General features: G+C 44.3%; 55 protein-coding genes and 2 pseudogenes (2 of these 57 cut by a window edge). 33 read left to right on the top strand and 24 right to left on the bottom strand.

The annotated features are described in order from the left end of the window. The 3 genes from hutG to hutC all read right to left on the bottom strand — a co-directional run. Positions 1-195, bottom strand: partial view of a formimidoylglutamase gene (hutG, locus tag H9L11_RS13200; RefSeq protein ID WP_054576440.1) — the 5' end (the start) only. Its footprint begins 816 nt before the window's first position; the window shows 195 of its 1,011 coding nt (coding positions 1-195); the start codon lies at positions 193-195; its stop codon lies beyond the left edge, outside the window. 1 nt (position 196) lies between these two features. Next, positions 197-1,447 carry an imidazolonepropionase gene (gene hutI, locus H9L11_RS13205; protein ID WP_054576441.1) on the bottom strand — a complete coding sequence of 417 codons (1,251 nt, stop codon included), beginning with the start codon at positions 1,445-1,447 and terminating at the stop codon, positions 197-199. 129 nt (positions 1,448-1,576) lie between these two features. Further along, complete coding sequence (gene hutC / locus H9L11_RS13210; RefSeq protein ID WP_005385493.1) at positions 1,577-2,284, bottom strand: histidine utilization repressor; 708 nt, start codon at positions 2,282-2,284, stop codon at positions 1,577-1,579. A gap of 248 nt (positions 2,285-2,532) precedes the next feature. On the opposite strand from hutC, the gene H9L11_RS13215 reads away from it, so the two are divergent. After that, positions 2,533-3,276 (top strand): sporulation protein, encoded by a 744-nt coding sequence (locus tag H9L11_RS13215; protein ID WP_017821818.1) that lies wholly within the window; start codon positions 2,533-2,535, stop codon positions 3,274-3,276. Positions 3,277-3,282: 6 nt separating this feature from the next. Here H9L11_RS13215 and H9L11_RS13220 read toward each other — a convergent pair whose 3' ends face one another. Next, positions 3,283-4,260: a DUF3187 family protein gene (locus H9L11_RS13220; RefSeq protein ID WP_170893860.1), complete on the bottom strand. Its 978-nt coding sequence runs from the start codon at positions 4,258-4,260 to the stop codon at positions 3,283-3,285. Between the two features lie 403 nt (positions 4,261-4,663). Here H9L11_RS13220 and thrS point away from each other — a divergent pair, with 403 nt between their 5' ends. The 8 genes and pseudogenes from thrS to H9L11_RS13260 all read left to right on the top strand — a co-directional run. Continuing rightward, positions 4,664-6,592 (top strand): threonine--tRNA ligase, encoded by a 1,929-nt coding sequence (thrS, locus tag H9L11_RS13225; RefSeq protein WP_005395892.1) that lies wholly within the window; start codon positions 4,664-4,666, stop codon positions 6,590-6,592. Positions 6,593-6,646: 54 nt separating this feature from the next. After that, positions 6,647-7,147: a translation initiation factor IF-3 gene (gene infC / locus H9L11_RS13230; RefSeq protein ID WP_025998635.1), complete on the top strand. Its 501-nt coding sequence runs from the start codon at positions 6,647-6,649 to the stop codon at positions 7,145-7,147. A gap of 120 nt (positions 7,148-7,267) precedes the next feature. After that, the gene (gene rpmI / locus H9L11_RS13235; RefSeq protein WP_005377932.1) at positions 7,268-7,462 is read left to right on the top strand and encodes a 50S ribosomal protein L35; all 195 of its coding nucleotides are present in this window, start codon (positions 7,268-7,270) and stop codon (positions 7,460-7,462) included. A 40-nt stretch (positions 7,463-7,502) separates the two neighbouring features. Beyond that, positions 7,503-7,856 (top strand): 50S ribosomal protein L20, encoded by a 354-nt coding sequence (gene rplT / locus H9L11_RS13240; protein WP_004727974.1) that lies wholly within the window; start codon positions 7,503-7,505, stop codon positions 7,854-7,856. Between the two features lie 189 nt (positions 7,857-8,045). After that, positions 8,046-8,363 (top strand): heavy metal-binding domain-containing protein, encoded by a 318-nt coding sequence (locus H9L11_RS13245; protein WP_005377919.1) that lies wholly within the window; start codon positions 8,046-8,048, stop codon positions 8,361-8,363. A gap of 366 nt (positions 8,364-8,729) precedes the next feature. Further along, positions 8,730-9,329: pseudogene (locus H9L11_RS13250) on the top strand (helix-turn-helix transcriptional regulator); the annotation flags it as partial. Beyond that, positions 9,330-10,316, top strand: a complete 987-nt coding sequence (locus H9L11_RS13255) for an IS630 family transposase (RefSeq protein WP_240199934.1) — start codon at positions 9,330-9,332, stop codon at positions 10,314-10,316. It abuts the pseudogene before it with no gap. After that, positions 10,297-10,638: pseudogene (locus H9L11_RS13260) on the top strand (XRE family transcriptional regulator); the annotation flags it as partial. The gene H9L11_RS13255 and the pseudogene H9L11_RS13260, both read left to right, overlap by 20 nt. Here H9L11_RS13260 and H9L11_RS13265 read toward each other — a convergent pair. After that, positions 10,631-10,816, bottom strand: coding sequence for a hypothetical protein (locus H9L11_RS13265; protein WP_031780965.1), 186 nt, complete (start codon positions 10,814-10,816; stop codon positions 10,631-10,633). The pseudogene H9L11_RS13260 and the gene H9L11_RS13265 overlap by 8 nt on opposite strands. Positions 10,817-11,086: 270 nt before the next feature. Here H9L11_RS13265 and H9L11_RS13270 point away from each other — a divergent pair, with 270 nt between their 5' ends. The 6 genes from H9L11_RS13270 (at position 11,087) to pheT (ending at position 20,098) form a co-directional block, all read left to right on the top strand. Continuing rightward, a complete protein-coding gene (locus H9L11_RS13270) occupies positions 11,087-11,875 on the top strand; it encodes a TetR/AcrR family transcriptional regulator (protein ID WP_005377913.1) in 789 nt (262 codons plus the stop codon). 249 nt (positions 11,876-12,124) lie between these two features. Then, entirely contained in the window at positions 12,125-14,503 is a 2,379-nt protein-coding gene (locus H9L11_RS13275; RefSeq protein ID WP_017634848.1) for an MMPL family transporter, read from the top strand. A gap of 18 nt (positions 14,504-14,521) precedes the next feature. Continuing rightward, the gene (locus H9L11_RS13280; RefSeq protein ID WP_025766823.1) at positions 14,522-15,313 is read left to right on the top strand and encodes an outer membrane lipoprotein-sorting protein; all 792 of its coding nucleotides are present in this window, start codon (positions 14,522-14,524) and stop codon (positions 15,311-15,313) included. A 64-nt stretch (positions 15,314-15,377) separates the two neighbouring features. Then, positions 15,378-16,499, top strand: coding sequence for a hypothetical protein (locus H9L11_RS13285; protein WP_240199935.1), 1,122 nt, complete (start codon positions 15,378-15,380; stop codon positions 16,497-16,499). A 191-nt stretch (positions 16,500-16,690) separates the two neighbouring features. Further along, complete coding sequence (pheS, locus tag H9L11_RS13290; protein WP_005377904.1) at positions 16,691-17,674, top strand: phenylalanine--tRNA ligase subunit alpha; 984 nt, start codon at positions 16,691-16,693, stop codon at positions 17,672-17,674. Between the two features lie 18 nt (positions 17,675-17,692). Beyond that, on the top strand, positions 17,693-20,098 hold the full coding sequence (gene pheT / locus H9L11_RS13295; RefSeq protein WP_005377903.1) for a phenylalanine--tRNA ligase subunit beta: 2,406 nt from the start codon (positions 17,693-17,695) through the stop codon (positions 20,096-20,098). Positions 20,099-20,311: 213 nt separating this feature from the next. Here the strand turns inward: pheT and H9L11_RS13300 are convergent, their stop codons facing one another. After that, on the bottom strand, positions 20,312-21,193 hold the full coding sequence (locus H9L11_RS13300) for an AEC family transporter (protein ID WP_005377901.1): 882 nt from the start codon (positions 21,191-21,193) through the stop codon (positions 20,312-20,314). A gap of 534 nt (positions 21,194-21,727) precedes the next feature. Here H9L11_RS13300 and ihfA point away from each other — a divergent pair. Further along, positions 21,728-22,024: an integration host factor subunit alpha gene (gene ihfA, locus H9L11_RS13305; protein ID WP_005377899.1), complete on the top strand. Its 297-nt coding sequence runs from the start codon at positions 21,728-21,730 to the stop codon at positions 22,022-22,024. 121 nt (positions 22,025-22,145) lie between these two features. Here ihfA and H9L11_RS13310 read toward each other — a convergent pair whose 3' ends face one another. Further along, positions 22,146-22,925 carry a phosphoribosylglycinamide formyltransferase gene (locus H9L11_RS13310; RefSeq protein ID WP_005377897.1) on the bottom strand — a complete coding sequence of 260 codons (780 nt, stop codon included), beginning with the start codon at positions 22,923-22,925 and terminating at the stop codon, positions 22,146-22,148. A gap of 315 nt (positions 22,926-23,240) precedes the next feature. Here H9L11_RS13310 and H9L11_RS13315 point away from each other — a divergent pair, with 315 nt between their 5' ends. Continuing rightward, positions 23,241-23,891: a thiopurine S-methyltransferase gene (locus tag H9L11_RS13315; RefSeq protein WP_205390825.1), complete on the top strand. Its 651-nt coding sequence runs from the start codon at positions 23,241-23,243 to the stop codon at positions 23,889-23,891. A gap of 72 nt (positions 23,892-23,963) precedes the next feature. Here the strand turns inward: H9L11_RS13315 and purT are convergent, their stop codons facing one another. From purT to H9L11_RS13350, 7 genes are all read right to left on the bottom strand, one after another. Next, complete coding sequence (gene purT / locus H9L11_RS13320; RefSeq protein WP_005377894.1) at positions 23,964-25,139, bottom strand: formate-dependent phosphoribosylglycinamide formyltransferase; 1,176 nt, start codon at positions 25,137-25,139, stop codon at positions 23,964-23,966. 143 nt (positions 25,140-25,282) lie between these two features. Then, positions 25,283-26,170, bottom strand: a complete 888-nt coding sequence (gene cdd / locus H9L11_RS13325) for a cytidine deaminase (protein WP_005377892.1) — start codon at positions 26,168-26,170, stop codon at positions 25,283-25,285. Positions 26,171-26,600: 430 nt separating this feature from the next. Continuing rightward, positions 26,601-27,278 (bottom strand): LrgB family protein, encoded by a 678-nt coding sequence (locus tag H9L11_RS13330; RefSeq protein WP_005377888.1) that lies wholly within the window; start codon positions 27,276-27,278, stop codon positions 26,601-26,603. Position 27,279: 1 nt separating this feature from the next. Next, the gene (locus H9L11_RS13335; RefSeq protein ID WP_005377887.1) at positions 27,280-27,654 is read right to left on the bottom strand and encodes a CidA/LrgA family protein; all 375 of its coding nucleotides are present in this window, start codon (positions 27,652-27,654) and stop codon (positions 27,280-27,282) included. A 55-nt stretch (positions 27,655-27,709) separates the two neighbouring features. Continuing rightward, positions 27,710-29,131 carry an exodeoxyribonuclease I gene (gene sbcB / locus H9L11_RS13340; RefSeq protein WP_005377886.1) on the bottom strand — a complete coding sequence of 474 codons (1,422 nt, stop codon included), beginning with the start codon at positions 29,129-29,131 and terminating at the stop codon, positions 27,710-27,712. Between the two features lie 157 nt (positions 29,132-29,288). Continuing rightward, positions 29,289-30,662, bottom strand: a complete 1,374-nt coding sequence (locus tag H9L11_RS13345; RefSeq protein ID WP_005377885.1) for an L-cystine transporter — start codon at positions 30,660-30,662, stop codon at positions 29,289-29,291. A 200-nt stretch (positions 30,663-30,862) separates the two neighbouring features. Then, on the bottom strand, positions 30,863-31,552 hold the full coding sequence (locus tag H9L11_RS13350; protein ID WP_017820877.1) for an NAD(P)H-binding protein: 690 nt from the start codon (positions 31,550-31,552) through the stop codon (positions 30,863-30,865). Between the two features lie 248 nt (positions 31,553-31,800). On the opposite strand from H9L11_RS13350, the gene cobT reads away from it, so the two are divergent. The 8 genes from cobT (at position 31,801) to btuD (ending at position 39,866) form a co-directional block, all read left to right on the top strand. Further along, the gene (gene cobT, locus H9L11_RS13355; RefSeq protein WP_205390826.1) at positions 31,801-32,844 is read left to right on the top strand and encodes a nicotinate-nucleotide--dimethylbenzimidazole phosphoribosyltransferase; all 1,044 of its coding nucleotides are present in this window, start codon (positions 31,801-31,803) and stop codon (positions 32,842-32,844) included. Between the two features lie 29 nt (positions 32,845-32,873). Further along, a complete protein-coding gene (locus H9L11_RS13360; protein ID WP_031777196.1) occupies positions 32,874-33,650 on the top strand; it encodes an adenosylcobinamide-GDP ribazoletransferase in 777 nt (258 codons plus the stop codon). Further along, a complete protein-coding gene (gene cobU / locus H9L11_RS13365) occupies positions 33,647-34,180 on the top strand; it encodes a bifunctional adenosylcobinamide kinase/adenosylcobinamide-phosphate guanylyltransferase (protein WP_017820879.1) in 534 nt (177 codons plus the stop codon). The genes H9L11_RS13360 and cobU overlap by 4 nt, the downstream gene beginning before the upstream one ends. 11 nt (positions 34,181-34,191) lie before the next feature. Further along, positions 34,192-34,806: an alpha-ribazole phosphatase gene (gene cobC / locus H9L11_RS13370; RefSeq protein WP_017820880.1), complete on the top strand. Its 615-nt coding sequence runs from the start codon at positions 34,192-34,194 to the stop codon at positions 34,804-34,806. 128 nt (positions 34,807-34,934) lie between these two features. Further along, entirely contained in the window at positions 34,935-36,731 is a 1,797-nt protein-coding gene (locus tag H9L11_RS13375) for a M3 family oligoendopeptidase (RefSeq protein WP_205390827.1), read from the top strand. A 274-nt stretch (positions 36,732-37,005) separates the two neighbouring features. Then, entirely contained in the window at positions 37,006-38,034 is a 1,029-nt protein-coding gene (locus H9L11_RS13380) for a succinylglutamate desuccinylase (protein ID WP_005377878.1), read from the top strand. An 82-nt stretch (positions 38,035-38,116) separates the two neighbouring features. Beyond that, positions 38,117-39,112, top strand: coding sequence for a vitamin B12 ABC transporter permease BtuC (btuC, locus tag H9L11_RS13385; protein WP_005377877.1), 996 nt, complete (start codon positions 38,117-38,119; stop codon positions 39,110-39,112). Continuing rightward, complete coding sequence (gene btuD, locus H9L11_RS13390; protein ID WP_082245220.1) at positions 39,099-39,866, top strand: vitamin B12 ABC transporter ATP-binding protein BtuD; 768 nt, start codon at positions 39,099-39,101, stop codon at positions 39,864-39,866. Before btuC ends, btuD begins: the two co-directional genes overlap by 14 nt. Before the next feature lie 69 nt (positions 39,867-39,935). Here btuD and H9L11_RS13395 read toward each other — a convergent pair whose 3' ends face one another. The 3 genes from H9L11_RS13395 to H9L11_RS13405 form a co-directional block, all read right to left on the bottom strand. Next, on the bottom strand, positions 39,936-40,511 hold the full coding sequence (locus tag H9L11_RS13395) for a nucleoside triphosphate pyrophosphohydrolase family protein (protein WP_005377875.1): 576 nt from the start codon (positions 40,509-40,511) through the stop codon (positions 39,936-39,938). Positions 40,512-40,620: 109 nt separating this feature from the next. Next, positions 40,621-41,193, bottom strand: coding sequence for a DUF1415 domain-containing protein (locus tag H9L11_RS13400; protein WP_025766766.1), 573 nt, complete (start codon positions 41,191-41,193; stop codon positions 40,621-40,623). Positions 41,194-41,282: 89 nt separating this feature from the next. Beyond that, positions 41,283-42,506 (bottom strand): MFS transporter, encoded by a 1,224-nt coding sequence (locus H9L11_RS13405; protein WP_085569556.1) that lies wholly within the window; start codon positions 42,504-42,506, stop codon positions 41,283-41,285. 106 nt (positions 42,507-42,612) lie between these two features. Between H9L11_RS13405 and H9L11_RS13410 the strand changes: the two genes are divergently transcribed. Further along, a complete protein-coding gene (locus H9L11_RS13410; protein ID WP_005389786.1) occupies positions 42,613-43,482 on the top strand; it encodes a LysR family transcriptional regulator in 870 nt (289 codons plus the stop codon). 27 nt (positions 43,483-43,509) lie between these two features. On the opposite strand, the gene H9L11_RS13415 is transcribed toward H9L11_RS13410, so the two are convergent. Continuing rightward, complete coding sequence (locus tag H9L11_RS13415; protein ID WP_005377871.1) at positions 43,510-43,740, bottom strand: glutaredoxin family protein; 231 nt, start codon at positions 43,738-43,740, stop codon at positions 43,510-43,512. Positions 43,741-43,878: 138 nt separating this feature from the next. Here H9L11_RS13415 and H9L11_RS13420 point away from each other — a divergent pair, with 138 nt between their 5' ends. Beyond that, positions 43,879-44,394, top strand: coding sequence for a M48 family metallopeptidase (locus H9L11_RS13420; protein WP_086046688.1), 516 nt, complete (start codon positions 43,879-43,881; stop codon positions 44,392-44,394). Beyond that, a complete protein-coding gene (rlmF, locus tag H9L11_RS13425; RefSeq protein WP_205390828.1) occupies positions 44,381-45,508 on the top strand; it encodes a 23S rRNA (adenine(1618)-N(6))-methyltransferase RlmF in 1,128 nt (375 codons plus the stop codon). Before H9L11_RS13420 ends, rlmF begins: the two co-directional genes overlap by 14 nt. Before the next feature lie 72 nt (positions 45,509-45,580). Here the strand turns inward: rlmF and H9L11_RS13430 are convergent, their stop codons facing one another. From H9L11_RS13430 to H9L11_RS13455, 6 genes are all read right to left on the bottom strand, one after another. Then, positions 45,581-45,901 carry a hypothetical protein gene (locus H9L11_RS13430; protein WP_005397755.1) on the bottom strand — a complete coding sequence of 107 codons (321 nt, stop codon included), beginning with the start codon at positions 45,899-45,901 and terminating at the stop codon, positions 45,581-45,583. Between the two features lie 70 nt (positions 45,902-45,971). Continuing rightward, the gene (locus H9L11_RS13435; RefSeq protein ID WP_205390829.1) at positions 45,972-47,567 is read right to left on the bottom strand and encodes a S41 family peptidase; all 1,596 of its coding nucleotides are present in this window, start codon (positions 47,565-47,567) and stop codon (positions 45,972-45,974) included. A 364-nt stretch (positions 47,568-47,931) separates the two neighbouring features. Next, the gene (locus H9L11_RS13440; protein ID WP_064353850.1) at positions 47,932-48,696 is read right to left on the bottom strand and encodes a hypothetical protein; all 765 of its coding nucleotides are present in this window, start codon (positions 48,694-48,696) and stop codon (positions 47,932-47,934) included. 30 nt (positions 48,697-48,726) lie between these two features. Next, positions 48,727-49,401 (bottom strand): GntR family transcriptional regulator, encoded by a 675-nt coding sequence (locus H9L11_RS13445; RefSeq protein WP_005377862.1) that lies wholly within the window; start codon positions 49,399-49,401, stop codon positions 48,727-48,729. A 152-nt stretch (positions 49,402-49,553) separates the two neighbouring features. Further along, the gene (locus tag H9L11_RS13450; protein ID WP_017820890.1) at positions 49,554-51,086 is read right to left on the bottom strand and encodes an aldehyde dehydrogenase (NADP(+)); all 1,533 of its coding nucleotides are present in this window, start codon (positions 51,084-51,086) and stop codon (positions 49,554-49,556) included. A 21-nt stretch (positions 51,087-51,107) separates the two neighbouring features. Then, positions 51,108-52,109 carry a 4-hydroxyproline epimerase gene (locus H9L11_RS13455; RefSeq protein ID WP_086046690.1) on the bottom strand — a complete coding sequence of 334 codons (1,002 nt, stop codon included), beginning with the start codon at positions 52,107-52,109 and terminating at the stop codon, positions 51,108-51,110. A gap of 109 nt (positions 52,110-52,218) precedes the next feature. Here H9L11_RS13455 and H9L11_RS13460 point away from each other — a divergent pair, with 109 nt between their 5' ends. The 5 genes from H9L11_RS13460 to H9L11_RS13480 form a co-directional block, all read left to right on the top strand. Next, a complete protein-coding gene (locus tag H9L11_RS13460) occupies positions 52,219-53,448 on the top strand; it encodes an FAD-dependent oxidoreductase (protein WP_205390830.1) in 1,230 nt (409 codons plus the stop codon). A gap of 151 nt (positions 53,449-53,599) precedes the next feature. Next, complete coding sequence (locus H9L11_RS13465) at positions 53,600-54,673, top strand: ABC transporter substrate-binding protein (RefSeq protein ID WP_054576452.1); 1,074 nt, start codon at positions 53,600-53,602, stop codon at positions 54,671-54,673. Between the two features lie 87 nt (positions 54,674-54,760). Further along, a complete protein-coding gene (locus H9L11_RS13470; protein ID WP_205390831.1) occupies positions 54,761-55,735 on the top strand; it encodes an ornithine cyclodeaminase family protein in 975 nt (324 codons plus the stop codon). A gap of 56 nt (positions 55,736-55,791) precedes the next feature. After that, positions 55,792-56,706: a dihydrodipicolinate synthase family protein gene (locus H9L11_RS13475; RefSeq protein WP_054730115.1), complete on the top strand. Its 915-nt coding sequence runs from the start codon at positions 55,792-55,794 to the stop codon at positions 56,704-56,706. Positions 56,707-56,779: 73 nt separating this feature from the next. Further along, positions 56,780-57,671: the 5' portion of an ABC transporter ATP-binding protein gene (locus tag H9L11_RS13480; RefSeq protein WP_054730116.1), read on the top strand. It continues 230 nt past the right edge of the window; 892 of the gene's 1,122 nt are visible here — the first part of the coding sequence; the start codon lies at positions 56,780-56,782; its stop codon lies off the right edge, out of view.

Here is a 57,671-nt window from a genome sequence, read left to right on the forward strand (position 1 = left end):
AATGCGTCCTTTGTTTCTCGCAACGCCAGCGTCGGTAGCAAAACCGAGTAATGAGACGCCATGCGCAACGGCACGCAACTCATCTGCTTTTTGGCGTTGAACAACGTGATGAATTCGCTGACCAAGCTTGCCGTCCTCGGCATCATGACGGCCTTGCCAATGAAATAGGGGAGAGTGTAGGTCGAATTGAGACATATTATTGGCCTCCGTGTGAAATGTATTCACCATTTACTATACGACCTACCAGACGTTTTGCTCCGACTTGATAGCTTAAATCCGCAGGGCTTTCGATATCCCAGATAGAGAAGTCCGCATCAAACCCTACTTTGATTTCGCCACGTGAGTTTTGATAACCCAGAGCTTTGGCTGCATGTTGCGTTACACCACGCAATGCTTCTTGCGGTGTAAGGCGAAATAGCGTGCACGCCATATTCAGCATGAGTGTGAGATCAGAAAATGGTGATGTACCTGGGTTGACGTCCGTAGCAATTGCCATCGGCACGTTATGCTCTCTCAACAACTCAATCGGTGGTAACTGAGTTTCTCTTAGAAAATAAAAAGCGCCAGGCAATAGAGTGGCGACGGTGTTTGATCGAGCAAGTGCTTTAACACCTTGCTCATCTAAAAACTCGATGTGATCCGCTGACAGACCGTTGTATTGCGCAGTGAGGGCTGTACCACCGAGATTAGAAAGTTGCTCAGTATGCCCTTTAACCTTTAAGCCGTGGCGTTTTGCAGCTACAAACACTTTTTCTGTTTGTTCAAGATTGAAACCAATCGATTCACAAAAAACATCGACACTCGTAGCTAATTCTTCCTTTGCGACAACAGGGATTATGTCCTGACAAATGTGCTCAATATAATCATCTGCACGACCTTGGAACTCTGGCGGAATGGCGTGAGCGGCGAGAAGTGTAGTGGTGATTTTAACTTTGCGCTCTTGTTCAAGCATTTTGGCTGCACGGAGCATTTTTATTTCATCATTCAGTGTCAATCCGTAGCCTGATTTCACTTCGACAGAAGTGACGCCGCTCGCGAGTAGCCCGTCTAAACGTGGCAACGCTAACTCAACTAATTGCGCTTCGGTTGCTGAACGCGTCGCATGCACCGTTGAAAGTATCCCACCGCCTTGTTTGGAAATTTCTTGATATGGCACGCCGTTTAAGCGCATTTCAAATTCGTTGGCACGATTGCCCGCGTAAATAAGATGAGTGTGGCAGTCGATCAAACCTGGCAGAACTAACTTGCCTTGAAGGTCGATACTCTGAGCGTAATGTTGGGCAGACAGCAGAGACTCGGTTTGCGGTGCGTCTTCACCAATGGCACAAGTACTGATCGCAACGATTTTTCCAGATTTAATACCAATGCGCGCTGGAGGCGTTGGAAGGTATCCGCATTCTCCCGATTGCATGGTAACTAGACGTGCGTTTTCAATCAGCAAATCCATGTTTGTGTCCCTGTGTTTATTTGTATCATTAAATGTATATACAAATAAATAGAGCAAAATAAGAACACTGACAAGATTGATGTTGCTAAAATGTGATCAAAACGTAGATCTAGAGGATAAATCTTGTCCTTAAATGAGCACTTTTGAGCTCAGCTTATATTTGTTACCAGGGTGATAAAGTAGGGCGGTACTGACTAACTTATCTTGGCTCCACGTTCTGCGATTCAAGAGAAGGCAAGGTTCATTGGCTTGCATTTTTAAGTCTTGCTTAATACGGCTTTCAGGCACAATTGCCTCTACAGTATGTTCTATCGCGCTGAGTGGGCAATTATCTGACAGGTATTGATTTGGAGTGATTTGTGTGAAGTCTTGATTTAAATAACTCGGGGCATATTGGCTATTCACCCAGCGGAGCTCCAATTGAATCGGCGTTTGGTCTTCATAGTGAATAATTTCACTGTAAAACACTGTCGTGCCTAGCATAACGCCGAGTTTTGTCGCAATGTTGTCATCTGCTTTTATGGCAATCTGTTTGAGCACTTTACTGCCATACTTTCGCCCTCTATCGCTGACTTCTTCGGCAATGTTTCGAATGTCTAGCAGGGGAGATTCTGACTTTTCACCAGGATCACACACGAACGTGCCTAAGCGTGGGCGACGTTGTAATCGGCCCTCATTTACTAAATCCCGAATTGCTTTGTTCACTGTCATTCTACTGACACCAAATTGCTCGGTAAGCTCAATCTCGGTGGCGATGCGATGACCAACTACCCACTCTCCAGCATCAATTTTATCCAGGATAAATTGTTTAATTTGAATGTAGAGTGGTGCAGACATAATGATTTCCCTTTATTTGACTATACAAATACTGCTTAATTTAGGTACAAATTGCAAACATTTCTCGACGAATGTACCGCTTAGTGACCGAACAATCCTATAGCAGGGCTGAATGACTCTTGCTGCTGAGCATTATTTGGCTTGATGATTGAATTCAAACATTTTCTTGTGGTCTATTGCTTGCACAGCAGAAAACAATTGTGTAAACAAACGATTATTAGAAGAAAAGTCGCTAAAAAAGGAAAAATATGTTTAAAAAATTGAAAGCATCACTGGGGATCGGCTCTGCAAAAGTAGATACCATTTTGGACGAAATGAGCGTGTTTCAAGGAGCGACGCTGAAAGGGCATGTTCATATCAAAGGCGGAGACGTCGAACAACAAATTGATGCTATTACGATTAAATTGAACACGGAAATGAAAGTCGAAGTGGATGATAGCGTAAGTTACCAAACCTTCACTATTGATCAATTGAAAGCAGTTGACCCTTTTGTGATTCAACCTAATGAAGAAAAGCAGGTTCCGTTTGAGCTAAAACTGCATGATGAAACGCCAATTACTGCGGTTAGCGCACTTAAGAATCAATGTCATGTTTGGGTCGAGACGACGTTAGATATTGATTTTGCGATTGACCCGCGTGACCGTGACTATATTGAAGTGAAACCACTACCAGTAGCATCTCGGGTTATTCAAGCGATCGAGCAAGCTGGCTTCACTATGGTTAAAGCCGATGTTGAAAAAGGCTTTTTGCGCGGTGGCTCGTTTGCCTCTCGCTCTGGTATTTATCAAGAGCTAGAGTTCCGTAACAGCGGCTTTATCTCATCAAAAGAAATTGAGCTCTCTTTTATTCTGGAAGGGCAGGTCATGCATTGTTTGGCAGAGATTGACCGTTCGCTCAGCTTGGCTGGTGACCAATATCGCTCGTTTACGTTGCCGATCAATGCAACCGATGCTCAAGTCGCTGCCGCAGTTGCACCAACGCTAAATCTATAGCTCTCATCAACTTGATGAAAATATGTACCGATATCCTATTGTGAAAGCGATATCGGTACTGTTATCCATGTTTCTTGCGTTCTCTACGGCTAAAAACTCAAGCGCTGAATTTTCCATTAGATATCGATAGCCCAATACCAGTTCATTAGAGGCATCAGCAAACTCTGTGGGCCCTTCTGTTGAGCCTTGATACCAATGATATTCCAACATCAGGTGATGGTTATCTTCTAAGGCATAACGGTACCCACCCGCAATGGCAATCGTATTATGTCGATAGGGCAGATCGAGCAAGGCACGGTCATCCGAGCGAAAAGTCATGCCAATCATCGAATAAAATGCATGAGCATCACTTAAGTAGCTGTAGTTTAATTGGAAGCCTTGCTCGAAACTGCTACCTTGAAAAGTACCGTGAGCCACATCGTTAAAATACAAACTGCCGCCAATCGATAGGCCGTGATGTTCATTTTGGAACACTTGATACTGTAAGTAAGTAGATAGGTTATTGGCCAGTGTTTGTCCTTCGAAATCATCTTCAAGCACATCATATTGCGGCATTGAAATGTAAAAACGATCTCTGTCTACTTTATCCCGCCCATTTTGTCCGATACCGAAAAGTTTATGGAAGCTTTTCGTCAGTCCATCTAAATGGTTGTCAGCGGCAAAGACCCATCGATAGTTGAGCTCCCACTGCCAACGGTTGCTGACTTGCCATTTGCTGCCTAATTCGATTTGATTGTGGTAATAATCCAGTGCGTATTCATCAGTATGAGCCCAAACACTTGCCACGGTTCCCGAACCATAAGCTTCGACAAAACCATAGGGCAGACTATGTCCTGAACGCAGTACGTTGGTGTGACTAACCACTTGCATTGGGGATTGTGCGTAAGAACGCAGCGGGCCATATAAGTCATTTGATGCGAAGGCTTGCAAAGAACATATCGAGGTGCTTAGAAGCACCATAAAGTGCGATTTGAAATAGACCATGATGAATACCTACATACAAACTACTCTATAAAACAACTATATACCTAAATCGCACGTTGAGCACTCGCCCAGCGTGTTAGGCTTTGTATCGGTTCACACGTAATAGGCGATATTGTAATTTGTTGTGTAAGTTCATTGAGGGGCAATTCCATTCACCAGCTATGCGGTCTCTTAAAAAAGCATGATCAGTTTGTCGTGACGGGTCTGCGGTTAAGTTCTTATGACCAAACAAAATCGCGCTTTGCATTCTAAATGTGAGCTAGGTACAATCCCATTTTCGATAACGGTCCGGTATTCGTGTTACCGAGAGGCCTTTATTGACTCTCAACTATTTTCAACAAATAGCTTCTAATTTGAATAACATGTGTTGCTTGGTGTGCAACACCACTGTAAAGGACATAGCATGCCTATTATTACTCTTCCTGACGGCAGTCAGCGTCAATTTGACAACCCAGTATCTACTATGGAAGTTGCGCAATCGATCGGTCCCGGTCTTGCCAAAGCAACTATAGCTGGTCGTGTAAACGGTAACCGCGTTGATGCGTGTGACCTAATTGAAGAAGACGCAAGCCTTGAAATCATCACAGTTAAAGATGAAGTAGACGGTCTAGAAATCGTTCGTCACTCTTGTGCTCACCTTCTTGGTCACGCTCTTAAGCAGCTTTACCCTCAAGCTAAAATGGCGATCGGTCCAACCATCGACAATGGCTTCTACTACGATATCGACCTAGACGAATCTCTAACGCAAGAAGATCTTGAAAAGATTGAAAAGCGTATGAAAGAGCTAGCGAAAACCAAGTACGAAGTGGTTAAGAAAAAAGTAAGCTGGCAGGAAGCGCGTGATACGTTTGAATCACGTGGCGAACCATACAAAGTGGAAATCCTAGACGAAAACGTATCTCGTGATGATCGTCCAGGCCTTTACCACCATGAAGAATACATCGACATGTGTCGTGGTCCTCACGTTCCTAACATGAGCTTCTGTCAACACTTCACTTTGCTGAATGTTGCAGGTGCTTACTGGCGTGGTAACAGCGACAACAAAATGCTTCAACGTATCTACGGTACGGCTTTCCACGACAAGAAAGCACTGAAAGCGCACCTAACTCGCCTAGAAGAAGCGGCAAAGCGTGATCACCGTAAGATTGGTAAGCAACTAGACCTATTCCACATGCAGCAAGAAGCACCGGGTATGGTGTTCTGGCATCACAATGGTTGGTCTATCTTCCGTGATCTAGAAGTATTCATCCGCGCTAAGCTAGATGAGTACGGTTACCAAGAAGTGAAAGGTCCACTTATGATGGACCGTGTTCTTTGGGAACGCTCTGGGCACTGGGACAAATACGCTGATGCAATGTTCACAACTTCTTCTGAGAACCGTGAATACGCGATTAAGCCAATGAACTGTCCAGGTCACGTACAGATCTTCAACCAAGGTCTAAAATCGTACCGCGACCTACCGCTACGTATGGCTGAGTTTGGCTCATGTCACCGTAACGAACCATCTGGTGCACTACACGGTATTATGCGTGTACGTGGCTTTACTCAGGATGACGCTCACATTTTCTGTACTGAGAGCCAAATTCAAGAAGAAGTAACAAACTGTATCAAGATGGTGTACGATACGTACCAAACATTTGGTTTTGACAACATCGTAGTGAAACTGTCTACTCGTCCAGAGAAACGTGTAGGTTCAGATGAAATCTGGGATCAATCTGAAGAAGCATTGAAGCAGTCTCTTGAATCGATGGATATCCCATACGAAATTCAAGAAGGCGAGGGTGCGTTCTACGGTCCTAAGATTGAATTCACACTATACGATTGTCTAGACCGTGCGTGGCAGTGTGGTACTGTCCAGCTAGACTTCAACCTACCAGGTCGCTTAGGTGCAACTTATGTAGGTGAAAACAATGAACGTCTTGTACCGGTAATGATTCACCGTGCGATTCTAGGTTCACTAGAGCGCTTCATCGGTATCCTTATCGAAGAATATGCTGGTTTCTTCCCAACTTGGTTGGCGCCAGAACAAGCAGTTCTTATGAACATTACTGATAAACAGTCAGGTTATGTTCAAGAAATAGTACAAAAACTACAAAAAAGTGGAATTAGAGCTAAAGCGGACTTGAGAAATGAGAAGATTGGCTTTAAAATCCGCGAACATACTTTGAAGCGTGTACCGTATATGCTTGTTGTTGGTGACCAAGAAATGGAAGCTGGCGAAATTGCAGTGCGTACTCGTAAAGGTAAAGATCTTGGTAAATTTAAAGTGGATGATTTTATTGCATACATCCAAGACGAGATCTCTAGCCGTAAGCTCAATCTGGAGGAATAAGCTATTAAAGGCGGAAGACGTGGCCAACAGCCGGTAAAACAAAACCCGCACCGTATCAACGGTGAAATTCGTGGTATTCGTGAAGTTCGACTAACAGGCGCTGACGGTGAATCAGTTGGTGTTGTATCGATTCAAGAAGCCATTGCAGCTGCTGAAGAAGCTGGTATGGATCTCGTTGAGATCAGTCCTAACGCCGAGCCACCTGTTTGTCGTGTGATGGACTATGGTAAGTTCCTCTTCGAGAAGAGCAAAACTGCTAAAGAGCAGAAGAAGAAGCAAAAGCAGGTCCAGATCAAGGAAGTAAAATTCCGTCCTGGAACTGATATTGGAGACTATCAGGTAAAACTACGCAACCTGACGCGTTTCCTTGAAGAAGGCAACAAAGTGAAAGTAACAATTCGCTTCCGTGGCCGAGAGATGGCACACCAAGACATCGGTGTTGACGTTCTAAATCGTCTTAAGGAAGATACTGCAGAAATTGCTGTAGTTGAATCTTTCCCTAAGAAGATTGAAGGTCGCCAGATGATCATGGTGCTAGCCCCTAAAAAGAAGTAATTAACGGCTCATCAAGTAATTAAAACCTAGCCGCTTTCCTTTATATAAAGGCATATGGCTGGGTTTTGTTCGCCCTAATTACGTTGTTTATTAAACCTACTCAATGCGGAGTTATTCATCATGCCTAAGATGAAAACCAACAAAGGTGCTGCTAAGCGTTTTAAGAAAACTGCTGGTGGTATTAAGTACAAGCACGCTACAAAACGTCACATCCTGACTAAGCGTACTACTAAGAACAAGCGTCAACTACGTCCGAATGCAATCCTTCCAAAATGTGAAGTGGCTGCAGTAATCCGTATGTTGCCATACGCTTAATTCTTTTTAGTTATCAATCGTTTAGTTTAGGAGAAGCATAATGCCTCGCGTAAAACGTGGTGTACAAGCTCGTGCACGTCATAAGAAAGTTCTAAAACAAGCTAAAGGTTACTACGGTGCGCGTTCACGCGTTTACCGCGTAGCTTTCCAAGCAGTTACTAAAGCTGGTCAATACGCTTACCGTGACCGTCGCGCTAAGAAACGTCAATTCCGTCAACTATGGATTGCACGTATCAATGCGGCATCTCGTCAAAATGGTCTATCTTACAGCCGTTTCATCAACGGTCTTAAGAAAGCATCTATCGAGATCGACCGTAAGATCCTTGCGGACATCGCAGTATTCGACAAAGCTGCATTTGCAGTTCTAGTTGAAAAAGCGAAAGCTGCTCTTTAATTAGCAGTTTAGGATTAAGAGAAGGAGAGCATTAGCTCTCCTTTTTTATTGCTAAAATTTATACCCAAATGACTTTTAGCTTGGCTATTTAGAGTATTGTTTATCAGTCTTCTCAATTTATTGGTTAGCATCTTATGTTAGTTATAAGGTAGCTTGGGTATAAATTTTTACGTTTATAAGGGATTAAAAATGATCTACACAACGACCGAAAGCATTCCTGGCAAGCAGATCTCTGAAATCAGAGGGGTTGTAACTGGTAATGTTGTTCAATCAAAGCATATTGGCCGTGACCTCATGGCGGGTATCAAGAGCATTGTTGGCGGCGAAATTCGTGGTTACACGGAAATGATGACCGACGCGCGTGATATTGCTATACAGCGCATGGTGGCGGACGCTGAATCTAAAGGTGCCGATGCAATTGTAGGGATTCGATTTACCACAAGCTCAATCGTAGATGGTTCTTCGGAAATTTTGGCATTTGGTACTGCAGTGAAACTAGCGGACTAGTCTACTTGAATAGCATTGCAAAAATGCTAATAGAGAGCGGTGAATTATTATGCATTTACCGTTCTGTTCCTTTTAGGTTAATTATTCTAGATTTTTGTAGAGAGAATAGGTTTATATTCTCAACTTTACGTTACTATTAAAATTAATCACGATGATTTAGAGTAATTGCTTCACTTTTATTTTGCATATTATTTTATATCTATAATGAAATTGAATTCATATTGAATTTTTCATTTGTTGTGTGAATTCTCTTTTCAGTATATTAATTCATGTTTTTCTTATAAAAATATGAACTTATACCTTGCCAAGCGGTTCTAAATTGTTACAAATACTATACAGCTGTAACATTGCCAAAAGGAATTGTAGATGAGAGATCTGACTCCCGAATACTTGCTAGCCGCATTACGCCAAGCGATTAAAACAAAAGGGCTAACATATCGAGAGCTATCTGAGAAAATGGGTATGCCACTATCTACCTTTAAGAGACATCTTACAAGCACGAATCTCGCTTTAGATAAGTTGCTGGAATATTGTAGAGCGGTTGATTGCACGTTAGATGAACTACAAAAGCTCGCAAATCAATTGCAAGGTGAAGACGAGGATTACTTTAGTCGTACGCAGGATGAGGTATTCTTTCAATTCCCTCACCTTTACGACTTTTATCGTGAATTGAGAATGCTTCGAGGTAAAGACGGTTATTCTATTTTAAAGAAAAAGTATGACTTGTCTGAGCAGAGCATGTCTGATTACTTAAAAGCATTAGAGTTGTTGGATCTCGTTTACGTTGATGAAGATAAAAATATAACGCTGCACGGGCCTTTATATTATAGCTATGCAGAGAACTCCAAGCTCAACGACAAATATACCCGTGATCATTGAAGATGCTTGATTTTCGATAGAATCAGGAGCATGCTACGAACCATGAAAATTACACTGACTCCTCAACAGAAACTGCAACTCGAACAAATGCACGACATTGAACGTGATAGTCGAGTTTGCGACCGTATTAAGGCTGTTTTGCTGGCTTCTGAAGGCTGGAGTCAGACTATGATTTCACAAGCTCTTCGTATTCATGAATCGACCGTTGCTCGTCATCTCAGCGACTACGTTCTTTCTGAAAAACTTAAGCCTGAAAATGGCGGAAGCCAAAGCAAGCTTTCTGCTACTCAAACCATGCACCTAATCGAGCATTTGACTGAGAAAACCTATTCTCATACGCATCAAATTGTCACTTACGTTAAAGAGACATTTGGACTGGATTACACGGTTTCTGGTATGAATAAATGGCTTCACCACAATGGTTTTAGCTACAAGCAACCGAAAGGCGTACCACACAAGTTTGATGAAGCACAACAGCAAGCATTTATAGAGGCTTATGAAGCGTTAAAGGCAAGCTGTGGCAAGGATGAATCGATAGTCTTTATCGACGCAGTTCACCCAACACTATCAACAAAAATATCTCATGGCTGGATACGAACTGGTCAGGATAAAGTGATTGAAACAACGGGTAATCGTAGCCGATTGAACATTATTGGCGCACTGAACTTGTCGGATATTGGAGCAACCATTGTTCACAACTATGAGAGCATTAACAGTGAATCGATTGTTCGCTTTTTCTGTGAGTTAAGAAAGAGTTATCCCTTAGCTCATAAGCTTCATATCATCTTGGATGGTGCGGGATATCACCGCAGTGACTTAGTCAAAGATGCGGCGTTTGTCCTGAATATTGAACTGCATTATCTTCCACCTTACAGTCCAAACCTCAACCCAATCGAGCGGCTATGGAAAGTAATGAATGAGAAGTCGAGGAACAACGTTTACTTCAAAAGAAAACGGGACTTCAAGGCGGCAATAGACCAATTTTTTGCAGTGACTCTTCCAGAGATCGCAGGCTCTTTGACATCTCGAATTAATGATAATTTTCAGGTTCTCAAGCCAGCATCTTCAAGTTGATTCGGTATATACCGAAATCATAAAAGAGCAGACGACTACCCACGATAAGTGTGTTCGCGTTGCTTTGGCGCGTATGAAAATTACTGAAGAACAGCTTTTGTTACTGGAAGATCAAGTTGCAAAGACCGTCATTGATTTTCATTCCAAAAATGTTGTAGCAGAGAACTTTAATGTCTCTGATTTTACTAATATTGTTCTACTTGCTGGGCCACATCAGCCAGTCACATTCTCTGACGGCATTATTGAGACAGAGGGGCGATTTATTGATGATATTCGTTATGCCATCGCAGCTGCAGGTGATAAGCCAAGCCTATCTATATAGATTTTGAGCCTTTTTTGAAGAGAGTTTCTGAAAGGGCGTTGCAAAAGAAAAAGCCTAAGACAGCAAATACTTTGTAAGTAGGGCATTCAGCGGTGTTTGCTCTTAATTCAGACTTAAAGTGTGTTGGGCTTATTTCGAATAATACCTGTTCAGCATCTACTTTCGTTATTTTTAACATGCTGATTTCCTTCGTTGTTCCTCCCAAAGCCTCTCTCGCTTCCTCTACAAAGAAACCATTCTCGTTGAACCAAGCATCCTGTAGCTACTTGGGTATGCATAATTGGTAGCTATTTATCTTCTAATTATAAATTCATACTTGAAATGTTTGTTTTTTGATCTATTATGACGAAGTGTCATTTATGACGGTTCGTCAACTTTAGTTGCGTTCCTGTATTAAAGAATCGTGTTACAATTATTGGGAGTGTGTTGGTATACGGATCAAAGGATTATGTTTAACTTTCGCTGTAAAAAATATAGCAAGCAAGACGGATGTCGTGTGTCTTCAGGGCTAACAAAAAAGCAACAGGCGATTGCTGATCGTGAGATAGAGCTTATTCAATTGGCTAAGTCTTTAGTTCAAGAGCAAGGCTTTGCCAACTTAACGATGGACAAGCTTACAGCGTCAAGCCCTTATTCTAAAGGGACGATCTACAATCATTTTTGCAGCAAAGAAGATGTGATTCTTGCGCTTTGTATTCATTCGCTGAAAAGCGAAGCAATATTTTTCGAACGTACCGCCAAATTTAATGGCAATACCAGAGAAAAAATCATTGCGATGCATGTAGGTTATCGTATTTACGCTCGTATGGAGCCAGTACTATCAACTTGTGCGATTGTTGCAAAGACGCCTTGGGTTTTAGAGAAGGCTTCGCCTAAACGTGTGAATGAACTGAATAACTTGGAAGAACAAGTAATAGATGGTGCTGATGCGCTGGTGAACAATGCGGTAGAATGTGGTGATCTTAAGTTTTCTCCCGCAATTGGTTCTGATGCTATTGTATTCGCCAACTGGTCTATTGCATTCGGTTCAAACGCTTTGGCGCAAAATGCATCGAACAGTCGATGTATTCAGCGAATTCAAGACCCATTCTCAGTACTGCACAACGCGAATATGTTACTTGATGGTTTAGGTTGGTCGCCTTTATCTACAGAATGGGACTACCGTAAAACCTGGCGTCGAGTGGAGCAGGAGTTATTTAGTGAAGAGCTTGCTTATTTAGAGTCAGTGAATCGCTAATAAACTGGAAAGGCCAATCTGACGTTATGGTTGGCTTTTTTATCGCACTATTGTGACGAATCGTCATTAAATCTCGAAGGTTGGCGTTCAGCCAATGATCACGAGAAGCATAGGAAGTTACTAAAAACTAACTTATGTAGCCAAATTCATTCGATCTAAAGTTTGCATGTCGAGTTTGTCTGGTTATTTACAGCATTTGCTGTTTTTTTAGTTTTTAAATTTGACGAAACGTCACAAAAGGAGAGTGTGATGCCACATCACAACGTTCAACAATACGCCCGTTCAGGGTGGGGTAAGCTACCAACGAATTACAGTGTATTGGTGATGCTTGCTACCGTTTTATTGATTGTCATAGCAACTATTGGAGGAAAAAATCTTTACTTTAGAGGAGATTACGACATCTTCTTTGATGGAACAAATGAGCAGTTACTTGCGTTTGATGAAATTCAAACCACCTTTGCAAAATCTGACAGTCTTGCTTTGGTTATAGCGCCAAAGAGCGGCACTGTTTTTACTCCTAGCACATTATCTCTTATTCAGCAGATCACTGACGAGGCGTGGCAAGTTCCATACTCGACCCGCGTTGATTCCCTCGCCAACTACCAGCATACCGAAGCGTTTGAAGATGATCTTCTTGTCGAAGATTTACTGTATAGCGAATATGAATTGACACCTCAACGAATAGAGAAAGTCAAAAGTATTGCGTTGAGTGAGCCGGTTTTGAAAAGTTCACTGATTTCTGAAAAAGGAGATGTCACGGTCGTAAACATTACGGTCCAACTCCCTGAAATAGATAAAACTGCTGAAGTACAAGAGGTGGTTGCTTACATAAACGGAATGATTGAGCGTTATCAGCAAGTGTACCCAGACACGGAATTCCACAAGGCTGGTATTATTGCAATGAACTACGCGTTTATGACCGCAGCCCAAGATGATAGCGCAACATTAGTGCCAACTATGTTACTAGTGATATTGGTGTTTCTGACCATCATGTTGCGCTCATTGCTTAGCGTCATCGCGACGCTCATCGTTATTATCGGCTCGGTTATGGTTACAATGGGCTTGTCAGGATGGGCTGGTATGTTCTTAAGCACGGCGACCGTTAATGTGCCTACCTTGGTGATGACGCTTGCCGTCGCAGACTGTGTACACATCATCGCGACAATGCGTCAGTCTATGCAAAACGGCTTTAGTAAAGCCCACTCTATTGAGCGAAGTATTGCGCTCAATTTCATGCCTATCTTGATTACCTCCATTACCACCGCGATCGGCTTTTTAATGATGAATATGTCGGATTCTCCAATCCTGAGAGATTTCGGCAACCTATCAGCCCTTGGCGTCATGGTTGCTTGTTTCCTTTCCATCACGTTACTTCCCGCCTTGCTTAATATCCTTCCGGTTACGGTGAAGTCGGATACTTCTGATGAAAGAAAGCACTTTATGGATCATTTAGGAGATTTCGTGGTGTCAAAGCGACATGCTTTATTGCCGTTGTCGGTGCTTGTTATTGTCGCGAGTGCGAGCTTGATTCCACTGAACAAAGTCAATGATGAATCCGTCGAGTACTTTGGCCATAGCAATGAATTTCGCCGAGCGGCTGATTTTATGGAAGAGCGAATCAGTGGCATGGCGAACATCAGTATCGCGATAAAAACCAACGAATCGCAGGGTATTGCGGATCCTAATTTTCTCAATACCGTGGGTAAATTTACTGACTGGCTAAGGTTGCAGCCAGAAACGGACCATGTTGCGACCTTGAGCGATGTTTATAAGCGCCTAAACAAGAACATGCATGGAGATGATCAGGCTTATTACTCGCTCCCTCAAGACAGAGAATTAGCGGCTCAATATCTGCTGCTTTATGAAATGTCACTACCGTATGGTTTAGATTTGAACAACCAAATCAATGTAGATAAGTCGTCGATCAAGATGGTTCTCACCGTGGAGAACTTGGGCAGCGTCGAGCTTGTTGATTTGGAAAATCGCATTTACCAATGGTTTAACGAAAACGCGCCTCAATATGATGTTGTTGCTTCTAGTCCTTCATTGATGTTTGCGCATATTGGTGAAACGAATATGGCCAGCATGCTGTCAACCTTGCCCATTACTCTTGTCTTAATCTCTGCATTACTGATCTTTGCCTTGCGTTCGTTCAAGCTTGGCTTAATTAGTCTTGTCCCGAATATTGCTCCTGCGCTTATTGGTTTTGGTATTTGGGCGCTGGTTTCTGGCGAGATTAACTTGGGATTGTCTGTCGTTGTGACATTAACGCTTGGTGTTGTTGTCGATGACGCCGTTCACTTTCTTTCTAAATATCAACACGCTCGTAAAGATGGCCACAGTGCGGAGCAAGCGGTTCGCTACGCCTTTCGCACCGTGGGGCGCGCGCTTTGGATTACGACGGTCGTGCTTGTTGCTGGTTTCTCTGTTCTGGCGATGTCGAGCTTCCGTTTAAATGCCGATATGGGACAGCTGAGTGCCATTGTCATCTTTATTGCCCTTGTTGTGGATTTCATCTTCCTACCGACTCTACTGATGTTGTTTGACAAAGGTGTTTACGACGAGGTGGAGCGCCGAAATAAGCTTAAATCAACTGACTCTCAAACCAAGACTGTTACTCAGTCATAACGAATTAAAGGATTGAACATGAATTTAGTAAAAAATGCCTTAAAAGTATCAGTACTTTCTGTCTCGCTTATTATGAGTCATGCGGTGTTGGCGGATGAAGCCAAAGGACTAGAAATTGCCCAAGAGCGCAAAGCCCGTGATGAAGGGTGGGGGGATTCTGTTGCTACGATGCAAATGATTCTGCGAAACGCGCAAGGAGAAAGCAGCACACGTTTAATGCGCTTACAATCACTCGAAGTTGATGGCGATGGTGACAAAGGGCTCACGATATTTGATGAACCGAGAGATGTAAAAGGCACGGCGTTTCTTAACCATTCTCATACGGTGGGTGCCGATGACCAATGGCTTTACCTTCCTGCACTGAAACGTGTGAAACGTATTTCCTCGCGTAACAAATCAGGTCCTTTTATGGGCAGTGAATTCGCGTATGAGGATCTCAGTTCCTTTGAGATTGAAAAATACCGTTTCAACTACCTAAAAGATGACAGCATAAACGGGCAAGATGTTTTCGTCGTAGAGCAAATTCCGACCGATAAGAACTCAGGTTATACCAAGCAAACGGTATGGTTAGATAAAGCGCATTATCGTCCACTTAAAGTTGAGTTTTACGACCGCAAAGGCTCTTTGTTAAAAACGCTTTCTTTTTCCGATTACAAGCAATATCTCAACCAATATTGGCGAGCGCACACTATGGCGATGACAAACCATCAAACAGGAAAAAGTACTGAGCTAACGACTAGCGAAATGCGTTTTAACACTGGATTACAAGACAATGACTTTCATAAGAATGTGTTGAAGCGAGTGAGGTAGTGGAGGAAAAATGAAGCGATTAAATGCTGGGTTGTTGCTTAGTGCAGCAGCCTTTTTTTACTCGATGCCTCTGACTGCCGTCGAGCTCGCAGGACAAGTCAATATTGAGCATCGTCAGTTTTTTAAAACGGGCTCTCAGGGTCAGAGCAAAGCGCAAACGTCATTGGTTTTGCAGCCAGAATTTTACTGGGAGATGCAAAATGGTGATGCAAACTTTACTTTCACACCTTTCTATCGTCTGGATGGTCTAGACGATGAGCGAAGTCATGGTGACATACGAGAGGCACTTTATCTGACTTATTGGGATGATTATGAGCTTCGAGTTGGGATTAGTAAGGTCTTTTGGGGAGTGACTGAATCAGCCCATTTAGTTGATGTAGTAAACCAAACAGATGCCATTGAAGCCGTCGATGGTGAAGATAAACTCGGTCAGCCGATGTTACATTTTACCTCTTTCAAAGACTGGGGCACCGTCCACGCAATGTTGTTACCTTACTTTAGGGAACGAACGTTTGCGGGTACAGATGGCCGCTTGCGAACCGACCCCGTTGTCTCTGATGATGCTATCTATGAATCAAGCAGAGAAGAGAAGCACGTAGATGTGGCTTTTCGATATTCGAAAATGCTTGGCGATTGGGACGTAGGCCTAAGCTATTTATATGGAACAAACCGGGATCCTTACTTTCGTTTAGAGTACGGAGAATTAAAGCCTTACTACGCTCTGATGAGTCATGTCGGTCTGGATGTGCAAGGAATTGTTGGCGATTGGTTATGGAAACTAGAAAGTGTTTATCGAGATAGCGCTGATAATCATGTCGGTCTTGTGACGGGCTTTGAGTATACCTTCGTCGGTGCATTTGACACGGTTTGGGATGTGGGGGTTATTGGTGAGTACCTCTATGACAGTCGTGGGAACAACGCACAAACTATCGGTCAAAATGATGTGTTTGCAGGTATTCGTTGGGCGCTCAATGATGAGGACGGAACGGAAGTATTGACGGGAATTACGAAGGATTTAGATAACGATGATGTTTACAATGCTAAGTTAGAAGCATCGAGCCGAATATCGAATCACGTTAAGTGGCAAATTGATGCTTGGTTGTTTAAAAATGAAACACCAAATGATTTGCTCTACTTCGCTAGAGATGACGATTTTATCGAGCTATCTATTCAATACTATTTCTAAAACAAAAGGGCACAACTAAACGGCAGATTAACTAAAGATGACATTTTTGACGTTTTTGTGCTCTTTTTATTCAATAACCTCTTCTTTTCGTAATTCAATTTGGCATTGGTGCCCGGTTTGGCTACTATGTACAGCTATCAAAAAACCAATCACTCCCTTATGGACACTACCTACAGGTAGATGAGGAAACGATGCAACATCTAGAAGAGATCATTGCTAGCGCGAGCACTGCAATTGAAGCTGCCGAATCGCTAGTCGCACTTGATGAAGTGCGTGTTCAGTATCTGGGTAAAAAAGGTGAGCTAACTGCTCAACTTCAAAGCCTAGGCAAACTACCACCAGAAGAACGCCGTGAAGCTGGTCAAGAGATAAATAAAGCGAAAGGCGTAGTTCAGCAAGCTATCGCAGCTCGTAAAGATGCACTACAACGTGCTGAGCTTGAAGCGAAACTAGCAGCAGAAACAATCGACGTAACACTACCAGGTCGTCGTATTGAAAACGGTGGTTTACACCCAGTAACTCGTACTGTAGAGCGTATTGAGAAGTTCTTTGGCGAACTTGGTTTTAACACCGAGGCTGGCCCAGAGATCGAAGATGCATTCCACAACTTCGATGCGCTAAACATCGCAGCTGATCACCCAGCGCGTACTGACCACGATACTTTCTTCTTCAACCCAGACTTGATGCTTCGTACTCATACGTCAGGCGTACAGATCCGTACGATGGAAAATGGTAAACCACCATTCCGTTTCATCGCACCAGGCCGTGTATACCGTAACGACTACGACCAAACGCACACGCCAATGTTCCACCAAGTGGAAGGCATGCTGGTTGATGAGGACGTAAACTTTGCTCAGCTGAAAGGCATCCTGCACGATTTCCTATGTAACTTCTTCGAAGAAGAAGTAGAAGTACGTTTCCGTCCATCTTACTTCCCATTCACTGAGCCTTCAGCTGAAGTAGACGTGAAAGGCAAAAACGGTAAATGGTTAGAAGTACTAGGCTGCGGTATGGTTCACCCGAACGTGCTACGTAGCGTAGGTATCGATCCTGAAAAATACTCTGGTTTCGCATTCGGTATGGGTGTTGAGCGTCTAACAATGCTTCGTTACGGCGTGAACGACCTACGTGCGTTCTTCGAGAACGATCTTCGTTTCCTAAAACAGTTCAAGTAATCCAGAGGGTTCATCAACATGAAATTCAGCGAATCATGGCTTCGTGAGTGGGTAAACCCTGCGGTTACTACTGACGAGCTAACTCACCAAATTACAATGGCCGGCCTAGAGGTAGACGAGGTTCTTCCTGTTGCTGGTTCTTTTACTGGCGTTAAAGTCGGTCACGTTGTTGAATGTGGCCAACACCCAGATGCAGACAAACTGCGCGTAACTAAAGTTGACGTGGGTGAAGAAGAGCTTCTAGACATTGTTTGTGGCGCACCTAACTGTCGCCAAGGTCTGAAAGTAGCAGTCGCAACAGTTGGTGCTGTTCTTCCAGGTGATTTCAAAATCAAAAAAGCGAAACTACGTGGCCAGCCATCTCACGGCATGCTTTGTTCGTTCACTGAACTAGGTATCGACGTTGAGTCAGACGGCATCATGGAACTAGCAGAAGACGCAGTAATCGGTACTGATTTCCGTGAATTCCTAGGTCTAGACGACGTAACAGTAGACGTAGATCTAACAGCAAACCGCGCTGACTGTTTCAGCATTCGTGGTCTAGCTCGTGAAGTTGGCGTACTAAACCGTGCTGACGTGACTGAGCCATCAGTAGAAGCAGTTGCCCCTTCAATCGACGATAAAGTGTCTATCGAAGTGAAAGCGCCAGCTGCGTGTCCTCGTTACCTAGGTCGTGTTATTAAGAACGTAAACGTTCAAGCTGAAACGCCACTATGGATGCAAGAGAAACTGCGTCGTTGTGGTATTCGCTCTATCGACCCTGTAGTAGACATCACTAACTACGTTCTTCTAGAGCAAGGCCAACCAATGCACGCATTCGATCTAGCGAAGATCGAAGGTGGCATCGTAGTTCGTATGGCAGAGCAAGGTGAGAAGCTAACGCTTCTTGACGGCAACGAAGCAGAACTAAACGCAGATACACTAGTAGTTGCTGACCACAACAAAGCACTTGCAATCGCAGGTATCTTTGGTGGTGAAGAGTCTGGTGTAACAACTGAGACTAACGACGTTCTACTAGAGTGTGCATTCTTTGCACCTGACCACATCCGTGGCCGCGCACGTAGCTACGGTCTTCACACTGATTCTTCAATGCGTTTCGAGCGTGGTGTGGATTACGCACTACAAGTGAGCGCAATGGAGCGTGCAACTCAGCTTCTTGTTGAGATCTGTGGCGGTGAAGTAGCACCTGTTGTTGCAGTAGAGTCTGAAGCAGACCTACCTAAGCCAAACAAAGTTGCTCTACGTCGTACTAAGCTAGACAACCTGCTAGGTCACCACATTGCAGATAGCGACGTAGTAGAAATCCTAGAGCGTCTAGGTTTGACTGTTGAAGCTTCAGAAGAAGGTTGGATGGCAGTAGCGCCAACATGGCGTTTCGATATCGCTATCGAGCAAGACCTGATTGAAGAAGTTGGCCGTATCTACGGTTATGACAACATTCCTAACCAACACCCAGCAGCAGCACTTAAGATGCACAACCACGTTGAAGCGGATCTTCCACTGAAACGCGTTCGTGATCTTCTTGTTGACCGTGGTTACCACGAAGCAATTACATACAGCTTCGTTGAGCCTGAGCAACAAAAGCTAGTTGTACCTGGTGTTGAGCCTCTAGTGCTCCCAAACCCAATTTCTGCAGACATGTCAGCAATGCGTCTTGGTCTTATCCAAGGTCTGCTGAACACGGTTGTTCACAACCAGAAGCGTCAACAGCCACGCGTTCGTCTATTCGAATACGGCCTACGTTTCATCCCATGTGAAACTGCAGAAAACGGCATGCGCCAAGAGCCTATGCTTGCAGGTGTTATTGCTGGTACTCGCGGTGAAGAACATTGGGATATCGAAACTAACACGGTTGATTTCTTCGACCTTAAGGGCGATCTAGAAGCGATTCTAGAGCTATCTGCGAACGAAAAAGCGTACTCTTTCGCTGCACTGTCACCTGAAAGCAAAAAAGCTAACCCAGCTCTTCACCCAGGTCAATCTGCGGCAATCATCGTAGACGGCAAAGAAGTAGGCGTGATCGGTACCGTTCACCCTGAGCTCGAGCGTAAGTTCGGTCTAAATGGTCGCACTATCGTATTCGAAATCGAATGGTCTGCAATCAACAGCAAAGTGATCCCAGAAGCGGTAGCACTTTCTAAATTCCCTTCAAACCGTCGTGATATCGCGGTAGTAGTGGATGAAGCTGTTGCATCTGGTGACATCGTTAACGCTTGTCTAGAGCAAGGTGGCGAGTTCCTTAAAGATGCGAAACTGTTCGACGTTTACGTAGGTAAAGGCGTTGAAGAAGGTAAGAAGAGCCTAGCAATCGCTCTGACTCTGCAGTCACTTGAGCGTACGCTTGAAGATGCAGATATCGCTGGTGCGGTTGACGCTATCGTTGCTCACGTTTCTGAGAAGTTTGGTGCGTCTCTGCGTGACTAATCTCGCGTAACGTATCTTCTTAAGAAATGAAAACCCTGCCAGTTTGGCAGGGTTTTTTATTTTTAGGATTACCTTATCGTTGTTCAAGTTCCTTACTGCTCGCACCACCCCTCATTATTTTAAAATACTAGACCAAACTAGGGATGGCCCTTACCCGAGATTAGGAACGTATTGTTTTTCAGCTAATACACGCTAACGATAGCTTATTGGCGGTTAGGCAGCGAGTGAGAGGGTATAGCTAAGCAGAAGAGGCAGCGTAAGAATGCTGAAAAAGTTGCCAAATAGTACCATTGACGCCACCTTCATGGGTTCTATATTCAGTCTTTCCGCAAATAGGTAATTCATGACGGCTGGCGGCAGCATTGTGAAGAGCACCATCATTTGCAATTGCATCGTTGGAAGGGGAATTAACCAATAAATAAGTGCAAAAGCGACAGCACCAGTTGCCAGTGACTGCACGGTACACAACACACCAATCTTTAAACCGTCCAACCGTAAATGACACATTTGTGCCCCCAGAGATAAAAGCATCACGGGTACGGCCGCTTGCCCAAGTAGAGCAGTGGCTTCGTATAAAGGCGCCCATGCACCCACATTTGACACGTTGAGAAACAGAGCCAGAGACGCTGCTAAAAAGATTGGCATCTTGACTATTTGCTTAAAAGGGTTGCCATGACTAAGCAGCATTACGCCTAAGCTGATATGCAAGCATGCTGACACGACAAATAAAAGCACTGCTGAGGACAGCGCAATTTCTCCAAACGTATAGGTAAACAAAGGAATAGCTAGATTTCCGCTATTGCGAAACATATGTGGTGGCGCCCAGGTTTTAAACGAGAGTGACGTCCATCGACATACCGGGATCATGAGTAGTGCGGGAATTAAAACCGCGACAATTGCCGCCAAAAGAAGCGGCCCCTGATTTGAATCGAGCGGCATGCTAACGAGTGACGAAAATACCAGTGCTGGCGTAAATACCTCAATATTAATGCGGTTTATTGGGCGAAAGTCAGGCTTGATGTAACGACCGACCAAATAGCCAACTCCGACAAGAGCAAAAACAGGGAAAAGAATATTTATGATTTGATTAATCATGGTCGCCTAGAAGCAGTGTAAGAAGCTAATGAGGAAATACACGAACTTCCACATTATCAATCTTTATATATGGCGTCATCGTTAAACAGCGAGAAGCGTGGGTTTAATCAAGCTTTCAAAGCACAGTTGCAAAGTACAGGTGGTCATACCTTTTAATCTAATTGTTACGTATCGAGTTACATACAAATCACTGAATTTACGACAAGTTCTATGTCAAGTGTCTGTTAAATAACCAATATCTGATATTTTTATTAAATAGTGTTTAATGTTGATATTTAAACTACTTTTAGTTTTATAATCTGGATATTTTTCCTGATAAAGATGAAACAAAAACAAAAATATCAAATTTCTGGCGTTTAACAATAATTTACGTAGTGCTATTCCTTTTGTTCGCCAAGAAAAAAGTTGGCGAAAATCATAAGCTTGTCATACACTTCCTGATGTAACCCCGATATGTTGTTGAATTGGTAGGGTAAAACTGCTCTGGCGCTACACTAACGTAGCATTGTTTAACATAGCTTTGAGGAAAGTTTTATGGCGCTCACAAAAGCCGAACTGGCAGAAAACCTGTTTGATAAATTAGGATTTAGTAAGCGGGACGCCAAGGAAACGGTGGAAGTGTTCTTTGAAGAGATTCGTAAGGCACTGGAAAGTGGCGAACAGGTAAAACTGTCAGGTTTTGGTAACTTTGATCTTCGTGACAAGAATGAACGACCTGGTCGTAACCCGAAAACTGGTGAAGATATTCCAATTACTGCTCGACGTGTAGTGACTTTTCGCCCGGGTCAGAAGTTAAAAGCTCGTGTAGAAAACCTGAAGAAAGTACAGTAAGCCGAATAAATGGATCACGCTAAGGCGTGGTCTTTTTTTGCGTAAAATTCGTGTGCATACAAATGAAAACCACCGCCATGCGGTGGTTTTTCTGTTTATGAGAGACGCTTAATGATATCGGTTACGCCGCTTCTAGATGCGTTGTTAAGTATGGTTGCCATGCTTGTTGGTACAAGTTCTTAGACTGTGTACGCATGTTGCGAATAGAGGCAAGCTCTATTTCGCTTAGCTCACGTTTTTCCAACATCGCTTGACGTTCTAGTTTCTGGATTTTTTCGTATAGGTCGTGTTCGGGACCGCTTTTTACATCTGCGATTGCTTTCAAGTGCAGTTGAACTTCGGCTACTAGGTTTGTTTTTGGTAAACGAACGAGCAAGTTCAAGTCTCTATATCCTGAAGGGCCAGGTTTTTTGAATCGATTTTTTACTTTCACAATCGTTGTTTCACGCTCTAACGTTTCATAAATGGAGACTAAGCTCGCGACGTCTTCAGCTACAATCGTTGCACGTGCTAGGTCAGTAATACGTTCAACTTTCCCATCTAACTCTAAAGCTATCTTTTCTTCTGCTCGTTGTTTGGATTTCACGCCTGCGAAGTATGGCTGAGCGTCATTAAGAAGTGCGGTACTCTTACAGATAGTTTCAAGTTCAAATTGTGCTTGGTGAGCTTTGCTGTAAAGGATGTCGAAGTCAGAATATGGCTGAGTTGGTGTGGTGTCGATTGACTGAATGCCATATAAACCGCTAAGGCTGTGTTTAAAAAGTTTCGAACAAACTTCGTTTTGGCTGGTTGAACGATTTTGTTCGCCATTAGGCGCAGGGGTAATTGGAAGTGCGGCAAATGCCGGTGCACGGCTAAGTACCAAAAGCATCAATGCTGTAGTACGAAGAAATAAGCTCATTCACTCTCCTTAACTTGCTTGTACTTAGAAAATAGGGAACATAAAGGTCGCTAAGTTCGGCAAATCAGGTACTAACTTATAAATGGGGCCATTACGAAAGATTCCAAGGTTTCAGTTTTATCTTGAAGTAGAATCATGCGTTAGATCACCATTTCTCTTTTCTTTATTCTGATTATCAGATAAAGGCGCGTCTCCTATGAGACCGATTACATCCTATCACCGCAGTATTAACCAAAGATGAACGGCATAGACAAATTGAAAAAAAACGTTAGTCTTACCTCTCAAAATGAAAACAGCCGACAAGTAGAAAGTAAAATGAGAGACCAAGAATTTTGGCATAACAAATGGGCCAGCAATCAGATCGGATTTCACTTGGAAGATGTAAACCCGCTATTACCAGTATATTGGAAACACACTAATCCAAAGCGTGAAGATAAAGTGTTAGTTCCTTTATGTGGAAAGTCAGAAGACTTGATTTGGCTAGCGATGAAGCATGATTCGGTTGAAGGCGTTGAGCTAAGCCATATTGCTGTGCGTGCCTTTTTTGCTGAACATTTTTACACGCCAACGGTAACGCCTATTAATGGCATGCACGAGCTTTATCAATTTGATGAGCTCTCTATTTATACTGGGGACTTTTTCACTGCACCAGTATCTCAAGCCGATATCATTTATGATCGCGCCGCGTTGGTTGCTTTACCGCAAGATATGCGAGAGGAGTATGTAGAGCGTCTCAAGCAACTGCTGAACCCAGGCGGTCGTATTTTGCTTGTCACACTCAACTATCCTCAAGAAGAGATGGCGGGGCCTCCATTTAGCGTGCCGGTCGAAGAGATAGAGCAGTTATTTTCAGGTTACAAAGTTACTTGTTTGAACGTAGATGAAGCTGACGAGAATCATCCTAAAATTGCGAAAAAAGGCTTAAGTCGCTTCTCTGAAGAAGTGTACTTAATCAAGAGTGAATAGGCTCTCTTCGGTTTGGAACACGAAATAGCGCAGCAATTTGAGCTGCGCTATTTTTGTATGAGTGGTTCGTATTTAATAAATGATATTCACTTTTGAAGCACTTTCAACAGCATCTTGAACGGCTTCTTCGGTGGTTTTTCGTCGCGTAAGGACAACACCTAAACGGCGGCGACCATCGATTTCTGGCTTACCGAATAGACGAACTTGTGTTTGAGGTTGAGCTAAAGCTTTGCTTAGGTTTTCAAAGCGAATGTTTGTGGAAGTCCCTTGTCCAAGAATAACAGCAGACGCAGATGGGCCATATTGCACAATATTATTAATTGGCATTCCGGTAAACGCGCGCACGTGGAGAGCAAACTCAGACATTTCCTGCGAAATCATTGTAACCATACCCGTATCGTGAGGGCGAGGAGAGACCTCATTGAAAATGACTTTATCACCTTTGACAAACAGCTCTACACCAAAGATGCCGTAGCCACCGAGCGCGTTTACCACTTTCTCAGCCGTGTATTCAGCTGCTTTTACTGCGTTTTCTGACATAGCTTGCGGTTGCCATGATTCGCGGTAGTCGCCATCTTCCTGACGATGACCAATTGGAGCACAGAAATGCACACCGTCAACGGCTCTGATGGTCAATAAAGTGATTTCGTAATCGAAGTCGATAAAACCTTCCACGATAACGCGACCTGCACCCGTACGTCCGCCTTCCTGAGCGTAATCCCATGCTTTTGTAACGTCGTCTTCGGTCTTGATAACACTTTGCCCTTTACCGGAAGAGCTCATCACAGGCTTCACCACGCACGGAATACCCACATGCTCAACCGCGGCTTTGAAGTCTTCAAAATTATCTGCAAAACGATAAGGTGAAGTCGTCAATTCCAGTTCTTCTGCTGCCAAACGTCGGATACCTTCACGATTCATTGTTAGCCTGGTTGCCTTAGCGGTTGGAACAACATTCAGTCCTTTTTCTTCAAGCTCTACCAGTTTGCCGGTTGCGATGGCTTCAATTTCTGGTACGACGTAAGTAGGTTGTTCCTTCGCAATAACTTCTTCTAAGGCGTTCCCATCTAACATGTCGATAACATAACTACGGTGAGCGACTTGCATCGCTGGAGCATTGGCATAGCGATCACAAGCAATCACTTCTAAACCAAGTCTCTGGCATTCAATGGCGACTTCTTTACCGAGTTCGCCAGAGCCTAAAAGTAATACACGGGTAGCATTTGCGCTAGTTGCAGTGCCAAACATAGTGTTCCCTTACAAAATAGAGTGATGAGACAGAAATTGCAGGAGATCATACTGAAGTTTTATGACAAAGCAAACGTTTGCTTTTGGTTTTTAGGTAATAAAAAAGCTCTACATGTTGTAGAGCTTTTTGTTGAATTTGTCGTTTATACGTTGACAAAACTAAGCGGAATATCTGGATTCAACGCTTCTAACGTTGATTGCGTATCGGCTAAATGACTGATCTTACCTTCTGAGTTCTCTACCAATGCAGCGGCTTTGATGCTGTCAAAGGTTTCACCCGCAAGTAAAACTTGGATTAGCGCAACTTGTAATGGCGGCAAGCTAGGATTGAACGCTGCATTTTCTGCATAAGCGCCTTGGAATACACGGCCGCTAGTCATCTCTAATGCTAAACCACTCAAGTTGTTGGTGTATGGAGAGTGGCTCATGTTCATCGCTTCAACTGCACTTTGGATGAGTGCGTCTTCATCATCACATGAGAATTGGTGTTTAACTTCTGCCATTAAGCCGGACTCGATACCGAGATCGTTTGGTCCAAAGGCTTCAGGCAGGTATTCATGAAGTGACTTTTCTTCGCGTTCTGGGAGCTGGATTTTAAGCTCGTTTGCGGTAGATAACTCATTCATGAACTGGCGGCAGTGACCACATGGGCTGAAGTTGATAGTGATATCCTTAACACCACGTTCGCCTTTCATCCAAGCATGGCTAATCGCAGACTGCTCTGCGTGAACCGTTTGACCCAACTGTACACCAAAGAATTCCATGTTGGCACCGAAGTAAAGGCGACCTGAAAGACCACGAACGATAGCGCCGACATAAAAGTCAGAAAGGGGAGCATAGGAGTACGCTGCGGCAAAAGGAAGTAGCGCAACACGAAGCTCTTTGTCTGATAGACCGGTAGCTGAAAGCAACTGCTCAAATTGTTGAACTGAAAGCGTAGCATCAAAATCATCAGCTTGGATGATAGGAGCAAGTTGTTTGGAAAGTGCTTCTGGAGCGCCTGCTAGCGCCTGTTCAATGCGACTTTTCATGTTGAATCCTTGTTATTGCATGGACAGTTATTCTATGTGAAAGATAGAAATGTTCCGTGCGTTAGATCACGATAAATAATGCAATTGATAATTCTGTTACATAATTAGAGTGAGCTCACACATGTATTCGATTGCACAGGTGTGAAGCGTTATCTCCGTCTCACAATTAACCATATCAGTATATATTCATATGACCAAGGAGCAGGAGTATGTTACCAACGCGACTTTTACCGCTATGCTACTTTATACCTACGTAATCTAGAGCGAGTGGTAGCAGCTAGAATGCTAATGCTATGAATGTATATCTCGATCAAGTCCCTTCACGATATTACTGGGTGAGGTTGCTAGATAAGATAGGGTTTTGAAAAGGGTAAGGAAGAAGCGGAAAGGCTACGGTCTGCCGGAAGGAGGGCAGACCGAGAGCGCTTAACTATTGATATAGCCAGACAGCCAAAGCAAAAAAGCTTGGAGCCAAAATAGAAGTTATGATCCCACATAAAACCAATGCGAGTGATGAGAACGCGGCATCTATGGGCTGTTTCTCTGCACAAGTAGCGGTGCCTAAGGCATGAGAGACTGTACCCATTGTCAGACCACGTGCAATCGGGTGTTTAATTCCAATTAAGTTGTAAATTGGGTATGCCAAAATCGCGCCCAATAAACCAACAATCAGAACCAAGATCGCCGCAACGGCGGCTTCACCACCGAGGTGACTCGAAATTTCCATTGCTATTGGCGTAGTGACGGATTTACCCACTAGACTTGCGATTAAACTGATATCTGCTTTGAAAGCGACTGCGATCAAGGTGGTTGTCATCATCGACATCACACTGCCTACTGTGCAAGCAAAAGTGATGATTCGCCAGTTTGCTTTAATCTGTGGTAGTTGTTCATATAGCGGGTAAGCTAGAGCAACTACGGCTGGTTGAAGTAAAAAACTGATCCCTTCGTTATCCGCATAATACGTTTCAAACGGTACATTTAAGTAAGTAAGCAAAGGAATGAGCACTGCAATACTGATCAGCAAAGGATTTGCTAGAGGATTATTCACTTTGATTGCGATTTGGCGCGCGACAAGAAAAACCGCAATGGTAACAACTAACCACATATCAGTGTTTCTCCTGTAGCAAGTAATCCAGCAGCCAAGCGAGGCTGACCAGTACAATGAGTGAGCCGCCAACCGCGCTAGCGATGATAGGGAGAGCATTGGCGAGTAGTAGGTCGAAATGCTGCATTAATCCCACGCTGATAGGAACGAACAATAAGATCATATAGCGGATAAATAGCGTGGCGCCCGGTTTGACCCAGTCGACTTTTACAAGCCCAAGAGTCATGGAGAAAAACAGTACGAGCATACCGATGACACTTCCTGGAACGGAAACGCCAGTGAACTTTTGAATGGTAATTCCGATGCCAAGTGCTCCCATGATGAGGAAGATTGAAATGAGCAGTTGGATCAGTTGTAAGAATCGTTCTTTAATCATTTTGACAGTATATAAACAACAAGCACACCATAAGGTGCGCTTGTATTAGGAGGAGTTAGGAAGCTAAGCTCTCTACATAACGGTACACGGATTTTAATATCGCAATCTTCTTTTCGTCACTTTCATGTTCGTGAACTAAGTTTTCTAAATTCAGCATGTACTCTTCAATTTGGCTTTCAAACACTTCTCGACAGTGTAGTGCCCAGCGTCTTTGTTCTTGCTCGTCTAGTGTGCCTGGGAAGTTACGCGCACGATAGCGGAACAATAGAGGTTTAATACGCTTGTCATCAAATTCAATGTCTAATGCAGCAAGATTATTCGGATCGGTTTCGCGAATGATATCCATAGCTGCGCGATCGGCTGGAGAAAAGAACCCGTCGTAAAGTTGTGTATCGACGTCATCACTTTTATCGAATTTGCGCTCGACTGAAAAGAGGCTAATCAGCTTTTCTCTAATTTCAGGATGTTGGCGCAACAAAGCGAGATTGGCGAGACATTGCTGGCGATCAATGCCAATAGACTCCGCATTTTCAGCCGTTAACGTTTTTGCAGGGGCGAGAATAGGGCATTTGTTCAAATGAACTAGTTTAACTGGCACTGGTAGCAATTCACCAAGATCTTCGCGCTTCGTGTAGAGTCTTTCGTGCAGCTCTTCTGCGGATAGCTCAAGAATAGGTTGAGGGTCTTTCGCTAAATCGATGGTGATAACGGCGTTATTATTGGTTGGATGCCAAGCAACAGGCACAATCCAGCTAGTGTACTGACATTCGCGCCCTAGCATGCCTGAAACGTGCATCAACGGTGTCATGTTGACGATGTCGACTAAATCATTGAGCTTGCGCTTTTGGCGCATAGAAAAAAAGTAATCAAACAATTTTGGTTGCGCTGCTTTTACTTTCTTTGCCATTTCGATAGTCGCAACCACATCTGCCATCGCATCGTGCGCGTTACTATGTTCTATGCCGTTAGCCACGGACAAATGTTCTAATTTAAAGCTAGTGAAGCCATCTTCGTTTTCTGGCCATTCTACGCCTTCTGGGCGAAGGGCATGGCACGCGCGTAGTACATCGAGTAAATCCCAACGCGAGTTACCGTTTTGCCAACTCCATGCGTATGGATCGATGAAGTTGCGATAACAAGTATAACGGGTCACTTCGTCATCAAAGCGAATGCTGTTGTAGCCTAAACTGGTGGTATTTGGTCTCGCGAGTTCAGCGTGAATCTTAGCGATAAACTCTGGCTCAGAAAGGCCTTCTTGAACCGTTTTTTGCGGAGTAATACCAGTAATAAGCGCAGCTTCAGGAGACGGAAGATAATCAGCCGGTGGTTGACAGTACATGACTAAAGGCTCGCCGATGATATTAAAGTTTTCATCTGTACGAGCACCAGCAAACTGGCTTGGGCGATCTTTCGCGGGGTTGGTTCCCCATGTCTCATAATCAAAGAAGAAAAAAGTGGGCTGATTATCTTGGTGCATTCTGCTTACCGTTTACAAAACCGATGACAGTATTAGACCATTCAACGCCTTGACTAGCAACGAAAGATGCAAGTTGAATTTTTGAAAATGAAAAAAGCCGATGGCGAACCATCGGCTTGATATTTTACGTTTTATCGCTTTGGAAGGAATTTGAGTTCTATGCTCGTGTTTCTTCCAATGTTGCTTCACTTTCTGGTGACTTCAGCACTCGGCTAGCAATTGTACCCGCAGTCATTGAGCCTGAAACGTTTAGTGCGGTACGTGCCATGTCAATCAGTGGTTCAATAGAGATAAGCAGTGCCGCGATGGTCACAGGTAAGCCCATTGCAGGAAGAACAATCAAGGCTGCAAACGTCGCACCGCCGCCGACACCTGCAATACCAAATGAGCTGATGGTGATAATCGCAATCAATGACAGGATAAAGTGTAGATCAAGTGGGTTGATACCCATTGTTGGAGCTACCATCACTGCAAGCATTGCAGGATAGATACCCGCACAGCCGTTTTGGCCGATAGTGGCACCAAACGATGCTGATAGGTTTGCAATCGCTGGTGGTACGTTAAGCTTGGTGATTTGCGCTTCTACGTTTAGTGGAATTGTTGCTGCTGAGCTACGAGATGTAAACGCGAAGGTCAGTACAGGCCAGATTTTCTTAAAGTATTCCGCAGGGCTAACGCCAACAAAAGAGACCAATACGCCATGAACAACAAACATCAGTGCGATAGCAACATAAGACGCCACAATAAAGCCAAGTAGGTTTAGGATGTCGCCTGCGCTTGATGTCGCTACCACTTTTGCCATCAGTGCTGCGATGCCGTATGGCGTTAGGGCCATGATCATCTTCACTAATCGCATAACGATAGATTGAGCAGCTTCTACGAAAGTACGAATCGGTGATTCCAACTCTGCTTTTTCCATCATCACTTTACGAGCGGCGATACCAGTTAACACGCCGAAAATCACAACAGCGATAATTGATGTCGAGCGAGCACCTGTTAGATCAGCAAATGGGTTGGTTGGAATGAAGCTAACTAGCATTTGAGGAATAGTTAAGTCACTTACTGTACCGGCACGGCTTTCTAAAACGGCGATACGAGCGGTTTCACGCGCGCCTTCAGTTAAACCTTCTGCTGAAAGGCCAAATGTTGTTGTCACCAAGATACCGATGAGTGCAGCAATTGCAGTCGTTACTAGAAGAACAGAGATGGTCAGGCCAGAAATTTTACCTAATGATCCACCTTTCTCCAATTTAACAACTGCAGAGATCATCGATACCAACACCAGTGGCATGATGACCATTTTCAGTAGACCAACGTAGCCACTGCCTACAATGCCTACCCATTCAAGTGTTTGAGCAATTGCGCTGTTGCCTTCACCGTGAATGAGTTGCAAAGCAAGACCAAAAAGAGAACCGGTAACAAGACCGATTAAAACGAGACGAGAGAGTGTGTGTTTCTTTTGTTGTTGGTTAAATAGAAAGAACAATATGCCAACAAAGACGGCTAGAGAGGCTATCACTGCAAAATTCATAATCTGACCTTATCAACCTGCCGAAATGGCGGTTGTTTTTTATACGGGGTTTTATACGGATTTGTTTATGGGGCGTAAGATAACGCTCGTGATATAACTTTAAAAATGACAAACGGGTATTAGCTAGATCTAAAATGAATATAAAAACGAGATCTAAGTCGCGTGAGAGCGTGAATTAGCACGTTAATTGTACAAAATGGTTATTCGTAGTGATGCAGTAAGTCACGCATTTCTTTCCTTTGTAAGTAAACCACCGAGTCTTCTTGATAACTGAAAAGTTGATAAACCATCGCTTTGGCGACATCTTCTGCTCGAATCGGTAAAAAGTTGGACAGTTTGCCAAGCATGAATGGGCGAATTACCTTAAACAGAGTTTGTACTAACTTCTCGTCCATTCTTGGGCTTTGACGTTGACCAACAAGCGGGCCTGGGCGAACAAATACGATTTCCTCAAAATCCATAGCTTCGATTCGTTGTTCCATTTGTCCTTTACAAGCTAAGTAATGGGATGGCGATTTACTATTTGCACCGAGGCTAGAAACAACCGCAAGGCGTTTGACTCCGATTGTTTTCATTTGTTGGGCGACTTTACACACCAGATCAACATCTACTCTACGCAAATTATCCTTACTGCCTGCTTGCTTAAGGGTCGTGCCTAAACAGATAAAGCCGATGGTTGGTGTTGGTTGGTTCTCATCCCATTGGTGGATAGAAAGGTCTGCATCAATGAGAGGAATAAGCTTGTTGTCCACATCTAGGACGCCATCGAGTGGGCGGCGAGAAAGATAATATAATGTTCCAACACCTGATTGATTTATGAGGTTTGCAATGACTTTTGAGCCTACTAAGCCAGTTGCACCGGCGATGATTGCGCAGGTGTTGTTATCCATATCTTTTCTCCTATATGGGAACATAGTCTAAGCTATTGTAGCGGATTTCAACGAGTTACTTATAATCTCGTGCAAGAAAGGTGAGACGCTCTGCGAACTCGGCAGACTATCCTGAGATAAACTTGATTAGCGCTGCCCCAATTGGATGCAAGTGTATACAATAGTGGGCGCGCAAAAACTGTCGCTGAACAAGACCTCTTGAACAACAGAACACCTCTCACCCAGACAACATCAAAGGAACGTAAAAAATGGATGACTCTTTTGCTGCGGAGATACAAGCACGCATAGATAACAAAACCAAACCCGTCGGTTCTTTAGGCTTATTGGAAAAGGTGGCACTGCAGTTAGCTCTTAATCAAAGTCAGGATAAACCTCAGCCAGTTGATTCCATCGCTATCTGCAAACCGAGCATGCTGGTATTTGCTGGAGATCACGGCGTTGCAGAGGAGGGTGTGAGCATTGCGCCAAGCGAAGTCACTCAACAAATGGTGGCTAACTTTCTCGCTGGCGGCGCAGCCATCAACTGTTTTTGCGACATTAATGGCATTCAACTCAAAGTAATAGATTGCGGCATGTTGGCTCCTATTGATGTGCTGGTTCCAGAATTTAAATCCCATCCCAACTTGGTTGAACAACGGTTGGGTAACGGTACGGCTAATTTTTCTAAACAATCAGCGATGTCCCCAGAACAAGTGGCGTTAGGTTTAGAATATGGTGCGAAGATTGCTGAGCAAACCATTTTGCATGGTTCAAACCTCTTGATGTTCGGTGAGATGGGCATCGGTAATACCAGTTCGGCCTCAGCACTGTTATCGGCACTGAGCTCATTAGATATTGATTATTGTGTTGGCGTTGGCACCGGAATCAATCAACAGCAGTTGAGCCGCAAATATAAACTGGTAGCACAGGGGGTAAACCGATGTCGAGGTCTTGATACCAAAGCGATTCTCGCACAGGTTGGGGGCTTTGAAATCGTACAGATAGTGGGCGCTTTTTTAGAAGCCAAGCGGCTTAAAACTCCAGTTTTAGTGGATGGGTTTATCGTATCGGTAGCGGCTTATATTGCGACGTTGTTAGACGAAGAAACGCGTGAATACATGTTGTTTGCCCATCGCTCTGAAGAAAATGGACATAAATTTGTATTGGAACATCTAAAAGCAGAACCTCTGCTCGACCTTGGTTTACGGCTAGGGGAGGGAACAGGAGCCGCTCTTGCCTTGCCTCTGTTAAAAGCTGCTGCCCAGTTTTACAACAAAATGGCGAGCTTCGAGAGTGCAGGAGTTACAGTTTAGTGTCAGTCCCTGATAATTCTGAGAAAGTCATGCCGTCATCGTTAAGATACCAGTGGGAGTTATTTCTATTAGCTACCAGTTTTTTTAGCCGCTTACCCGTGCCCCAAGCGTTGCATTACAGTGAAGAACGCATGAATCAGGCAGGCCGTTACTTTGCGTTAGTTGGTCTCGTGCTTGGAGCACTTTGCGCTTTGGTATTCTCGCTCACCTCAATTTTTTTCCCAGAGTCGGTTGCCATAGTATTAACGATGGTGTTTAGCTTATTGTTAACTGGGGCTTTTCACGAAGACGGCTTGACCGATATGGCGGATGGCATTGGCGGTGGCATGACCGTAGAGCGACGCCTCTCTATTATGAAAGACAGTCGTATTGGCACTTATGGTGCCGCCACTCTCATTATGGCGTTATTAGCTAAGTATGTTTTTTGGAGTGAACTGGCTAACTTGCCGCACTTTTGGTTGGTCATTGTCGTCGCTTACACCGCAAGCCGAGCACTAGCAGCGACGCTTATTTATGACATGCCTTATGTCAGTGACAGTGATACGTCGAAAAGTAAACCGCTAGCAAGTCGCCAGTCTTCTCTAGAAGTCTCCATTTTGTTGTTTACTGGTGGCATAACATTGCTTGTGCTTGGTATCGCGGATGCGATCTTGATATCGCTTGTTCTCGTGGTATTTCGTTTGATGTTCAAACGTTGGTTAACCAAGAGAATTGGCGGCTTTACGGGGGATTGCCTTGGCGCAGCGCAACAGTTGTCGGAACTGCTTATTTATCTCACTATGATTGGGTTGTATCACTCCTCATGAAGCAATTGATACTCGGTGGCGCGCGCTCTGGGAAGTCGCATTTGGCAGAAAAAACAGCTAAGCAATTATCGGTCGCTTCTCATCGATCATTACACTATGTTGCAACCGCGCTGCCATTTGACCAAGAAATGCGAGAGCGAATAGCGCATCATCAAAAGCAACGCGGGGGCGAGTGGCAAGAGCATGAATGCCCCCTTAATTTATCTGAGTTACTGACAAATTTCGCTACCACCGATGTTGTATTGGTCGATTGTTTAACCTTGTGGCTCAACAATTGGATATTTGAGTTAGGTGATGAATGTTCCAATGAGAAGCTAGAAGCAGAAATTGAAAAGCTTATACAGGTGGTGCGTGGCTCAGATGCGACGTTAATATTCGTCTCTAACGAGGTTGGAATGGGCATTGTACCTTTGGGGGCGGTTAGTCGTTATTTTGTGGATAATGCAGGACGGATGAATCAAAAACTAGCCAGTGTTTGCCATCGCGTTACCTTTGTTGCTGTTGGTTTGCCGTTGGTTCTTAAAGAGTAGGATGGAACAAAATGAAAACACTCAATATCTATCTTGTGCGTCATGGAAAAGTAGACGCTCCACCAGGACTCCATGGCCAAACAGATGTAAAAGTTACGCCTGCTGATCAAGAGAGTATTGCTCGGGCTTGGGCCGAGAGTGGACGAGGTGTGGGTGGAATAATTTCTTCTCCGCTTTCACGCTGTCAAGAACTGGCAAACATCATTGCTGAACAGCAATTATTACCAGTAATGACGGATGAGTCTTTACAAGAGATGGCATTTGGTGATTTTGATGGTATGCCTTTTGATATGCTCACTGAGCAGTGGAAAAAGCTAGATGCTTTTTGGCAATCGCCAGCACAACATACGTTGCCGAATGCTGAGAGCTTAAGCACATTTTCTGAGCGCATATGTCGCGTTTGGTCTCAAATCATCAACGATATCAATGACAATCTACTTATCGTCACGCATGGTGGCGTCATTCGTATGATTCTTGCTCATGTATTGGAGTTAGATTGGCGTAACCCAAAGTGGTATTCGACGTTGTCGATAGGAAACGCTTCTGTCACGCATGTAACAATTACCATAGATGAGCAAATTTACGCCTCGGTGCGTTCGATTGGCGTACCTCTTTTAACTCGTTAATTTATAAATATTAAAATGCCCAGAACGATATTGCTTACGGGCATAGTCACGGAAGATGTCAGTGGAAGCCCATCTGCTAGGTGCAGGAAGCGAAAATTGACTCAGTTACTTAAAAAGGAAATATAGAAATGACAACGCCGAGTTGGGATTTGTCCATCGTTTATAACGACCTTTCTGACCCACGAATTCAAGACGATATTGCTCTTGTGGAACAATGTATTGATCTTTTGAATAAACAATCAGCAGATTGTGGCAACGTAGAGATCATGCAAAATGCGATTTTAACCAATGAAGCCGCGAGTCGTTTAGCGGGTACAGTTGCAAATTTTGCGAGTTGTTATGCTTCTGTTGATGCAACAAACGCCGAAGCGAAATCGTTACTTGGTAAAATGACCCGCATCTTTTCGGAGCTTTCCCAAGCGTTCAGTCCCTTTGATTTGACATTAACTCATGCCGACAAAGAGTTTATCTTGCGCGTGTTAGACCATGAGAATCCTGATATCAGTGGGCAAGCTTTTTCTATCTTGAATTCTAGAAAGTTGGCGGATACTCGTCTTAGCAACGCAGAAGAACAGTTACTGGCTGCGATGAGTGTGGATGGCAAATCGGCTTGGGGTAACCTATACGATAACCTGACTGGCTCATTGAAAGTGAAGCTTGAGTACACAGATGGTAATAGTGAAGAGCTTGGGTTTTCTCAAGCGGCAAGCATTCTTTATGGTTCTGAATTCGAGCGTCAAGAAGCCGCGTGGCGAGGCGTACAAGATGCAATGCAAACGCACCAAGAATCATTCGCTGCGATTTTGAATGCGTTAGCAGGATGGCGCTTAACTGAAAACAAAAAGCGTTCTACGAAGCGTGAAGTTCACTTCCTAGAGCCGAGTTTGCATGGTAGCCGAATCCAAGCTGAAACTTTAAATGCGATGATGACCGTAGCCAAAGACAGTCGAGCTATTGGTCAGAAAGCGGGTTTATTGATGGCGCAAGTACATGGTCTGGATGAGATGAAACCTTGGAATCATCTGGCGGCTATGCCTGCTTTGAGCGGTGAAGCGAAGGTTTACGACTTTGATGAAGCGATTGATGTTATTTGTGAAGCATTTGAAACAGTAAACCCTGAGATGTCGGAGTTTGTCCGTTTGATGGTACAAAATGGTTGGATTGATGCCGCGCCAAATGCTAACAAGCGTCTTGGCGCATACTGCACCAAACTGCCAGCAACGCGAACACCACTTGTGTTTATGACTTGGAGTGGCAGTCGGTCAGACCTTATGACTCTGGCACATGAACTTGGCCATGCGTTCCATAACTGGGTTATTCGTGATTTGCCACTTTGCCAAACTTACTACCCAATGACGTTAGCAGAAACCGCCTCTATCTTTGCAGAAAACATCGTTCGTGATCATTTGATTTCGAAAGCGGAGAGCGTTGATGAAAAGCTCGAGATGTTGTGGGAAGAGTTGTCATCTGCGCTAGCTTTAATGATCAACATTCCGGTTCGCTACGAGTTTGAAAAATCGTTCTATGAACGCCGCCAGGATGGAGAGTTAACCGCAGATGAATTCTGTGAGTTGATGTCAGAAACTTGGAAAGAATGGTATGGCGACGTAATGAGCGAACCGGATCCGTACTTCTGGGCAAGCAAGCTGCACTTTTCTATTGATAGCGTGAGCTTTTATAACTACCCATACCTATTTGGTTTCTTGTTTAGCAAGGGTATCTATGCACAGCGAGAAAACAAAGGCGAAGCGTTTTACACCGATTACATCAATTTGCTGCGCGATACAGGCTGCATGATGGCGGAAGATGTCGTCGAAAAGCACCTGTCGATGGATTTAACCCAGCCAACGTTTTGGCAGCAGAGTGTTGAGCTAGTGCGTGAAAAAGTCGATGAGTTTGAGCGTTTGCTCGCACAGCGCGGCTAAGTTTTTCGCAGTGTTGATGCATAATCTGCTTTATAGCTACAAAAATTTGATCAAATCATAATGATCTTAATCAGGGCTGTGGTAAAGTTCACAGCCCTAACACTTTGTAATTGTTTGAAAATTAAACGCCTCAATGCTTGATTTGAGTGCCTGGCGCGAAAAGGCATCGGATTTTCGAGGGAAATAGTGATTTCTACTCATAAGTGAGATCGCAGCAACAAAAATCCTTTGTACAATTTATTAACATATCCGCCGTGCTATTAAGGAGTAACGCATGACGAAGTCTCTCTTTCGCCAATCGTTTTTAACTGACACGTTAGATGTTCATATTGATGTTGCACCAGCGGAGCAGGTGCTTTCTAACGGTGTAAAACTTAAACTCTATCAGCGTGGTGTATTAGAAGTAATCCCTGCGAATTATACTCAGGATACGAAGAACATCATCATCTCTTGTGGGGTTCACGGAGATGAAACCGCACCGATGGAGCTGGTGGATTCCATTATTCAAGACATAGAATCTGGGTTCCAGACGGTCGATACCCGTTGTCTGTTCATTATCGCTCACCCAGAGTCCACTCTGGCGCACACGCGATTCCTTGAAGAAAACCTCAACCGTTTGTTTGACGAAAAAGAACACAAACAGACAAAAGAGCTTGTTATCGCCGATACGCTTAAGCTGCTTGTTCGAGATTTTTATCAGGATACCGACCCGACAACACGCTGGCACCTTGATTTACACTGCGCGATTAGAGGCTCGAAGCACTATACGTTTGCAGTAAGTCCTAAGACTCGTCATCCTGTGCGCAGCAAAGCATTGATCGATTTCTTGGACAGTGCACACATTGAAGCAGTGCTCCTGTCAAACTCACCATCGAGCACGTTTAGCTGGTACAGTGCCGAGAACTTTGGTGCGCAGGCTCTCACAATGGAGCTTGGCCGTGTGGCTCGTATCGGTGAAAATGACCTCGATAAACTGACCGCGTTTGATTTGTCTTTACGTAATTTGATTGCGGAAACGAAGCCAGAACACTTACCAAAACCATGCATTAAGTATCGCGTAAGTCGCACAATCGTTCGTTTGAACGAAGACTTTGACTTTATGTTCGACGACAATGTTGAAAACTTCACCTCATTTGTTCACGGCGAAGTGTTTGGTCATGATGGCGACAAACCATTAATGGCGAAGAATGAAAACGAAGCGATTGTCTTCCCGAACCGCCACGTCGCAATAGGTCAACGTGCAGCTCTGATGGTTTGTGAAGTGAAAACCCGTTTTGAAGAGGGTGAGTTGGTTTACGATTAATCCAACATTGCTTTGAGAAGTTAATTGCAATTTACCGAGGCTTAACTGTAAGGTTAAGCCTCGTTTGTTTTTATCGGCCGCTATGGATTTTCAACAACTTATCCTGAACAAGGAACGACGCTGGCAACGTAACCTGATGGTTATGTCGATCGTGCTCGCTGTACTCTCTGCCATTCACTTGATGGTCGGAGAAATTTTCCTTTCTCCTTTTCAATCCTTATCTGCATTTGAACAGAAGTTATTGGTGGACTTGCGTTTACCGAGGTTAGTGTCTGCGGCAATTATTGGTGCTGCGTTAGCGGTATCTGGCGCGACGTTACAAGTGTTGCTTGGGAACGTGTTGGCTGAACCTGGCGTGCTCGGTATATCTGGTGGTGCAAGCTTAGCAATGGTCTTAATCATGTTCGCGTCACCTGTTCTTCCTACCCCGATTGTTTTTATGTTGGCAGCGATTGCAGGCTCGATGGTCTTCACGTTTGTTTTGGTGGCGATAGCAAGGGCAATGCACCTGACGACGGCTCGATTGCTTTTGGTTGGGGTCGCATTGGGTATTTTATCGAGCGCGATTGTGACGTGGGCTTTTTACTTTAGTGATGATCTTAGCTTACGCCAACTGATGTATTGGTTAATGGGCAGTATTGGCGGTGCGAGTTGGTATCAACATACCGTTACCTTGGTGATGTTACCGGTGCTCATCTGGTTATGTTGTAAAGGCAAATCGCTTGATAGATTGATGCTGGGTGAGATTCATGCGACCCAATTGGGTGTCGATGTGCATCAAATGCGTTGGAAACTGATCCTCGCCATTTCTGTTTTGGTGGGTAGTTCAGTCGCTTTGGGTGGCATCATCAGTTTTGTTGGTTTGGTGGTGCCGCACTTGTTGCGTTTGGCTTTTGGTACGGAAAACCGTTATTTATTGCCACTTTCTGCAATATCTGGTGCTGCGTTGCTTGTATTTGCTGACATCGGCGCAAGACTGTTATTGGACTCCGCAGAGTTACCTTTAGGTGTCATGACAACATCGATTGGCGCACCTATTTTCATCTGGATGCTGGTGAAGAGTCATGATGCACGTTAAACATATGTCGGTTGGTAGTCGATTATTGCCTCTTTCTTTTGAATGCAAAGCTGGCGAAATCGTACATGTAGTTGGGCCTAATGGTTCCGGTAAGAGCACTTTATTGGCTGCGATTTCTGGTACGTTAAGTCACCGAGAGGGTATGAGTGGTGAAGTGTACGTTGGCAACAAAAACTTGCTTACTTTACCGTTGTCAGAGCAAGCTCATGTTCGAGGTTATTTGTGTCAGCAATCGCGCCCAGCGTTTAATGTTGATGTGTTTCAGTATCTCGCTTTATCTCTGCCAAGTGGTGCTGAGATTGCGGATATCAAAGTGCGTGATGCCGTGAATATGGTGGTGGAGCTGGTACAACTGCAAGATAAGCTTCATCGCAGTATTCAAACATTATCCGGTGGTGAGTGGCAGCGTGTCCGATTAGCAGGTGTATGTTTGCAGGTGTGGCGTACCATTAATCCTTTTTCGCAGTTTTTAATTTTGGATGAGCCAGCAGCACCGTTAGATATTGCGCAAGAGGGTCTGCTCTATCAATTGATTAACGCTATGGCGGCGCAGGGGATTGGAGTATTAGTTGCTAATCACGATCTCAATCGCACATTAAAGCACGCAGATAAAGTATTGCTGCTTAACAACGGTGTGCTGCACTCATCAGGAAATGCCGATACTGTGCTAACGGAAGAAGCTCTCGGGGAAGTGTTCAATACTCAAGTCAAAAAGGTCATCGTAGATGAGCAACCTTATTTAATCTTTGATTAGTATTTAGGGACAACAAAAAACGACCTACTTGAGGTCGTTTTTTTTAATCGAGATAGCCAAACTCAACGCTTATTGAGTTAACGGTTTTAGATCTGCTGGGCGGTAGTAAACAGATTTGAGTACTTTGCCTTTACGAATGGTTTTACCTTCCGATACGAAATCTTCGGCGCATTTCGCGATGATGTATTCACCTTTCTGCACCGCCATCAACTTGATGCCTTGTTCCGCGTAGAATGCTTCTGTTTCTGAGTACTCTTGCTCGTTACGGCATACTTTGCTCATGTTGCTTGAATGGACTTCATCCCAGCAAGGAATAAATTCGATACCACGGTTTACCGCAACGTTTAATAGAAGATCAATTAAGTAGCTGATCGCCAGGTTGTCTTCTACTTTGCTGTGGCCAAGATGAACGAGACGGCCCATTAATACATACACGCTGTCTACGATGGCATCTGCTTGCTCAGTTTTACAATCTGCTTCTGCTAGCTCTGTTAGCTCTTCGATCGCCAAAGAGGTGTGTAGTGTGTCTGCTTGCGTATCAAGGCTTGCAGCGTCTGCGACTGGTAAGTCGAACGTACTACGGAACTCGGTGATATCACGGTATAAGTGATCAAAAATCTCTTGGGTTAGCTTTGACAGTTGCATTCTAATTTCCATTGAATCGATTGAAGCGGCAATGATACCAAACCGCACTTTGAACCCCAAGGGCATTGCATCTAACTGGTGATAAATCTGCCTTTGGGAATGGTGGTGCTTAACGAAATAGGTAAGGGAACAGCTTTTTACGTTCTTCCTCTGAAAGGGCGGAAACACGAGCGATGTTCGTATCGGGAATGGATTCAGGATCAGGATAGTGTTTTAGTACCTTTTCCATACTCTCTTCGCGAATCAAATGGAAGATCGGGTAAGGAGAACGATTGGTTAGGTTTTCGTCGTCTTCAGGCCTTGCGCCGCCAAAACAGTAATCAGGATGGAAAGTCGCTACTTGGAAAACACCTTCCCAGTTTTGCTGCTTAATTAATCCTTCAACCCAATCTATGCAAAAGTTGTAGTCCCAGAAATCTTGTAGCATGTTGGGAACCACAACCAACGTGGTCTCAAGTTGTTCGGGTTCTGTGTTACTCAGCTCAATCAGCTGCAATAAAATATCTTCTAGAAGCGCTTCTTCTTGAGTCGCTTCACTAACAAAGATTTTGATTTGTTTATTACGTTGCGGCTTGGCAGCAAATGGACAAAGGTTGAGACCGATTACTACATCGTTGAGCCATTGATCGACCTGTTGAGTGATCGCTTCGATATCTGTGTTTTGTGTTGAACGCGTTGACATACGACTTTCTGGTTTTTATTAAAGTAGCGCAAGCATAGCAGAGTTGGTTATCCAAGTAACCAGAGAGGTATTACGCAAATGAGCGTACCTTAGCTACTCTTTAAACTCGCAGCGTCAGGTGTTTGGTCAGTATGCTTTCTTTTGGCAATGTGTTTCAAATACGCAATTGCAGCAAACATCGCTAGGTAGACTGCGCTTCCTCCCATAAGAACACTCGACCAACCACCATGTTGCCAACAATAAAGAAGTAAGAATCCTCCTAAGCTACCGCCTACGTAGTAGTGTACTAAGTAGAGCGCTGTCGCGGTGGCTTTGGCGCGAGTGGCGTTCTGACCGACCCAACCGTAGGCGAGGGTATGAGTAAAGAAGGCACCAAAACTTATCAGCAACAACCCAAATAGCATTGCAGTCAAGCTTTCAACCGCCGCAATCCACATCCCCGCCATGCTCACTATCGCGCCTAAGAACATACCGAGGATTGATGAATAACGTTTACTCCAGTGGCCTGCGCAACGAGAGGAGAAAGTCCCTCCCAAGTAACAAATAAAGATCAGTGAGGCCAACCCGACGGGCACATTGTGAGGTTCACTCACCAGACGGAAACCCATGACGGAGTAAAGGTTGACGAACAAAGCAAAGTTGAGTCCTCCTATCAGCATTGCGAACCACACGCGTTGGTTTTTAAAATGACCAATAAGCGCACGATTTTGATGGCGCAAGCTGCTTGATGACGGGGTGAAGTTGCGCTGTGTTGGCAATAAATAGTGAACGCCAATGACACCAAGAAGAGTGAACACCATCATAACTTCAATGGCGACATCAACACTGAAATTGTCCGCCAATAAGCCGCCGCTAATACGCCCTGCAATACCGCCTAATGAGTTAGCCGCAATGTACGTTCCAATTGCCATCGAGAAAGCGTGCTTGTCGAGCTCTTCTGCCATGTAAGCCACGGCGACTGCAGCAAAAGCTGCGAGCGCGACACCGATCAGTGCTCGACATACCACCAAAAACAGAAATGAGTCACCAAATAGCATCAAAGCGGAAAGGGTAGGAATCGAAAACAGACCAGCCATCATGACTGGCTTTCTTCCCACTGATTCTGACAACACAGCCATTGGAACGAGGCTAAAAGAGAGAGCGAGTGTTGAGGCCGCAAATAACCAGTTCACTTGCGTTTCTGAGATCGTGAAAATTTGAGCAAAAGTGGGCAGCATTGGCTGTAGTAGGTATAAATTTGAAAAAACCAAGAAGGAACCAAGCGCTAGCGAGAGCGTAATGCGTTTGTATTCCGGTGTGCCAAAACTGACCATGAATCCTGCCTAATGTGAGCAAATGGAGAGACTGTGATCAATCTATCAGTTCGTTATAAATTAAAAAAATATATTAAAAATATGGACACCATATATTTTTGATCTAATGGAATCGAAACAACTTAAACATTTTCTGGCGGTCGCTGAACACGGAAACATTACCCATGCGGCGAAAGCCCTGCATATTGCCCAGCCCGCATTAAGCATTTCTATCAAAAAGTTTGAGCAGTCTTTGGGCGTTACCCTATTTCGCCGTGATGATAAAAAAATCAGCTTAACGAAAGAGGGCGAAACGTTATTTGTACATGCTAAGCGGGTGATTCAACAGTTGCACGACGCGCAGCTCGCGATTGATGAGTTGAAAGGTTTAGCGAAAGGCGAAGTAAGACTAGGGACGCCATCAATGATGGGCAGTTATTTCTTTCCACGAATTGTGATGGCGTTTAAAAGCCAATTCCCTGAGTTAAAATTGACCTTGGTCGAAGCTGGAACTCAATCGATTCGTCGTATGCTGCTCAATGGTCAACTCGATATTGGTGTGATCAGTTGTGATAATGTGCCTGATGATCTAGAAACTGACCATTTGTTTACTAGCCAAATGGTCGCAGTTGTTTCACCTGAGCATGAGTTAGCCCAGCGACACGCTCTTACTTTTGATGAGTTCTTTGAACACGATTTGGTTATGTTTCAGCATGGCTATTTTCACCGCGAATTTTTGGATCAGGTGAGTGAGGAGCATGGGTTTACCATGAAGTCATCATTCGAGACCAACTTACTGCCTTTGATTTTGAGTATTGTAAAACAAGAGTTTGCGATTACCGCGTTACTGGAATTGGTGACTCAACATGAGTCGGGCGTTGTTGGCTTACCGTTTGAACCACCAGTGACGCTGGATCTGGCACTTGCTTGGCGCAAGCAGGGGTATTTATCAATAGCAGATCGAACGTTTATCGACTTTATCAAGCGCTACGTTTAAACGCAGCGCAGATTCATCGTCCGAGCACTAGTCGCCTTTGTACATCTTCTCGAAGTTCTTTGGGTTCCAGCCAATCATTACCCGATCACCAATTTTTAAAACTGGCACTGAACGAGCACCAAGCGCATCAAGTTCTTTGCGACCGCGTTGCATCTTAGCATTGCACAAACGATAGTTAATATTTTTCGAATCCAGATAACGTTGAGCATCTTTGCAGTGAGGGCATTTGTCTTTGACGTAAAGGACGACACGTTTCATTGAGTTTCTCTCCATTATCATTGGGAGGCGAAGTTTAACGGCCTTTCACCATAAATGAAAGGCGAAAGCTAAGGTGAAACTGTCCTTTATCTCAGGTATATTGAGCGCCTTTATTTTGTCATAACAGACGTTAACTCTATGCATCCGTCACTTCGATACATTCAAGGCTACCCACAAAACATCGTAGAGCAGGTGAGCTCATTGATAGCGAGTGGCAAGTTTGTTCCTTGGTTCGAAAAGCGTTATCCCGATAGGCACCAAATCAAAAGCGAAAGGGCGCTCTATGAGTACGCCATGGCAATCAAAAATCGCTACATGAAGAAAGCCGCGCCAATCAGTAAAGTTGTCTACGATAAGAAAATTCACGCGGTAAACAATGCGCTTGGTTTGCACAGTTTAATCAGTAGAAACCATGGTGGTAAGCTTAAGTCGAAAAACGAGATTCGCATTGCCAATGTATTTAAAGATGCGCCCGAGCCACTATTAAGAATGCTGGTGGTACATGAGTTGGCACATACTCGTGAGAAAAACCACGACAAGGCGTTCTATCAGTTATGTTGCTGCATGGAGCCTGAGTATCACCAACTCGAATTTGATGCTCGTTTGTTTATGATTTACCTCGATTTAAAAGCGAATTTGAATGAAGAACAATAATCACAACGCGAAGCAAGCAAAACCAAAGGCTTCAATGGCGGGTCAGAAGAAAGACGCGAATAAAGACAAGCCGAAGCGTGTTAAAGACAAAGTTGCGCGCAAATCCCCTCAGCCTGCAGGAAAGAGCGAAGTCGAGTTCATAAAAATAGCGAAGAATGGTTTGCATGAGCGTAATGTTCATCGAGGTCGTTACGATTTTAAAAAACTCGTGGAAAGTGAACCACAGTTAAAGCCATTCGTTATCAAAAATCCGAAAGGGGAAGACTCCATAAACTTCTCTGATCCTAATGCTGTTAAAATGCTCAATAAAGCATTGCTTGCTGCGTATTATGGTATCGAGTTCTGGGACATTCCCGACACCTACCTTTGCCCACCGATTCCGGGCCGCGCTGATTACATTCACCGAGTGGCAGAACTACTTGATGGTGAAGTAAAAGGTCAGTACGCGCACCAAAAAGTGAAAGCGTTGGACATTGGCGTGGGAGCAAACTGTATTTATCCGATTGTTGGTGTAACAAAATACGGTTGGCACTATACGGGCAGCGATGTCGATCCAAAATCCATCCAATCGGCTCAAACGATCGTAGAGCACAATCGTGTTTTGACGGGAAAAATTGCATTAATACAGCAACACAATGATGCCAATATTTATCGAGGTATCATTCAACCGAATGATCGTTATGATGTGACGACATGTAATCCGCCATTCCACCGTTCGGCGGAAGATGCCGCTATGGGCAGCCAGCGTAAAATCGATAATCTAAAAGCAAACCAGCGTAAGAAAGGACTAAAACCTCAAACCACACAAGTAAAGACAAGTAAGCCTGAGTTGAATTTTGGCGGTCAAAACGCTGAATTGTGGTGTGAAGGTGGAGAAGCGGCGTTTATCCGAAAAATGGCGAATGAAAGCCAAGCTTTTGCCGCGCAGGTCTTGTGGTTTACAACACTCATATCCAAAAAAGACAACGTTCGCCCGATGCGCAAGCAGCTTGAAAAATTGGGTGTGAAAGCCATTCGTGTGGTTGAAATGAGCCAAGGACAGAAAGTGAGCCGCTTTGTAGCTTGGTCATACATGGATAAGCAACAGCGCAAAGCATGGATTGAACTAAAGTAACGTTGACCGTTTCACACTGAACAATAAAGTAGGAAGCCCGCTGATATCAGCGGGCTTTTCTTTTTGGGAGATCTAAAACTTAATGATGGGCTCACAATCTAGTGAACTGAGAGAGACAAAAGTATCTGTTTTGGCGTAGTACAAGCCACAGGTTTCACCTCTTATCTGCAACGTATATTGGTCTGGAAGATCCGTATAGCTGCCATCCAACAGTTGATTGTTGTTCCCTTTTACTCGCCCTTTTTCAATCAATAAATGCGGTGAAGATTCAAATACGTTATTTGCGATTCTAGGTGCTGGTGTCCCTTGGATTTCTGCGATCGCGTTTTGAATTTCTATGACTGTTTCTGGAGAGTTCTTTTTACTCAATGCTTCAACGGGTTCTTGTGACATAGCTTGACATCCTATCAAAGAAATCGAAGTCCCTAGGAAAAGCGCAACCCGAATCAGCATTCGTAAAAAGTTAGTTGATCTCAACATGAATTGCCTCTGTTCGTAGCGGAGAGCGAAGATCGCTTAGCTCCGGAGATGAAATGTTACGCGGCATGGCGTTGAAACTTGAAGGGGATGCTGGCGGACAGGTTCCTGTTTCCATGTAGTTTAGCGCCGCAGAAAGCATACCTTCAGACGGATCGCCTAATGGTTTTGTTAGGTCGTCATTGACCCAGCAACCTTCCACTCTATTGTTTAAGCCTAGCTCGGTATTGATTTGGCTCTTTGGAGTAGGAATAAAACCATCAGCGAAGTCGCCAAATTTTTTCTCGTTCGCCGACTTGAACTGAATAGTGTAGTACATAGTGCCGCAGTTTTGTTCTGGTGAGAACCCATACGGTTTACCTGTGGTTGTTGAGCCTATTTGGATAACCTCCACATCAATGCCGCGCAAAGCGTTGATTAGCAGTTCACTAGAGGAAGCCGTGCCTCCTGAAGTCAGCACATATACGCGCTTTTTGTTCAGTGTCGGAAGCACTTGGTCCGAATATTTCTGTGCTGCCCAGTCTATTGCTAGACTTGTAAAGCGATAGATGTTATCCCCATCTTTAATGGTACGCATCACTTTGTCATTGTGAATCAATTCACTGAAGACTCGGTTCTGACCAGCACCGCTTAGCATGTAGCCTACTTGCGAGGACTGAAGGACTAAACCACCGCCGTTGTAACGTAAATCAACGACGATCTCGTCAACATTCTCTGCTGAGAGCGTACTGAATGCCTCAATAAGCGGGGCTTGAGCGCTTGGTTCAAAGGAGTTGTATTGCAGATAGCCGATCCGCATACCATTGTGTGTAATCACTTTGGCATTTTTAACTGGAGAGGTCATGACATCAGAGGCGGTAAGCGTCACGGTTTTCTCTAGACCGTCAACACTCTCAAATGTGAAGGTGTAATCTTGATTGATGTCAGGGTTAAAGAGCGTTTTGTTGATAAAATCAATGTCGGACTGACTACCGGTGTTAACCACATCAATATTATTGATTTTCAAAAGCTTATCACCACGAGCAATGCCGCTTCTATCAGCTGGCGAGGCTTCTTCAGTGTAGGAAATACGAACGTCTCGAGGTTGTACGCCACGTAGGAATGCCCAGTTAAAACCAAATCCAGCAACTAAACCGGATTGCGATGATTTCATATCATCCTCATAAGGGACGGTAAAATGGAAGCGATCTTTTGGTTTACCCGTCGCGGTAGTAGCAGAGGTGACCAGCGTATTGAAGTAATCAGTAACAGTTTTGTAGTTTGCTGGATTATTATCAGGAACCTCGTCATACCATAGATACGTTTCGTTAGTAAAAGCTCTTAAAAAGAGTTTTTCGTGTAATGCAGAGCCCAATTTATCTGGATAGGCGGCATAGTTGTCATATGGGTCCAGTCCGACGCGGGGCGTTTCACATTGGTTGATAAACGTTTTCGACGATTGGCTAAAATCATGAACTTTCCATGTTGGACCGTTTGCACTGCTAGTGGACGGAGTAGGTGATGAGCTATCACCGCCGCCACCGCCACAGCCTTGTAATAATGCGAGAGTGACTGCCGTTGCTAAAGAATACTTAAATTTCACTTTTCTATGTCCTTATAAATAATAGAATTATAATTATGTGTTTTGCTTTTGTTTTTATTAGCTAGGTGAATGTATTAATTTAATTTGTTCGTCTGCAAATTTATAGTTAAATAGTGTGAGGTAAATAACGTAAAAAAGTTGTCTTTTATCCTTAAGCTAAATTAGTCATTACTTAAGTTTTCTGTCTATTTCAAAAGATCTAACAAGACAATTAATAAGTGTGAAATTAAGACAAGTTCTTAGTTGACTAAGCGATGCTTGCTAAATAAAAATCAGAATTAGATTCAGGAAACGCTTTGAATCAATAATTTGGTAGGGGTATATGATGTTATCTGGGATTTGTTTGATTTATTTGTCTGATGCTTTAACTTAATTTAGTGAGTTGAGCGACGTGCTTTAATAGGCTTCCGTCAATGTTAGGTATATCATCAGCGAAAAATATCTGAGCACCGGGAGTGCAGCGCATTAATATATTTGTTAGTTCACCTTCATTGTTGGAAGTGTTAACTGCGTTAAGTTTCGCTAATTTATTACAAAGCTCGTCCTCTATTTGCACTTTCTGCTCTTCGGTGAGCCTAATGCGACCTATACATACGCCTGGGTTGATATCATGAGAAAGCGAATCTTGTTGAAATCGCTCTTTGAATAAGGTGTCTAATGCCGTACCTTCTTCCATAATAAATCGACGACCAGAACGGTAAAACAAGCCGTCTCCGAAGTTTTCGACATATCCTAGAATTTCCGCGATACGCAAATAGAATCGTAAGCTTGTATCAGAAAGTCCGTAAGTTTGGGCTATCTCTTGCGGTTTAATATCACGAGAAGTCAGCATATAAATAAAATCAAGTAAATAAGGATGCTCAACGAAAAGGGCGCTCTCTTCATCTGTTAGCATTTGCTCGTTTTGGTGCTGAAGCTCGTTGGCTAAGGTTGCGAGTTCGATGAGATCGGTATTCAGGTAGTTCAGATAAATAAGTACTTTATCCAAACCTAAAGCTGGATTATGTAGGTGGCGTTTAATACTAGATAAAGGGATGCCACTTTTCTCTGACAAGGAATTGTAGCAAAGCCCTTCTTCTTTAATCTTTTGTCGTAGCGCTGCAAGTAAAAACTTTGGTCCAACATTCATCCTTGAATATCACCTTATTCGTTATTCCATTTACTGGCTGATATTTTGCCTTTCAAGCAGCAGGTTTCGAATCGCTGTGCCTGCTTCTAGAATATGCTTTTTCAGTAGGTACTTGGCGCCTTCGATATCGCGATTTTGGCACATTTCAAACAAGCTTAAGTGCTCTTCTTCTGCCTTTTTAATGCCTGTAGTAAACAATAGCTGCATGCGTATGTATCGGTCACACTTTGTGTTCAGGTTGTAAATGACGTCCATAGTTTCAGGCATGTTGGCTGGCGCATATAGGGCTTTGTGGAACTCGTAGTTGTAGTTGCTCCATTCTTCTACTTCGTCGCCACTGTTCACTACTGACTCGAAACGTTCGCGAACTTCGCGCGCGCGTTCAAGGTCAGCGTCTGTCATATTTTGAATCGCGCGCTCTAAAATGTGGCATTCCACGACAGCGCGCAGTTCAAATAGCTCATTGATTTTCTCTGGAGATAGCTCAGTGACCGTCGCACCTTTGTGAGGTTCAAAGCTAACGAGTCCTTGTGCTTCCAATTGAACTAACGCTTCACGCACAGGAATTCGGCTAACATTAAACTCTTTTGCTAACGCATCTTGACGTAAAGGTTGACCAGTTTTTAACTCGCCCTTCAAGATCTGAGTTCGAATTGCTTCCTCAACGAGCTGAGTACGCGTTTTAAAAACAGGTTTCTGTGACATTGAAGTCTCCCGTGAAATTAATATTGTATCCAATCCATTTTACTTTAGTAGTTTATTGTTTTTCTGGCACAAACCAACTAGGAAAGAAGGTTTTGAGAAGTAGAGTGAAATAAAAGGCATCAGTTGATGCCTTTTTGAGCCATCTGGTGATTTTATTGGGACACACTGCCATCTATGGCGCGTTGAATACCCAGTGGGTTCGACGCTTTTAATGAATCCGGCAATAAAGATTCTGGTAAAGCTTGATAAGCGACGGGACGCAACCAACGATGAATAGCCTCTGCCCCGACAGATGTTGAGGCAGAATTGGTTGAAGCCGGATAGGGTCCACCATGAACCATAGCGTAACCAACCTCGACGCCAGTTGGCCAACCGTTGAATACAAGGCGTCCGGCGATTTCTTCCAAACTTGGAAGCAGTTGCTTGGCTTGTTCTTCGTCTTCAGCGGTAGCGTGAAGGGTTGCGGTGAGCGAGCCAGTCAGTGAATCACTCAGTTTCAACATGTCATCGAAATCTTCACAGATTACGATCAACGATTGAGGACCGAATATTTCTTCTTCCCATTGCGGGTTTTTACGCCAGTTTTTACTGTCCGTCACGAACAGTGCTGGTGCGACATTGGTCACTTCTGCTTGTTCAGAACGAGTTACGTTAATGCCTGTTTCGGAAGCTCGCTTATCCACTTCGGATTCATACGTTTCTCGGATTCCTTGCGTTAGCAAAGTGGCCGTTGATTGTTGTCGAATTAACCCTTGAGCGATTTCGATAAAGGCTTGCGTTTCTGGGCTATTCAAGACAAATACAACGCCTGGTTTTGTACAAAATTGTCCACAGCCCAAAGTCATAGAAGCCACAAACTCTTCAGCCAATGAGGCGTTTGCTCGTATGGCTGAAGGGAGAATAAATGTTGGATTAATCGCCCCTAGTTCACCATAGAAGGGGATTGGCTCTGGTCTTTGCTGAGCTAGATTGAACAGCGCACGGCCACCACCGACGGAACCTGTAAACCCAACCCCTTTAATTTTTGGATGGGTAACGAGTGCTTGGCCAAGTGCGCGTTTGTTGCCTTGCAATAGCGTGAAGATGGCTTGCGGTAAGCACTCTTTCTCAAGTGCAGCCTCAATACACTCTGCAACAAGTTGACTGGTGCCAGGGTGGGCGGTATGGCCTTTTACAATCACAGGACAGCCAGCTGCCAGTGCCGAAGCCGTATCACCACCTGCCGTAGAAAATGCGAGCGGAAAATTAGACGCACCAAACACGGCGACAGGGCCAATTGCGATTTGCTGACGACGAATATCTGGTTTCGGCAGTGGTTGACGGTCTGGGTTTGGCGTATCGAAAATTGCTTGATGGTGATTACCCGAGCTCACAACCTCGGCAAATAGTCTTAATTGGCTCGCTGTACGTCCTATTTCACCGCTTAAACGTGCTTCGGGAAGGGCAGTTTCTAAATGAGCACGAGCAACGATTTCTTCACTCTTCACTTCCAATTCAGAGGCGATAGAGCAAAGTAAGCTCGCTCGCTTTGCATTGCTTAGTTGGCGAAACTCACGCGCAACGTTTTGGGCGGCTGAGGCGGCTTGATTAACTTCTTGCTCTCCATGTACCGGAAACGCAATAGGTAGAGGCTCACCAGTAAAGGCGTTGACTGCGTAAAAAGTGGTTGGTTCTTGTGGGTTCATCATTCTTCCTTACTATCCTTATTACTTCACTTCAAATCCGTACGCATATGGGTCTTCATCGTCTACCCATATTGTGTTGTGACCGTATACTTGTGCCCATCCTTCAATACTTGGCAAAATAGCGGCTTTGCCATTCACTTCGGTAATGCCTTCTATACGTCCTTGAAATAGGCTGCCGATGATACTTTCGTGAACAAAGTCTTCTCCTTGATTGAGTTTGCCTCTTGCATGCCATTGCGCCATGCGTGCACTTGTGCCCGTACCACATGGCGAGCGATCCAACGCTTTGTCACCGTAAAACACAGCATTTCGAGCGGTGGCGTTTTCTTGAGTGGGCTCTCCGGTCCATAGCACATGAGAAACACCGCATACTGTTGGATCTTCTGGATGTACGCACTCAACCGCTCGAGATACCGCTTCGCGAACTTTTGGTGAAAGCATCAAAATTTCATCTGGAGAGTAGTGTTCAAGTCCGGCGTAGTTTTCTTGAGGATCGACGATTACGTAATAGTTTCCGCCATAAGCAACATCGACAGTGAGCTCACCTAAGCCCTCTATGTCCACGGTTACGTCTTGGTGGGCAAGGTAAGCCGGTACGTTAAATATCTTTACCGACGTGACCTTGTCACCTTTTGTTTGGTAGTGCACTTCGATTTGTCCTGCTGGGACATCAAGTATCAAACGACCTTCTTTTTTGGGAGTGATAAGGCGATTTTCGATAGCGGTGGTGACGGTTCCAATGGTGCCGTGGCCACACATTGGTAAGCAGCCACTGGTTTCAATAAACAGAATAGAAGCGTCTGCGTTATCACTGCAAGGAGGCAAGACAACTGACCCCGACATCATTGAGTGTCCGCGAGGCTCAAACATGAGTGCCTGACGAATCCAATCATAATGCTCAAGAAAGTATTGGCGCTTTTCGCTCATGGTATTGCCTTCGAGTGGAGGCACACCGCCTGCTACCAGCCTAACTGAGTTGCCGCAGGTGTGGGCATCAATACAGAAAAAAGTTCCTTGTCTCATTTTTCGCTCCTTGCTGAAAAAATGGTTGAATTAAGCAATAGTGATGTTAACGTAATGTAAAATATATTGTATACAATCTACGTTTTCAAGTGTGACTCGGAGCATATTTATGTTGGTCAAGGATGAAACTAAAAAGGAAAGGATCGCTGTGATAGGTGCGGGGATTATTGGCTTATCAATTGGCTTGAAATTGCAGCAGCAAGGTTATCAAGTCACGATTTTTGATCCCAATGACGTGGGGAATGGATGCTCTAAGGGAAATGCAGGCCATATCGCGACTGAGCAAATCTTCCCTCTTGCAACGCCAGCGCTGCTTCCACAATTACCTAAAATGCTGCTAGATCCCAAAAGTCCGGTTTCGATCCGTTGGCAAGATATTCCAAACACAATCGGGTGGATGATTCGTTTTCTATTACAAACCAAGCCATCAGCCGCGGAGCGGGCAAAAAACGCGATTAAGAGTCTTAACGAGCGGTCAGTGGCAAGTTGGCGTGGCGTGCTTGATTCAATCGGAAAAGCGCATCTAATAAAAATGAATGGTTCATTGCTCACTTTTGAAAACGAGAAACTGTTTCAGAATTATCAAAGCACGCTTAACTCACTGGCTAAAAACGGTGTGGCGTATCAAGTTTGGACACAAGAGGAGATTCGAGAGCGGATACCTGATCTCAGCCATAAGGTTCGTGTCGGCGTCTTTTTTCCCGATACAGGTCATACGCTAGACCCCTATCAGCTCTGTGTTGAGCTAAGTGAAGCTTTTGAAGTTATTGGCGGTAAGGTTTTACAAAAAGATGTATCTGCGTTGGCGAAAAATGGCGAGGTGCTGGTTGAGTCTCAAACGTATTCATTTGACCGAATCATTGTTGCTGCTGGTGTACATTCTAAGCCTTTGATACGGCAGCTAACCGGAGTCAAAGTGCCTATTCAAGCCGAGCGTGGTTATCACCTAATGGTGGATGACAAGCGTGATGTACTGCCATTTCCTATTAGCTCTGCAGATAGAAAATTCATCATGACTCCGATGTCTGGCGGGCTACGCTTGGCAGGCACTGTTGAGTATGCCGATGTAGAATCACCACCCAATATGAAACGTTCAGAAATGCTTTTTCAGTTAGGTGATGAGATGTTTGAATCGGAGTTAAATCCACTCAAGCAAGGAGAAAAGTGGATGGGGAATCGGCCTTCAACAGTCGACTCGTTACCGGTTATTGATAGCATTTGGGATGGAAATGTATTACTGGCATTTGGCCACCAACACCTTGGATTAACTCAAGCGGCGATTACGGCAGATCTCCTTTTAGAGCTTATCGAAGGAAAGCCGACATCGATTGATCTATGACCTTTTTCATTACAACGATTCGCCTGAAAAAATTTAATATTAAATATTGTATAAAATATATTAAATGCTAATGTTAACTTAATTTTAACAAAAATGGTGTCCAGCAGCCGTACTCGGATGCCTCCAGAAAAACAACCAAAAGGAGTAAAACATGTCACGAATGACCAAAGCACCATTGGCGCTGTTGATTTCAGGAATGCTGTTGGGGACCTCTGCTTATGCTGAAGACAAATTGACGGTCGTATCTTGGGGTGGTGCATTCACCAAGAGCCAAGTGGAGGCATATCACAAGCCTTTCATTAAAAAAACAGGTGTCGAGATCGTATCCGAGGATTTCAGCGGCGGATTAGCCGAAATTAAAGCGCAGGTGGAAGCGAACAACGTGCGCTGGGATTTGGTTTCTCTCGACAAGCCAGACATTGTTCGTGGTTGCGCCGAAGGGTTACTAGAACCAGTGAACCCAAGTATTTTGCCTCCGGGCGCAGATGGAACACCAGCACAAGAGGATTTTATTGATGGTGCGATTCACGAGTGCGCAATCAATACCATCGTAGTGTCCACTGTATTAGCGGTGAACGAAGACGCGTTTAAAGGTAAGGCTTTGCCTAGCAAGTTGACCGATCTCTTTGACCTAAAAACTTTTCCAGGTCGACGTGCATTGCAAAAACAGCCTCAGGGTAATCTTGAGTGGGCACTATTGGCTGATGGTGTAAAGCCAGAAGAGGTCTACAGCCTGCTCGAAACCGAAGCGGGGCGTGAGCGTGCTTTTGCTAAGTTGGATACGATCAAATCAGAAGTGCTGTGGTGGACAACAGGTGCCCAGCCACCTCAAATGCTTGCAGACAAAGAAGTGGTGATCGCCTCGGCGTTTAACGGCCGAATCCACAATGCCCGTAAGGATGAAGGTCAACCATTTCGGATTATATGGGACCGTCAAATGGGTTACATGAATGGATGGGCGATACCTAAAGGGAGTGAGAACACAAAGCTTGCATTGGACTTCATTGCTTTTTCTTCAGGAACAAAACCATTAGCTGATCAAGCTAAGTACGTTGCCTATGGGCCTACGCGTAAGTCGTCTTCGGCGGAGGTGAACCCAGACATTTTAGCGAACCTTCCTACCGCACCTCAAAACTTCCAAACCGCCTTCCTGATTAACGATGAATGGTGGTCAGACTACGCAGATGAACTCAATGAAGAGTTCAACACCTGGCTGCTTAACTAGGCGTTAATTTTTGTATGGGGCCGAGTTTTCATCCATAAGCGAGGTTCCGTACTTTTCCTCAACTGTATTTATGTTTTCGGAGAAATAATGAAAGTCATCGAAGCACAGCAAGTCGCGCAATGTTTAACAATGAAGTCTCTTATTGAAACGATGCGTGAAATGTACTCGCGGCCAGCAACAATACCTCAACGCCGAGTCATGCCCTTAGAAGAGGGAGAATACGAGGCGTTTGCGCTACTTCCAGCTTGGAACCAGGAGTTGATTGCGGTGAAAGCCTTTACGTATTTCCCGCATAATCCCGAGCAAGGCAAAGATACGCTTGCATCTAAGCTGCTTGTTTTCAGACGAAACGATGGTGAGCCGCTCGCACTCGTGGACGGTAAAGTTTTAACGTTTTGGCGCACCGCCGCAGCTTCTGCGTTGGCAGCGGACTATTTGGCGCGTCCCGATGCTGATCGTCTGTTGATCTTCGGAACGGGCAATCTTGCGCCTTATTTTGCGTGGGCATACGCTGCGGTTCGCCCACTTAAGCAGGTTTATATTTGGGGGCGTAACTCAGACAAAGCCGAGGCGACGGTAGATGCCATTGTGTCATCTTCAGAGTATCAGTCGCTTCCTGATGAGCGTCGGTTCCGTGTTTCAGTCGTAGAAAATGTGGACCACGTTATCAAACACGTTGACATCATCAGCTGTATTACTGCATCAGCAGAGCCTTTGTTTAATGGCGCAGACGTGCAGCCGGGCACCCATATTGATTTGGTCGGTAATCATGACTTGGACAAGCGTGAATGTGACTCCGAAGCAGTGCAACGAGCACAGGTGTATGTTGATAGCCGTATTAATGTATTAGCCGAAGCGGGCGATCTTCTCATTCCAATTCAAGAGGGCGTATTCACGTCAGACGATATCAAAGGGGAATTACCGCAGCTTTGCGCCCAACAAATCTCAGGACGTCAAAACGATGAGGTCATTACTTTATACAAATCAGTTGGCAGTGCTTTGGCTGATTTGGCCGCTGTAAAGGCGGTGTTGTTAGAAAATGGCATAGATAGCCATGTCTGAGCATTTTTGCTCGTTCATTTAAATTGCATACAATATACATATAAGGAAAGTAGTTCATGAAAATTGATTGGAAAGGTGTTTATCCGGCGGTCAGTACGCAATTTCGTCAAGATCAGTCAATCGACTTAGACGCAACGCAAACTGTTATAGATAACCAAATTAAAGATGGTGTGAATGGCATTATCTGCTTGGGCACTGTCGGTGAGAACTGTGCGTTGTACCCGGAGGAGAAACGCCAGGTCTTGCAAGCGGCAAAAGAAGTCGTAAATGGCCGTGTGCCTTTGATTGCTGGTACAGCAGAGTCTATTACCACAGCAGCTGTTGATTACATGCAGGATGCGTACAAAATTGGTATCGATGGTTGTATGGTGATGCCTGCCATGGTTTACCGCACGTCTGAGAGCGAAACGTTCGAATATTACCGCACGCTAGCAAAAGCAACGCCAGAAATGCCAATCATGATTTATAACAACCCGGTTGCTTATGGTGTCGATGTAAACCTCGATATCATGGTGAAACTGGCTGAGTTTGAAAGCATTGTAGCTATTAAAGAGTCGACCACTGATACTCGTCGTATCACCGAGCTTTACAATAAATTTGATGACCGCTTTACCGTGTTCAGTGGTGTTGATGACATCGCTCTTGAATCATTGATGCTAGGTGCGACCGGCTGGATTTCTGGTTTAACCAACGCATTCCCAGAAGAGTCCGTTGCGATTTATAAACTGGCAAGCCAAGGTCGTTATGCTGAAGCGTTAGAGATCTACCGTTGGTTCTTACCCCTACTGCGTTTAGACACCATTCCTACGCTGGTTCAGTGCATAAAATTGGCCGAGCAAGTCTGCGGACGTGGCTCTGAACAAGTTCGTGCGCCACGCCAACTCTTACAAGGTGAAGAGCGTCAACAAGTCATTCAAATGGTTGAACATGCGTTAGAAACCCGCTTAGACCTATCCAAATACAATCTGTAATTGTGCTGTTTAGTAGAGCGTTAACTGACGCTCTACTCATTCGTAATATTCAAAAAATGAGAAGAGGGAAGTCATGAGCACGGAAAACAAGGACTATGTCAGCTTTCAACACGTTAAGAAAACCTACGATGGCACGAATTTGGTGGTGAAAGACTTCAACTTAGATATTGCTCCTGGAGAGTTTGTTACTATGTTGGGGCCGTCAGGATCGGGCAAGACCACTTGCTTGATGATGCTAGCAGGTTTTGAAACTGCGACCGGTGGAGACATTTATATTGATGGCGTTCCTGTCAATCATCTCGCGCCGCACAAGCGCGATATTGGTATGGTGTTTCAAAACTATGCGTTGTTTCCACATATGACCATTGCTGAGAATCTTGCGTTTCCTTTAAAGGTGCGAAAACTCGACAGTGACACGATTCAAAGCAAAGTTCAGAGTGTATTAGAAATGGTCGAGCTTGAGCATGTTGCGACTCGATACCCAAAGCAGTTATCAGGTGGTCAACAACAGCGTGTCGCGTTAGCGCGAGCATTAGTGTTTGAGCCTAAACTAGTTTTGATGGATGAACCACTAGGCGCGTTAGATAAGCAGCTGCGTGAGCAAATGCAGATGGAAATTAAACATTTGCATGAAAAGCTTGGTATCACCATTTTGTATGTGACGCACGATCAAGACGAAGCTCTCACTATGTCCGACCGTATTGCGGTTTTTAATCACGGCGAAGTGCAACAACTCGCGACACCAACCGAGCTTTATGAATCTCCGAGTAATACGTTTGTTGCACAATTTATCGGAGAAAACAACCAACTCTCAGGTTTAGTCAAAGAGTGGAACGGAAAGTATTGCCAAGTGCTCGTTGGGAAAGAGTCATTTACTGCGAAACCTGTCAGAGTCTCTGAGCAAGGGCAGAGAACAACACTTTCCATTCGACCAGAAAAGATTGTTATTCAACCAGAGAAAGCGT

Source organism: Vibrio sp. sp1 (assembly GCF_016920955.1).
Taxonomy (GTDB): domain Bacteria; phylum Pseudomonadota; class Gammaproteobacteria; order Enterobacterales; family Vibrionaceae; genus Vibrio; species Vibrio alginolyticus.

Coding starts and splice junctions, on each gene's coding strand:
- hutI (WP_054576441.1), bottom strand. CDS start 1,447: ATGGATTTGCTGATTGAAAACGCACGTCTAGTTACCATGCAATCGGGA.
- hutC (WP_005385493.1), bottom strand. CDS start 2,284: ATGTCTGCACCACTCTACATTCAAATTAAACAATTTATCCTGGATAAA.
- H9L11_RS13215 (WP_017821818.1), top strand. CDS start 2,533: ATGTTTAAAAAATTGAAAGCATCACTGGGGATCGGCTCTGCAAAAGTA.
- H9L11_RS13220 (WP_170893860.1), bottom strand. CDS start 4,260: ATGGTCTATTTCAAATCGCACTTTATGGTGCTTCTAAGCACCTCGATA.
- thrS (WP_005395892.1), top strand. CDS start 4,664: ATGCCTATTATTACTCTTCCTGACGGCAGTCAGCGTCAATTTGACAAC.
- rpmI (WP_005377932.1), top strand. CDS start 7,268: ATGCCTAAGATGAAAACCAACAAAGGTGCTGCTAAGCGTTTTAAGAAA.
- rplT (WP_004727974.1), top strand. CDS start 7,503: ATGCCTCGCGTAAAACGTGGTGTACAAGCTCGTGCACGTCATAAGAAA.
- H9L11_RS13245 (WP_005377919.1), top strand. CDS start 8,046: ATGATCTACACAACGACCGAAAGCATTCCTGGCAAGCAGATCTCTGAA.
- H9L11_RS13255 (WP_240199934.1), top strand. CDS start 9,330: ATGCACGACATTGAACGTGATAGTCGAGTTTGCGACCGTATTAAGGCT.
- H9L11_RS13265 (WP_031780965.1), bottom strand. CDS start 10,816: ATGTTAAAAATAACGAAAGTAGATGCTGAACAGGTATTATTCGAAATA.
- H9L11_RS13270 (WP_005377913.1), top strand. CDS start 11,087: ATGTTTAACTTTCGCTGTAAAAAATATAGCAAGCAAGACGGATGTCGT.
- H9L11_RS13275 (WP_017634848.1), top strand. CDS start 12,125: ATGCCACATCACAACGTTCAACAATACGCCCGTTCAGGGTGGGGTAAG.
- H9L11_RS13280 (WP_025766823.1), top strand. CDS start 14,522: ATGAATTTAGTAAAAAATGCCTTAAAAGTATCAGTACTTTCTGTCTCG.
- H9L11_RS13285 (WP_240199935.1), top strand. CDS start 15,378: ATGCCTCTGACTGCCGTCGAGCTCGCAGGACAAGTCAATATTGAGCAT.
- pheS (WP_005377904.1), top strand. CDS start 16,691: ATGCAACATCTAGAAGAGATCATTGCTAGCGCGAGCACTGCAATTGAA.
- pheT (WP_005377903.1), top strand. CDS start 17,693: ATGAAATTCAGCGAATCATGGCTTCGTGAGTGGGTAAACCCTGCGGTT.
- H9L11_RS13300 (WP_005377901.1), bottom strand. CDS start 21,193: ATGATTAATCAAATCATAAATATTCTTTTCCCTGTTTTTGCTCTTGTC.
- ihfA (WP_005377899.1), top strand. CDS start 21,728: ATGGCGCTCACAAAAGCCGAACTGGCAGAAAACCTGTTTGATAAATTA.
- H9L11_RS13310 (WP_005377897.1), bottom strand. CDS start 22,925: ATGAGCTTATTTCTTCGTACTACAGCATTGATGCTTTTGGTACTTAGC.
- H9L11_RS13315 (WP_205390825.1), top strand. CDS start 23,241: ATGAGAGACCAAGAATTTTGGCATAACAAATGGGCCAGCAATCAGATC.
- purT (WP_005377894.1), bottom strand. CDS start 25,139: ATGTTTGGCACTGCAACTAGCGCAAATGCTACCCGTGTATTACTTTTA.
- cdd (WP_005377892.1), bottom strand. CDS start 26,170: ATGAAAAGTCGCATTGAACAGGCGCTAGCAGGCGCTCCAGAAGCACTT.
- H9L11_RS13330 (WP_005377888.1), bottom strand. CDS start 27,278: ATGTGGTTAGTTGTTACCATTGCGGTTTTTCTTGTCGCGCGCCAAATC.
- H9L11_RS13335 (WP_005377887.1), bottom strand. CDS start 27,654: ATGATTAAAGAACGATTCTTACAACTGATCCAACTGCTCATTTCAATC.
- sbcB (WP_005377886.1), bottom strand. CDS start 29,131: ATGCACCAAGATAATCAGCCCACTTTTTTCTTCTTTGATTATGAGACA.
- H9L11_RS13345 (WP_005377885.1), bottom strand. CDS start 30,662: ATGAATTTTGCAGTGATAGCCTCTCTAGCCGTCTTTGTTGGCATATTG.
- H9L11_RS13350 (WP_017820877.1), bottom strand. CDS start 31,552: ATGGATAACAACACCTGCGCAATCATCGCCGGTGCAACTGGCTTAGTA.
- cobT (WP_205390826.1), top strand. CDS start 31,801: ATGGATGACTCTTTTGCTGCGGAGATACAAGCACGCATAGATAACAAA.
- H9L11_RS13360 (WP_031777196.1), top strand. CDS start 32,874: ATGCCGTCATCGTTAAGATACCAGTGGGAGTTATTTCTATTAGCTACC.
- cobU (WP_017820879.1), top strand. CDS start 33,647: ATGAAGCAATTGATACTCGGTGGCGCGCGCTCTGGGAAGTCGCATTTG.
- cobC (WP_017820880.1), top strand. CDS start 34,192: ATGAAAACACTCAATATCTATCTTGTGCGTCATGGAAAAGTAGACGCT.
- H9L11_RS13375 (WP_205390827.1), top strand. CDS start 34,935: ATGACAACGCCGAGTTGGGATTTGTCCATCGTTTATAACGACCTTTCT.
- H9L11_RS13380 (WP_005377878.1), top strand. CDS start 37,006: ATGACGAAGTCTCTCTTTCGCCAATCGTTTTTAACTGACACGTTAGAT.
- btuC (WP_005377877.1), top strand. CDS start 38,117: ATGGATTTTCAACAACTTATCCTGAACAAGGAACGACGCTGGCAACGT.
- btuD (WP_082245220.1), top strand. CDS start 39,099: ATGATGCACGTTAAACATATGTCGGTTGGTAGTCGATTATTGCCTCTT.
- H9L11_RS13395 (WP_005377875.1), bottom strand. CDS start 40,511: ATGCAACTGTCAAAGCTAACCCAAGAGATTTTTGATCACTTATACCGT.
- H9L11_RS13400 (WP_025766766.1), bottom strand. CDS start 41,193: ATGTCAACGCGTTCAACACAAAACACAGATATCGAAGCGATCACTCAA.
- H9L11_RS13405 (WP_085569556.1), bottom strand. CDS start 42,506: ATGGTCAGTTTTGGCACACCGGAATACAAACGCATTACGCTCTCGCTA.
- H9L11_RS13410 (WP_005389786.1), top strand. CDS start 42,613: ATGGAATCGAAACAACTTAAACATTTTCTGGCGGTCGCTGAACACGGA.
- H9L11_RS13415 (WP_005377871.1), bottom strand. CDS start 43,740: ATGAAACGTGTCGTCCTTTACGTCAAAGACAAATGCCCTCACTGCAAA.
- H9L11_RS13420 (WP_086046688.1), top strand. CDS start 43,879: ATGCATCCGTCACTTCGATACATTCAAGGCTACCCACAAAACATCGTA.
- rlmF (WP_205390828.1), top strand. CDS start 44,381: ATGAAGAACAATAATCACAACGCGAAGCAAGCAAAACCAAAGGCTTCA.
- H9L11_RS13430 (WP_005397755.1), bottom strand. CDS start 45,901: ATGTCACAAGAACCCGTTGAAGCATTGAGTAAAAAGAACTCTCCAGAA.
- H9L11_RS13440 (WP_064353850.1), bottom strand. CDS start 48,696: ATGAATGTTGGACCAAAGTTTTTACTTGCAGCGCTACGACAAAAGATT.
- H9L11_RS13445 (WP_005377862.1), bottom strand. CDS start 49,401: ATGTCACAGAAACCTGTTTTTAAAACGCGTACTCAGCTCGTTGAGGAA.
- H9L11_RS13450 (WP_017820890.1), bottom strand. CDS start 51,086: ATGAACCCACAAGAACCAACCACTTTTTACGCAGTCAACGCCTTTACT.
- H9L11_RS13455 (WP_086046690.1), bottom strand. CDS start 52,109: ATGAGACAAGGAACTTTTTTCTGTATTGATGCCCACACCTGCGGCAAC.
- H9L11_RS13460 (WP_205390830.1), top strand. CDS start 52,219: ATGTTGGTCAAGGATGAAACTAAAAAGGAAAGGATCGCTGTGATAGGT.
- H9L11_RS13465 (WP_054576452.1), top strand. CDS start 53,600: ATGTCACGAATGACCAAAGCACCATTGGCGCTGTTGATTTCAGGAATG.
- H9L11_RS13470 (WP_205390831.1), top strand. CDS start 54,761: ATGAAAGTCATCGAAGCACAGCAAGTCGCGCAATGTTTAACAATGAAG.
- H9L11_RS13475 (WP_054730115.1), top strand. CDS start 55,792: ATGAAAATTGATTGGAAAGGTGTTTATCCGGCGGTCAGTACGCAATTT.